The organism is Ilyomonas limi (assembly GCF_005233845.1).
Taxonomy (GTDB): Bacteria; Bacteroidota; Bacteroidia; order Chitinophagales; family Chitinophagaceae; genus Ilyomonas; species Ilyomonas limi.
Genome location: NZ_SZQL01000001.1, coordinates 416975 through 474645 on the forward strand (window position 1 = coordinate 416975; position 57671 = coordinate 474645).

Below are 57671 nucleotides of genomic sequence, written 5' to 3' on the forward strand. Positions count from 1 at the left end.
ATGAGAAATATCTATTAGCAGATCATCCCTGTCCTCAACTTTTGATGTAATCAGAAAAGATGTATTGCCTGTAAAACGGTTAATGATCTTCTGCAATACCTCTTTATTTGTTTTTGTAATAAGTACCAGTTCACTTAAAAGGGCGGGTCTTCGTATCTTACGGCCGTTCTGATCTATAGCAGTAAGCGCCTGAAACATTTTTTCGGTAACTTTCCGCTCCTCCGTTGTCATTCCAAGCAATACTTCATCTGCATGAAGAGATAAAGCGTTTTCTATACGTCCAACATTGTAATAATCCATTACATCCAGCTCTCCGTTTTTATCAGTATTCATTTCATAATTCCATGTACGCATAAGCACATGTTGTAATAACGGTAGTGCATCCTCTATCATTTGTGCATCGTTCAACAACGTTGTTGTTAATGCAGGACTTATTTTTTGATTATATAATCTTACAGGACCTTCCACAACTATTTCCAATTGTATCCGGCTTAAGCGTGGCACTAAGTATAAGCCTTTGTTTATTGCTTCGGGCAAGCCATAAAACTGTGCGCAATCTCCAATAAAATCTGAACGCATAGTTATAGTAATGTAAAAGCTTATAATTTTTTGATGTGAAAGATGAAGTAATACGTTCACGAAATCGGCAGCTTCATCTCTTTTTGCAATTTCACTTGTATTTAAAGCAATGCGAAACAATTCTTCAAACTGATCAACCAACAAAAAGTAATTGGCTTTACCTAACTTTTGAGGGCTCCAAATGTCAGGTATCGCTTCAAATCCTTGTTCCAGTATTCTTTTTTTTAAATCAGCCGCCGTAAATCCATTATTACTTTCATTAAACAGGCTCAGTAGGGCTTCTGCCAAATTTAGCAAAGCATCCTTCCCTGGCTTCATAGTTACGATTACCCAGCTACTCTGGTTCTTTACCAGGTAACCAGCTTTAAGGCGGGGAATTAAGCCTGCTTTTACAAGCGATGATTTTCCACTTCCTGAGCTGCCTATTACTGCTAAGAACCGGAACAGATGGAGCTTTTGCAAGAGTTCTATCGTTTGATCCTGCCGCCCGAAAAACAATATACTTTCGTGGCTTTCATAAGAGCGAAGGCCAACAAAAGGATTGCTTTCGGGACTCAGAGCCATACTTTTGTTTTTATGATTTTAAAAATTGTTGCAATGAGTCGCTATTATCAACTATCTTGATTGGAACATACCAGTTCTCAAACGAGGATAGATCGCCCGCATCTTTGTGTGTGGGTAGCATATAAATGCAAAAACCCTTTTCAGGATATTTGTTGGAAACAATGAACTGCAAGGCTGACTTTATCCTTTCCGCTACCCAATGGTAAGATACCTTTCCATAAAAAAATACCAGTTTACTCACCTGCGATATCCGGTCTTCAAGAATGATTATATTTTTTTTCGGATCATCTTCTTCGGGGTTTATATATGGCTGGATACCTTTTTCAATAAGCTGCTTGCTTATTTCCAGTGCATACAACTGATCATCATAATGCGTATCGAGCAAAACAGTGATTCTTTCTTTTGAAGGCTTTATTTCTGCTGTTTGTAAAGTAGATGAAATATCTATTATTTGCTTTGTAAGTTCAGATCTGATGCCATGTATTAATCTAATGCTTTTATCGGATGGTTTTTCTGTTTCCAGATCTTGTAAGAAATGCTTATAGTCCTCTTCTTCCACATCATCAAGTTTCAGTTCTAATGGCGTCCATATTAATTGAGGTTGCGGACACTCCAAACTTAATACTGTCTGCTTTTGCGGGTACCATATACTTTCTTTGCCTTCTATTTCTCTTCCGGGATACTGATCGAGCAAATGCACTGACAGTTGTGCCTGCTTTAATTTTTCCTTTACACAGCTTTCGTGCTCTAATTCTTCGTAAGGAGGAGGAACATCGGAAACAACATCAAAGTCCAGCGCTTTTAATTCTGCAACTGTTTTCTTTTTTAGCTGCCGAAGAGTGTCTGATACATCACCAAAAAAAATACTGAATTTATTTTTATAAGCGACAGGTTGTTCTTTAGTCTTAAATTCATCAATCAGTTTTATAATGGCATCTCTTAATCCCTTCAGGCAGTTTCTAAATTCTGGGCTGGTTACATCATATGGGTCTCCATAATTATCTGCTTCCTTTGCATCATTAAATTTGAAGCCGGTAGTGCCAATTAGCTCCTTAGGCCATTTGGTGTAAGGAATATTATTTAATAAGACATTTATAATACGACTCCTGTCGTTCAAGTACAGTCCATCAGGCTCTATCATTGCCTTGCCATAAAACGTTTGCAGTTCTTTTTGGCAATACTGAGATTTCAGATAAGCCGGAGAGGTAAGACATATTATGATTGCCGATTGACGGATGGATTTATCTATATAGGAGTTAAATTCCATGCTTCCATCCAGCTTTTTATCGTCCCACCATATCTTGATAGCACCGGCTTCCCCAATTCTTCTTGTAAGAAGAAGATTTAATTCATTGTAAAACTCTTCTATCCAGCCATACTTTTCATGAAATAAAGCTTGGTTATCAATGTGTGCATAACTTATAAATATGTCATAGGCATAACCATCTATGTAAGCCTTCTCGTCTGTAGAAGTCATCCTGTATTTTTTAATCTTTATATGCAGAACTTAGCTGAAATTACAAACCTTTTTAAACTTCACAAACCGGTTTGTTACCTGTACTTCGAAAGATTATGTAACTATGCTACTCTACCTTCAAAACAATAAATGGATTGTTGGAATTTGAACCCTTTTTTTTGAAATTATTATAAACGTCTCTAAGATCCACATCTTGAGGGTTTGTTAATTTGCCATTAAGCGCATTGCGCGCCCAAAATTTGAATTTTGCATTTCCAGGCAATAAGCACTGTATGGTTGAGGCTAAATCGCTACTGGAGTGAGAGCCTATTTCAGGATTTTTATGGTTGTACAGCTCAGACAGAATGTAAGAAATCCTGTAAGTTTCCATTAAATCAGGCGTATTTGTAACCGGTTTGTAAGGCTGCTCTTTTGAAGAGCGCCATAAAGAAACACCGAAAGTAACCAACTGACCGCCCCCCTGAAAAAAGTTTTCCTTTTCAGCAACCTGCTGATAAATAGTATTATTATCCCGGTAAATGTATCCTGCATTATGGAACAAGGAATGCGTTGTTCGCTCATTACTTACCTGTAAATTGTTTTCTAAAGGAAAGTGATTTAAGAATGAATTGTCAGACGGGGACTCTACACTTAAATCTTTAACTATAGAAACAAGTGATTGCAGTTTATTTATTTCAGCAGTATTCAACGTTCTTGAATAATTACGCGCATCATACAACAGTTCAGATAATACTTCATTGATATAGCCTAATAAGGTACCACTATAAGCATTAGTTTGCCCTTTAAGAGTGTTAAGGTAATTGATAAGTTCATTTATTGGTTCAACCGCATTTGCAGGCAATTGCTGTGTCAAACCCGTAAGCTCATTAAGGTACTGGTTGAATTTTATAAATTGCGCACTGTCCGGCTCAAGATCCCTGCGATGCTCGATATTAAACTTCTCCATTTCAGCCGCTGAAGTTGTCGGAAAATCAGGGAATTTGGCTATATAACCCAGTTTTACGGCCTTCTGGTTTGCAAGTTCAGGATTCATAGAGAGAAATAGTTCTATTGCATCTAAATTGTAGGCAACGCCTTTTTCCATTAAAGCAAAGGCAATGTATTCCTCAATAGGAACAAGCGTGTCTTTACCAGCCGAAAGCATATCATCCCAAAAATCTGTTTTCCTTTCTTCAAAAGAGGGAATGTAAAAAGTGTCAGGTGGTGGTATATCATATGCCCCTGCAATAAAGTTACTGCTTCCGCCATACTGAAATGCTTCAACACGGCTGTAACCGTTATTTTCAATAGTACCTTGCAGGTTGCCTATTGCTGTTGCTGCTACCTGCATGATGTATTTTTTTCCAAACTCCAAAACATGCTGATACAAATTGGTATCAAGTGAAAAGATACTGGAAGTTAAACCCGTTTTACGAAAAACATAAGGATTATTAAGTGCATCTGTTATTGTTTGTCCGTCTAATATCTCTCTTAGTTCAAAATTATAATTGAACATACCTGCCTGCAATCCGCACGAGGACTGTGGCGGCAACCACGAGAATATAACCGGTGAAGTGGGCTGTACAATGGTGATGGACGGATTTGCAACCAGATTATTTACTGGTTGCGTGAACTGGGGTGCTGTTACGCTGCATATATAAAAAAAAGCACAGCTAAGATTGGATACAGTCCGTCCATCATCGGATTTCGCGAAAAAACAAATTTTATAATAGCCTTCCGGCAGCTTATAATTCGGCCCTTCCTGAAGATCGGCCAAGCTGTTAATCTTACCTGTAAAATTTAAATTACCATCATTGAAGTTTGCAAATGCTTCTTCCAGTAAATTAACGTCTAAAAATTTAGTCACACCAGTTACAAGATTCACACCAGGCAGGATTTGAGCTGCGCTATCCAATTCAATTTTGAAAGGATCAGGCAATAATCGCTCTAAACTTCCGTAGAGAAATACATGAATAGTCTCAGTAGATGTAATAGCTACATGAATGCCACTGCTAGTGGTACTCAATGCCTGGTTGATATAAGGATTTACTGGTGGTACTGCTGCTGTGCTTATAACAACCTGGGCAATGCACAGCCGGCACACCACTATACTTAATATAAACGTTAAAGCTATTGTTTTATTAACAGATTGCATGTTTGGCGTGTTTATTATAACCTGTAAGCGTATGAGATACTTCCTGTAAAACTTTTAAAGGCTGCGGCATAATGAAAAACTTTATTGATTTCATCATTAATTAGTTTAGGCGGGGTATATAAGTAATTAAAGAACAAGTTAAAGGAGTGACGTTTTGCAGTATAACCTGTGTTTAAGGAATATGTAAAATTACTGCTATTGCTTTTAGTACCAGCAGCTAAAATAAAGCTGCTATAATAATAACCTACGTTTCCCTGCAGGCTCAAATTCTTCTCTTTTAACAGCGATATTACCGATCCAACATTCGCACCATAAGACCTGTAATTGGTGCTTTCTTGCTTATAACGGTTATATAATCCGTTTACAGAAAAACTATACGATTTTTTTATAAAGCCTAGCGAATACCCAATAGAAGCAGACAAGTTATTACTGTTTGTTTGTGGCGCCAGGAGAACATTTTTATTGTTTACAGATGAAAGATTAAGATTTCCACTTATAAAATGAAGCTTACTTTCTTTAGTTAAATTGTACGAAGCGGTAGCACTAAACTGCGAAATACTTTGTTGTACAAGTGCAGAATCACTTAAAGTAGTATTAACATTAACTTTTTGGTTCTGGTTATATCCAAAATAATTCAGATTTAGGTTCAGATGTTTGCTCAATATGGCATTAACGCCAATGTTACTTACCCATGTTTTTAGTTCGGTGTTTGATTTCTTATCAAGATTGTTATGCTGCTGCGAAATACCGCTATTGATATTCAACCTTCCTTTTGCTACCGAAAAATTGTTTGTTAGCGAGAAAAGCTCAATATCATTAATCAAATATGGCGTTCCCAATGAGTTGAAATTAGGCTGCACTCTTCTGTAATTAAAGCTGGCATTGAAGTACCGGGAGTAAAAAGATAACGTGGACTGACCAGCAAAACTGGCAAGGCTGCTGATATTTACAGTCATGAAGTTGCTTACAAAGTTTACCAGCTTCTTATAATTAGTAGTATCAGACGTTATCGAGTCTGCAGATAAATTAGGTGTCCATCCGCTGGCAGCTATGTCTCCGGTAAATATTAATTTTTTGAAAAAAGTTAATTTGAAAGAGGAGCCTAAAACAGTATTTTCTTGCGGATCTACTATAGTATCATTATTTGTAAAAGAAACAGAACTACTATCATCTTTTGCATGAAAATAAATAAGATCAATAAAATTTGAAGCACTGCCAATGCCGATTTTAGCGCCATAAGCAATGCGTGAATATCTGGGAATGTTTTTCTGCACCGAATCTATACTAATTGCTTTACTTAATCTGCCATAAAAGGCAGCTAAGCGAAATGATTTTGGGTTCAATTCAATACCTGCTCCGGTAAAACTTTGCCCGTCGTAGATAAGTGGCGAAAAACGTATATAACGTGTTCCTAAATGCAACTTTGCCCACTTATAAGTGGGGCTTATTCCCATTTGTATATAAGTGGGCTTGCTGTTCCTGCTATAATCATTTATTACAAAAGAAAATGGAAAAGAAAACTTATTGATTTTCGGCGCAAAGCTGCCGTAAATATTCCACGCATAATGAGGTCTGGTTTTGAAAGTGTCACTTTCGTTTGAGGTATAAAAGGTCCCCGATGTACTTATGCCACCGTGTACAATAAACGGGCTTTTTTTAATATTCTGCGCTTGTAATAAACAGCAGAAGCAGGTACAGAGTATTCCGCAGCAGATATTTTTTGAAGGGGTTTGCATTCACAGGTTATTTCGGTTGAAAATGAAAATTCCTTAATTAGGAGTGCATTCTTAACTTATCAGCTAAATTGTTATTAATTCCCTACTTATGGATCGTTGAACGGTTGTGGTATATACCTGTCATTACTATAAAGCAACTGTAATTTATGAATGATTTTTAACTTTTAAATTAATCTTAAGAAATATTTCTTAAAAAAGTCAGAAAGGTTGTGTCACATCTAAGTAATAAACTTACCATAGCGGAACAGTTCTATCATGTTTAAAGGTCATTGTTTTCCGAAGGAGATCATCTTGCAAGCAGTTTATTTTAAACTGAGATTTAGTTTGAGCTATAGAGATGTGGAAGAATTGACTTGTTCATAACAATGGTAAACCGCTTACCATAAATACGCTGATGAAAGTGGTGCTAATAAACAGGCTATTAAAGAAGCAACAGGTCACTGTTCTTATGAAAACAGCCTATAAGACATTTTGTTCATTGGCAGTATAAAATACAGTTATACAATTTCCATTTTATTCTCATCTCATCAGATGCGACAGAGTTAAAGCAGATCATCAATCATCTATCTGCCAACATGAGTGCTATACCTTCTAACCACTTAATATGCCATTCAAAGCAACAAGATATCAACTGCTCCATTTGTTTTGAAATAAGCCAGACTAATTGCTTAGTTTAACAACGAACTACAAAAATTACATCAGCATGTATAACCAACTTATGCGGTCACGCAATGGCTATCTCATAAACAGGCTTGTGATATGTTTTTATCTCAGCGCATTATCGTTGCTGGTTTCCTGTACAACCTCGCCAACAGAACAGTACGGCTTTGTTACAAAACTCGGCACCGATACTATTGCTGTTGAAAGTGTAACGAGGCAGGGCAGCAAGCTGACAAGCGATGAAGTTGACCGGTTTCCATTAGTGCGGGTACGGCATACCGAAATTGATCTTAACGAGGATGGTAGTATCCGGCATCTTGTTATGAACATTCATACACCCGGTGAGCCGGTTAATGAGCGTGAACGAAAAGTGACAGTTGATGTTACAAGTGACAAAGTACATATTTCTAAAACGGATAACACAGGTACCGTAAACCGCGACTTTGCAACTAATGGCGGTATAGTAGAGGCGCACCTGCCGCAGATGTACAGCCTCTATGAGCTGTACTTTGCTGCAGCATTAAAGCACGCAGTAACAGCTAAGATGGCAGCCGGCAGCCCGGTGGAGATACGGCAGTTTTACATTGACCGGGAGTTCGACAGGTTTCCCCTGGGCAGAGGTCGTGTAACACCACTGGGAGGTGGCAGGGTGGAGATTACACATGACTGGCTTTCGGGTACCGGGGAGGCAATGATGGACTCTGGTTATCACATGCTTAGCTACTCAGGCGCACGAACAACCTACAAAGTGAAAGTGAACCGCATTGCGACGCCTGCCGATATAAAAAACATTGCAACACAGTTTGAAACTGCGGAGACAAAAAATGGTGTTGTAAAAGCGATGAGTGTGCGGGATACGGCGCGGGCACAAATTGGCAATGCTAAGTTTACTGTTGATTACAGCCGTCCGCTTATGCGTGGACGTCAGTTGCTGGGTGATGTGTTGCCCTACGACCGGGTGTGGCGGACTGGCGCCAATGCAGCAACGCAGTTTGCAACGTCGGTACCGGTAAAGCTTGCCGGGATGCAGGTACCTGCCGGTACTTACACCTTGTGGACCGTGCCGCATAGAGCTTCAGTTGACCTGATTGTAAACAAACAGACCGGTCAATGGGGCACCGAATTCAACAGTTCACGCAACCTGGGTATAGCAGAGATGACCAGTCAGGCGGTAGTTGCGCCGGTAGAAACGTTTACCATTTCCATCGTTCCGCTGGATACAAAGCACGGAACACTTGTGATGGAATGGGGTTTTTTCAAATGGACAGCACCCATAGAAGTGCCATGAGATAATTGTTTTGCAAATGAACGTAAGTACAGACAAAGGGTATTACCATTTACCTGACTTAAATAATAAGGGCTGGACAATCACAAAAAGATTTACAACCAAATAACATCGTTGACAACGGGTGCACTAAAGCATAATGCTTTAGAAGGAACAAGTAACCGCTCCTTGGACTATTTATTTTAAAACGTTCTGTTCCCTGGCTGCATAACTGTAATAGTTGTGTAATGCGCTGACTTAACTCACCGGTTCAATAATTTTGTAGTAAATTCTTAACTTTGACAAAACGACTTAATGAATTTATCATCTCAACATATCAGCCTTGCGGATTATTATTTTGGACTTTTAAAGAATTTAAATCCGGACAGCAAACTTGACCTTATTTCAAAGCTTTCGCAATCACTAAAAAAGAGTGACGAACCTCCTGAAGTATCTTTACAATCTCTTTTTGGAGCCTATAAATCAGAAGATACTGCTGACGAGATTATCGAACAACTTAGAGCATCAAGAGTATTTAACCGCAATATTGGGACACTTTGAAGAAGTACCTGCTGGACACAAATATCTGTATTTATTTTATAAAGGGACAATTCGAGCTAAACAAGAAAATAGCTGAGGTAGGCGAACAAAATTGCTTCATTTCAGAAATGACAGTTGCTGAACTGAAATATGGAATTGAAAATAGCAAGACAGTGGAAGCCATGCGGAAAGTTGTGGAAGCATTCATTCCAAAATTCTTGGTCGTTCCTATTTATAATTCTTTGGACATTTACGCCAAAGAAAAAGCCAAGCTAAGAAAACAAGGTTTGGTGATTGACGATTTTGATATTTTAATTGGCGCTACAGCTGTTGCTAACGACATGATAATGGTGACAAATAACGTAGCTCATTTAAGTCGTCTTGACAATATTGTTATCGAGGATTGGACGGCACTTGCAAAAAAATAGCACTACACACAACAGCAGGTTTGCTGCCATAGCGGCTTGACAAACATGTGTTGAACATCAATAATTCTCATAAACTTTTAGTTATATATTTGGGCTGACCTGCACGGAATGCCGCTCCGGCAGCAAGCCGTAGCCGTTAGCACTTAATACAATCTTTTGACATCATACCAACAGATGCAACAGCGCCGGTTTTTCAGTTGAAAACATTCTATTGTATTGCCTGCTCTATCTCCTTTTCTGCCTTGTGCTAATTTATAAAGTACAGAATTTCCTTACTTTTAATGCAGCCAGTTTATACCGAATGAGTTATTCGTGAGTTCTTTTAAATGAATATGCTTTACAGATTGATATTCAATTTTTTAATACAGTTGTTCGAATCCAGCCATCTTGACTTAAAGCCTGTCCAACAAAGTTGGACAGGCTTTTTTATATACAATCTGAAGAGGTTCATTAGTCCAGATCTTCTTATCCCGCTTTAATGACGTTTTCATTTCTTAAAGGGGTTATTTGTTTCGAAAACTGTTTTGTGTATTTTCATCCCTTAGGTATTACCGCAACAGGCAGCGTATTTCGTTCAGCATAGAGACAACCGGTTTCAGCAGGAAGCAAAAGAAGTAGTGCTTTCGTATTGGGCGGTATGGTGCAACACGAAGCCAACACGTTTTGGGAAGTATATGATCCTAATAATGAACTCTTATCGCCATATAATTTTTATCCCGAACAGCTATTGTCATGTATGGAGTTGTTCGCCGGTGTACTTCATACGAAAGCATCCTGAAATCTTTCAGCGTTAATAATAATAAAATAATAAGCCAAAAGTATTCCGCCCGGTACGTGTCGTTACACGTAGTAGCAATGTTATAATAAAAGCTGTCAATTGTATTATTCCGGAGCTAATAAGGAGCATTGTAATTGCAGTATAGTAAGTTGTATATCACATTCATAGTTATCCAATAAGAGCATAATATAAAGGATAATTACTTGGTTGAAAACTTATACAGATAAGGCGCTTTGTGTGCTGCGCCGGTCATCTTTTTATCCACCATTTTTAAAATACCCAAATTGAGTATTTTACGCTGAAAGCTGGTCCTTAAAAATTTGGTATCTAAAATGGTTTCGTATAAGTTTTGCAGGTCACCTATCGTAAATGTTTCCGGCAACAAATTAAAACCAACCAATTTTATGTCCAGGTCTTGTCTTAAAGTGGATAATGCTTTTTGGATGATTTGCTGGTGGTCCTGAATGAGCGGGGGGAGTTCCTTTAAGTCATGCCACTTACATTCATCCGCTAATAAATCGGTTGTAGGTACCGCTTTGGTAAAATCAACCAAGGCATAGTAGCCGATAGATATAAACCGGTTTAACAGAAAATGATTTTTAGTCGGCTTCATTCCGCGTGCCTTCATAATTTTCTTAAAAAAAGAGGTGTCATGCCGGCTGATATCAGCAAATGTGTAGAACTGTTCCAGATAGATATTAGAAAGACCTGTACGATCCTTCAATATTCTCTGCGCTGCATCATTTCCATTCTCATGCTTCATAATAAAGCCACCCGGAAGGGCAAAAGCATTAGTGTTTTTGTATTGCAATAACAACACCATCAGGCGTTGATCATGAAAACCAAAAATTACTGCATCTATTGCAATCCCTGGTAAAAACATACGATTAAAATCATCTTCATTCCATTCTGTGGTTATTAAATGTTTCTTCATACCGCTGTAAGATGAAAAAAATTTTGATAAGTGTGAAAATGGTTTTATTATTGTCTCACAAATGAGACAATAAAAGTAAAGCGTTTTCTCTTACAAAAATTAATAACTCCTGCGTTTTATTAAATACGTCCTATTCATTATTATAATAAACAACTGTTATGAAACAATTTTTGCTTCTTTGCGTATGTTGTACGCAATTGGTTTTTTCCACCTTTAGTCAGGATAAGCAAACATCCGGAGCAATGTCGTCCAACAATACAAGCTTGCAGGTTGCAACCGCCAACGGCACCGTGGAAGGCACGCTTGAAAAAAGCGGGGTTCGTTCCTTTAAAGGTATTCCTTTTGCCGCTCCGCCCATAGGTGATTTACGGTGGAAAGAGCCGCAGCCGGTAAAGAACTGGGATGGCGTACGACAAACAAAGCAATTCGGCCCGCGTGCCATGCAAGCACCTATTTTTGGTGATATGGGTTTTCGTTCCAACGGCATGAGCGAAGATTGTTTGTACTTAAACGTATGGACGCCCGCTAAAAATAGCAATGAAAAATTGCCCGTACTGGTATATTTCTATGGCGGCGGTTTTGTAGCCGGTGATGGCTCCGAAGCCCGCTATGATGGCGAAAGCATGGCGCAAAAAGGCATGGTTGCACTTACCGTTAATTATCGTTTAGGTGTATTTGGTTTATTAGCTTATCCTGAATTGACGCAGGAATCGCCGCATCATTCTTCCGGCAACTATGGTTTAATGGACCAGGCGGCTGCTATACAATGGGTAAAAAATAATATTGCTGCTTTTGGTGGCGACCCTGATAAAATCACCATCGCCGGCGAATCTGCCGGTTCTATTTCTGTAAGTGCGCAAATGGCATCACCTTTGGCTAAAAACCTTATTGCAGGTGCTATTGGTGAGAGTGGTTCTTTATTGGGCGCCTTGTCTGCTGTTTCATTGAGCCAGGGCGAACAAACCGGTGTTCAGTTTGCACAAACTGTAGGTGCTAATTCACTTGCTGATTTAAGAGCGCTACATGCAGATTCTTTATTAAATGCCTCTACCAAATTTGGTCCATTCCGTTTTGCAATGACTGTAGATGGTTATTTCTTTCCTAAAGAGCCATTGGCTATTTTTCAGGCAGGCGAGCAGGCGCATGTGCCTTTGCTCGTAGGCTGGAATAGTGAAGAAATGAACTATAGAATGGTAATGGGTAATGAGCAGCCAACCAAAGAAAATTATGAAAAAGCAGTAAACAAATTATACGGTGATAGTGCAGCCGAAGTATTAAAAGTGTACCGCGCAAATATCGATGCTGATGTGGAGCGCGTAGCTACTGAACTGGCTAGTGACCGCTTCATTGCTTTTAGCACCTGGCGCTGGGCCGATTTGCAAGCTAAAACAGGCGGCAAACCGGTGTATCGTTATTACTATACCCGTCCTCGTCCGGCAATGACACCGGCGATGGGCAATGCTACAGCAGGACTTGCCGGCGGTGTACAAAAAGGCAATACTACCAATGCACCCAAAGCACCGTTGCCAAAAGGTGCAGTACACTCAGCAGAGATTGAATATGCCATGGGCAATTTGCCTTATAACAAAGTATATGCATGGACGCCAGATGACTATGCTGTTTCTAAAGTAATGCAGGCATACTTTGCCAATTTTATAAAGAATGGTAATCCCAACAGCGCTGGTTTGCCCCAATGGCCGGCTACTACCAGTAGCAATCCGGTTCCGGTGATGCAGATAGATGTTCATCCTAAAGTAGTTCCAAGTCCGTTTGAACAGCGATATCACCTGATGGAGCAATACGCGGGTAAATAGTCTACACACATGTTATCTCCTCATTTAAAAATCTCCAACATAATGAAAAGCTTTCTTCTACTGGTAAGCATTTGTGTTACAACTTCATTGGCTTTCGGCCAGAGCAACAATACCGATGCGATTATTGCAGGTAAAAGTGTTGCTGTTGTCTCAACCGAAAGCGGTAAACTGAGAGGCTATATCCACAAAGGAATTTATACCTATAAGGGCATCCCGTATGCACAGGCTGACCGCTTTATGCCTCCGGCCAAACCTGCGCCCTGGACAGATGTTCGCAGCGCACTTACTTACGGACCTGTTTGCCCTACTGATCCTACTACCACTGTGAATGATGAATTTGAATTTCCTTTTCACCACGACTGGGGCTATAGCAACGAGCATTGCCAGAGCCTGAATGTATGGACACCCATGGTTAATGACGGTAAAAAAAGGCCGGTGATGGTATGGCTGCATGGTGGTGGCTTTTCAGCTGGTTCTTCAGTTGAGCTGCCTTCTTACGACGGAGAAAATTTGAGTAAGAAAGGTGATGTGGTGGTAGTAACTATTAATCATCGCCTGAATGTGTTGGGCTTTTTAGACTTATCAGCCTACGGCGAAAAATACAAATCTTCTGCAAATGTGGGTATGATGGATATTGTAGCTGCTTTGCAATGGGTAAAACAAAATATTGCTGCTTTTGGCGGCGATCCGGATAATGTAACCATTTTCGGTCAGTCTGGTGGTGGCGGCAAAGTTTCTACTTTAATGTATGCGCCTTCCGCAAAAGGTTTGTTTCAAAAGGCTATTGTAGAAAGCGGCAGTTATGTATTCAACTTTACGGAGCCTGATGTAACCAAAAGAGTAGCCGCCGCCCTGCTGAACGAATTGAACTTGCAGCCTTCACAAGTAGATTCCATACAAAATATACCTTACGAGCAGTTGAATGCAGCCGGCAAAAAAGCGATCCGCAAAGTATCGGATGAATTAAAAGCAGAAGGCAAACAGGTAGGTGGCTTTGGCTTAAGCTGGGGACCCATACACGATGGTATATTTCTCCCTTATCAAATTTCCGATACTGCGGCTGTAGAATTATCTAAAAATATTCCGCTGTTGGTGGGTACCACCAAAAATGAGTTTACGCCCTTTATGCCGGGACAAAAAGAATTAACCATGGAGCAGGTGAAAGCCAACCTGCAAAAGCAATACGGCGATAAGGCAGATGCTTATATGCAAGCGGTAAAGAAGGCATACCCCAATACCACACAGCCCGCTAATTATGTAGATATTGATACCCGCTTCAGGCCCGGTGCTATTAAGCAGGCCGATCAAAAGGCTACTACCGGTACGACGCCGGTGTATATGTATTTATTTGCCTGGCAATCACCTGTAAATGATGGTATATACAAAGCCATGCACTGCATGGAAATTCCTTTTGTATTTAATAATATCAATCGCTGCGAGGAGATGACCGGCGGTGGTAAGGATGCCTATGCATTAGCTGATAAAATGAGCAGTGCCTGGATCAATTTTGCAAAAACCGGTAATCCCAATACTAAAGGCTTACCGCAATGGCCAGCTTATACCCCACAAAACGGCGCAACTATGGTCTTTGATAATGAAAGTGCAATACGCAATCACCCGGATGAAGAGTTGTTGAAAATAGCTGCTGCTCCATAAGGTTACGGTCAAAACTAACTGCTATTCTTTAATTGTTATACTTACCGGATGGTGCCTCGCCACCCGGAGTGGAAGTAATGATACAGAATAACAGTAACGGATTTACTGCTCCCTGTTGCTCAAAAAATCTAAACTGTTTACATGATCAGGAAACCATTTACCTGCTTATTGTTGTTGCTGACTGGTATTGTTTATGCGCATGCACAGGACGCTACGCATAAACATCTCCCTATTATTGATGTGCATGTGCATGCCATGAAAGTAAATCCTGCTTTTGCTATGGATGCCTGTCCATGGTTTTTAAGCAGTATGCCGGGGAGCGATCCTAATCAGCCGCCGCCTTCTTTTCTGAATACCGATTGTGCGATGCCGTTGCATACAGCCAAAAGCGACAAGGAGTTTCAGGATTCCCTGATGGCTACGATGAAGCGATTGAACATAGCCATTATTGCCAGCGGCGATCCAACCATCATCCGCAACTGGCAACAAGCGGCCGCTCCCGGCAGGGTTATTCCCGCTATCGGTATCAGTTCGTCCAAAGACATGACCGTAGTGGCTTTTACCGATTCACTATCTTCCGGTTTTTATAAAGTAATGGGTGAAGTAGCGCCACAATACCAGGGCATGTCGCCCAGCGATACTTCGTTGGATGCTTATTTTGCCGCGGCAGAAAAATTGAATATTCCCGTAGGCATTCACATGGGTACAGGCGGTAATGGAATGGCAAATATTACGGCTCCAAAATACCGCGCTTCCATGGGTAATCCATTGCTGTTGGAAGACTTGTTGGCGCGCCATCCAAAGCTGAAAGTATGGGTCATGCATGCGGGCTATCCAATGATTGATAACATGATTGCATTAATGGGTGCCAATGCGTACGTGTATGTGGATGTTGCCGGCATGATATGGAGTTATCCGTTGGCAGAAGTGAATGATTATATTAAAAGACTGGTGCAAGCCGGATTTGAAAAACGCATTATGTATGGGACCGATTTGATGATTTGGCCAAAACTGCTGGAAACTTCCCTTGGCGTTATTGAAAATGCAAGCTGTTTATCTGATGATCAAAAGCGGGATATTTTGTTCAATAATGCCGTTCGCTTTTTCAGGCTGGATGAAAGTAAGTACAAGTAAATAGCAATTTAAAATACTTGCCAATAAAGTGTGATATTCTCTTTATACCTTCATTGGCATTTTTATAATAACTATGAAACGATCATTATCATTTTCAGTTATACTTTTTATTTGCATATCCTGTCATTCCACCTCCTTTGCTGCTACAGTAGATACAATAGAAGTATATAGCACTGCTATGCAAAAGACGTTGAAGGTGGCTGTGGTCTTACCCGAGCAATATAAAAAGTCCAAAAACCCTTTACCTGTACTATATCTGTTGCATGGCGGTCAGGGCAGCTTTCGCGACTGGCTTACCAAAACCACAGATCCCATGCTGTTGCATAACCTCGCAGACCAGTACAATATTATTATCGTAAATCCAGAAGGTGGTCTTACCAGTTATTATTTTGATAGTCCGTTTGACAAAGAAAGCCAGTTTGAAACATTTATATACAAAGAAGTAGTTGGTAAAATTGATTCTGCTTATTCTACTATAAAGGATCGAAAAGGCAGAATCATAGCGGGCTTATCTATGGGCGGTCACGGCGCTATGTATATTGCAGCAAAACACCCCGACTTATTTTGTGCTGCCGGCAGCATGAGCGGTGTAATGAATATTAACACCAAAACATGGAAAGTACCCGACGAGTTTGCAAAATCAAGAGCAGAAAACTTTGCCCGTTTGTTAGGACCACCAAAAGATACCGCGAATCCCTATCCTGAATATACCATAGTAGGTATGACAGACAAGCTAAAAGCGAATGATGTAAAACTAATCTTTGATATAGGGGTAGATGATTTTTTGATTGAACCTAACCGCGAATTGCATAGAAGATTAGTTGCAAACGGAACGCCGCACGATTATATTGAACGGCCAGGTAAACATGAATGGGCTTATTGGACGAATGCTTTGCCTTATCAGCTACTTTTCTTCCACAAGGTATTGCAGGCAAACGGTATTCAATAAACAAGCAACGTGATGCTATCTGTCTTAGGCTTTTCAACGATTGTTGTCTTTCTTCTGCTGATAATGACCAAAAGATTATCAGTGCTGCTCGCATTGATACTGGTGCCGGTATGCTTTGCATTCATTGGCGGTTTTACTGCAACCAGCATTGGCGAAATGATTATTGCAGGACTTAAACAAGTGGCGCCAACCGGCATCATGCTTATGTTTGCAGTGCTTTATTTTGGTATCATGATAGATGCCGGTTTGTTCGACCCAATGATCGCTGGTATTGTACGGCTTGTAAAAGGCGATCCGTTGAAGATAACGATTGGCACTGCGCTATTAACCATGCTCGTGCATCTGGATGGTGATGGCACTGCTACTTTTATGATTACTATCTCTGCACTGCTGCCCATTTATAAACGCCTCCACATGAAGCGGCTGTTACTGCCTTGCATTGTGGCATTAAGTGCAGGCGTAATGCATCTGGTGCCCTGGTCGGGCACCATGGCAAGGGCTATGACGGTAATGCAGGCAGATACCAAACAGTTGCTTATTCCTATTCTGCCTTCCATGATAAGCGGTATTGTTTGGGTGCTTTGTGTTGCATACTATTTTGGAAGAAAAGAAAGAAAAAGATTGGGGGTAGTGCATTTAGACTATAATCATCATCAGGAATTATCAGACGAACAGAAAAGCATACGAAGGTCACAATTATTCTGGTTCAATGTGGTGCTCACCGTTGCATTAATTGTGTCACTTATCATCGCACTACTTCCTTTACCGGCGTTGTTCATCATTGCCTTTTCTATCGCATTGCTCATCAATTATCCAAAGCAAAGCGAACAAAAGAGCCGCCTTGCTGCACATGCTTCCAATGTGTTTTTGGTTTCTATCATGATATTTGCTGCGGGCATTTTTTCGGGCATACTAACCGGCACAAAAATGATAGATGCCATGGCAGCATCACTGGTATCGTTGGTGCCGCATCAACATGCTGCTTATTTGCCTGCCATTGTTGGTGTAACGAGTATGCCGCTGAGTTTAGTGTTCACACCCGATGCCTACTATTTTGGCGTATTACCGGTGTTGAAGGGAGCAGCCGTGCATTATGGCATGAACCCTATTGAAATGGGCAGGGCAGCAGTATTGGGGCAAATGACAGTTGGCTTTCCATTAAGCCCATTAACAGCTTCTACTTTTGTATTAATAGGTTTATCGGAAGTGGAATTATCCGACCATCAAAAATTTACTTTTAAATGGGCATTCGGCACTACATTGATGATGGTAATAATTGCTTTGCTGACAGGTGCTATTCATATATGAGTAAGACTTTTACTAATAGACTACAACCACAACGTAGCAGGAGTTGAGCACTGAGGAACATCCTGTTACTCTGTGAAAAACTCTTTATCCTCTGTGGTAAAACTAAAAGGATGAAACAATCAAACATACTTCGCATCGGCTGCGGTGCCGGCTTCTCAGGAGATCGGATAGAACCCGCTGTTGTACTATTAGAAAAAGCAAATCTCGATTACCTTGTGCTGGAATGTTTGGCAGAAAGAACCATTGCTTTAGCCCAAAAAAGAAAAGTACAGGATGCTTCCAGAGGATATGATCCGCTGCTTGAAAAAAGAATGAGATTGTATTTGCCGTTGCTAAAGAAAAATGATACAAAGCTTATAACCAACATGGGGGCCGCAAACCCTATTGCTGCAGCAGATAAAGTAATAGAAATAGCTTCTGAATTAGGGATAAAAATTAAAGTAGCAGCAGTAACCGGCGATGATGTTTTTGATAAAATCAACAAAGAAGCCATTGCATTGGAAACGGACGAACCCTTGTATAAAAGCGGCGAATTAATCTCTGCCAATGCTTACCTCGGCGCCGATGCGTTGTTGCCCGCTTTGCAAAGTGGCGCAGATATTATTATTACAGGACGGGTAGCAGATCCATCCCTTTTTGTAGCGCCCATGGTGCACCAGTTTGGTTGGGATTTGAATGATTATAACTTGATTGGACAAGCAACTGTTATCGGTCACTTAATGGAATGTGCCGGTCAGGTAACGGGTGGTTATTTTGCCGATCCTGTAAAAAAGCAGGTACAAGGCATGGCGCAGCTTGGTCATCCGTTTGTTGATATACAAGCCAATGGGGATGCTATGATAAGCAAGGTGGAAGAAACAGGCGGTGTAATTAATCTGGCAACTGCAAAAGAACAATTGTTGTATGAAGTAACGAATCCTTATGAATATTTTACACCGGATGTAATTGCTGATTTTACCAAAGTGCAATTGCAAGAAATAGCAAAGAATTGTGTACTTGCAAAAGGTGGTACAGGAAAAACAAAACCTGCTACTTTAAAGGTTAGTGTTGGCTATAAAGCAGGCTTTATTGGTGAGGGAGAAATATCGTATGCCGGTGCAAATGCATTCGCAAGGGCACAACTTGCAGGCGAGATTTTGTATGAGCGTTTGCACGATGATTTTCCTGAAATGCGCATTGATTATGTTGGTTTTAATGCTATACACAGAACCACCTTTGGCAATGTGGCAGCGCCCTATGAAGTAAGACTGCGTGTGGCAGCAAAAGCAAGCGATGCTGCAACAGCCGTAAGAATAGGAGAAGAAGTGGAAGCGCTATACACCAATGGTCCAGCCGGTGGTGGCGGCGCCCGAAAATATGTGAATGAAGTAATAGGTATTGTATCTGTTTTAATAGATAGAAATAGCATTCAATCATCTGTAACTATCCATAAATCATGAAAGTAAAACTGTACAATATAGCACACAGCCGGGCAGGCGATAAAGGCAATACATCAACCTTATCGCTCATACCTTACAACGAAAAAGATTACGAATGGCTTTGTTCAATAGTCACGGCTGAGCGGGTTAAGGTGCATTTAAAAGATATTGTTGAAGGGCAGGTTACGCGATATGAATTGCCCAACATAGCTTCGCTGTTATTTGTATGTAAACTGGCACTCCTCACCGGTGTTACTACTTCGCTGGCATCGGATACACATGGTAAAGCACTGAGTTATGCACTATTAGAAATGGAAATAGAAGATTTCTGAATTTAGAGACTGTTTAAAATTACTTCACAGCAGGAGCCAAAAAATCTCAAGAAAATGAACCTGCTTAACGGTAGACAGGATTATACGAAGTATTTTTATCTGCAGAACACTGCGAATTACATTCTTTGTAAAACTCAGCGTTCTTTGCGACTTCACGGTTCATAATTATTTCCTCAACTTCTTTCATAATTGATTATCTAAAAAGATTGTATGCGCCTTTTACTGCTAACATGTATTATCTTATTTACCAGCTTCGCCAAAGCACAGGATTCCAGCACTTATACTTTGGTGTGGAGCGATGAGTTCAACAATAATGGCGTACCCGATACTTCTAACTGGACGTATGAGCGTGGTTTCGTTCGTAATGAAGAAGCTCAATGGTATCAGCCGGAAAATGCTTATTGCAAAGGTGGTTATTTAATCATTGAAGCACGTAAAGAACAAAAGACCAATCCCAACTATGTAGCCGGCAGTAATGACTAGCGAAAAAACCGTCGGCAAATAAACTATACCTCTGCCTGTTTAATTACGCGCGGACTACATCAATGGCAATATGGCCGCTTTGAAATGCGGGCACGTATTGATGTAAGCAACGGTATGTGGCCGGCATGGTGGACGCTTGGAATAAGCAAGCCTTGGCCCGCTAACGGCGAGATTGATATTATGGAATACTACCGGGGTAAATTATTGGCAAATATTGCTTGCCTTGATAGCAATGATAAGGCAGAATGGTTTGGCAACACAAAGCCGGTTGATACTGTGTGGGCTGCTCAGTTTCATGTATGGCGAATGGATTGGGATGAGGATTATGTGGCTTTATATGTTGATGATTCGCTGATGAATAAAGTAACATTGGATAAACTGGTAAATAAAGATGGAAGTAGTTTCAATCCTTTTAAACAACCGCATTATATGTTGCTGAATTTGGCTATCGGCGGTACAAATGGCGGGGATCCCTCCAGCACGTCATTCCCAAAAAAGTTTGAAGTGGATTATGTAAGAGTGTATCAGAAAAAGTGAAATAAAAGCGGATATATTATTACATACTTAATTGCAGAAAAATTAAGGAGTTGAATTGGTAGTATTCTTAATTGTATAATAGCAGTTTTCACCTGCGTCTTTTTATATTGTCTTTCAGGTAAAAAGTCATACTTATAGTAGTTTCAATATAGCGGAGAGGACGATTATAAAAGCCAAAATACAGCGCTGCTGTTGATGAACGCATTGCTTTTTAGCATAACTGAGGTACTTTTTCTTTGTATTGCATGGCTGCTGGAAAATGTATTATAATAAACGCCATTCTCCTGTAACTAATGTTAGGTCTAATATATTACTTTTCATTACAAAATAATTTTGGCATTATTCACTACTCCCCATTACCTTTGCGCCGCAGTTCTTTAAAAAACTCTTATCAAGAAAGGCAGAGGGATATGGCCCAATGAAGCCTTGGCAACCACGCACAACTGCGAAAGGTGCCAACTCCATCACACTACAGGCGTGACAGATAAGTAAGATTTTAGTTTGATATTACCAGCGTACAAACGCTTTACATACTTCAGGCTCATCTTACTTTTAGGGTGAGCCTTTTTATTTCCTATCTTTCCTGATGATTTTGCTATAAAAACACAAAAATTTTGAAGGGGTATTTTTTTCATCATTAAATCTTCGTGCCTTTGTGTTTTTATAGCTAACATTTATTCACCCATTCAAATAACAAAAACGCTTATCGTATGAGCAGCTCACATTTTGAAACATTGCAGGTGCATGCCGGACAGGAAATAGACCCAACTACCAAAAGCCGTGCGGTACCTATTTACCAAACCACTTCTTTTGGCTTCGACAATACCGAACATGCAGCCAATTTATTTGGTTTGCGGCAGTTTGGTAATATCTACACCCGCATTATGAACCCCACCACTGATGTGTTTGAAAAGCGCATGGCTGCTCTGGAAGGTGGCGTTGCTGCATTGGCAACTGCAAGCGGGCAGGCAGCGCAATTTCTTACGCTAACCAACCTGTTACAGGCAGGCGACAACTTTGTTACTTCCAGCTTTTTGTATGGCGGTACCTACAACCAGTTTAAAGTTTCTCTGAAGCGCCTGGGTATAGAAGCCCGCTTTGCCAATGGCGATGATGCTGAAAGTTTTGTACCTTTTATAGATAAGAATACAAAGGCTATTTATTTTGAAACCTTTGGCAATCCACGCCTCAATATTCCCGATTTTGACAAGTTTGCGGCATTGGCAAAAGAGTACGATTTGCCACTGATTGTTGACAATACTTTCGGCGCAGCCGGCTACTTGTTCCGCCCACTGGAGCATGGCGCCAACATTGTGGTTGAAAGCGCTACCAAATGGATTGGCGGTCATGGTAGTTCTATTGGCGGTGTGATTGTGGATGGGGGCAATTACAACTGGGCCAATGGCAAGTTTCCGCAATTTACCGAGCCATCCGAAGGTTACCACGGACTGAAGTTTTGGGACGTTTTTGGCGAAGGTAATCCGCTTGGCTTGCCCAATATTGCATTTATCATTCGTGCCCGTGTGGAAGGTCTGCGCGATTTTGGTCCGGCACAAAGTCCCTTCAATGCTTTTCTTTTATTACAGGGCTTAGAAACGTTATCGCTGCGTATGGAACGCCACAGCCAGAACGCTTTAGCACTGGCGCAATGGCTGGAGCAGCACCCGCTGGTTGACTCTGTTTTATATCCGGGCCTGGAGAGCAGCGAATACAATTCACTGGCTAAAAAGTATCTCAAAAACGGTTTTGGAGGGATGCTTAATTTTGGTGTAAAAGGCGATAAAAGTAAGGCATCTCAATTTATTGATTCACTACAGATGGTAAGCCATTTGGCAAATGTGGGCGATGTAAAAACACTGGTGATTCACCCTGCTTCTACCACGCACGAGCAGTTGAGCGATGAAGAGCAACAAGCTGCAGGCGTATTGCCCAACCTCATTCGCGTGAGCGCCGGCATAGAGCATATTGATGATATAAAGGCCGATTTTCAGCAGGCATTTGATAAAGTATTTGCGAAAGCAACGGCATAGATTTTTAGCCATGAAGACGCGAAGGCACAAAGAATAAAAAGAATACTAATAATTGATGTAAAATAAGCAAGAGCAATGTAGCCCGTTATTCCGCAAGCCTGTGGCATCGTCTTTGGCGCCATGCCGCCAAACAACAAGCTTGAAGTTATATACAACTAAGCGGCGGCTTTCCCGATAAATCGGGACAAATAGTGCGGAATCTGTGGGTAGTAATAGATCAAAGTTAAAGCAGCATTCATAACTTATCTTCTGTTCTTTGTGCTTTTCAGCCTTCGTGGTATTATAAAACTTAGTAGTAACAATTTGGAACGACAAATTTTTAAATACAACCAACCCTTTGAGTTAGAAAGCGGTGAAACATTGCCGGAGTTGCATTTGGCTTATACCACATTTGGCAAAATGAATAAAGATAAGAGCAATGTAGTGTGGATCTTTCATGCGCTTACTGCCAACAGCAATCCTGTTGAGTGGTGGCCGGGCTTGGTAGGCGAAGGCACTTTCTTTAACCCGGAAAGGTTTTTCATTGTTTGTGTGAATATGCCGGGAAGCTGCTACGGCAGTACTGGTCCGCTGGAGGTGAATCCAACCACGGGAAAGCGGTATTACCACCACTTTCCGCTATTTACCACGCGCGATATGGTAAGGGCTTACAAGCCTTTGAAAGAGTATTTGGGCATTGATAAAATCCATATTGGAATTGGTGGCTCCATGGGTGGACAGCAACTGTTGGAATGGGCTATTGCTGAGCCGGAGTTATTTGAACACATTGTACCTATAGCTACCAATGCGCAGCACTCGCCTTGGGGTATTGCATTCAACTCCTCGCAGCGATGGTGCATACACAACGATGCTACCTGGAAAAATGAAGCGCCGGATGCGGGCATTGGAGGCATGAAGATTGCCCGCTCTATTGCATTGCTATCGTACCGGCATTACGAAACGTATGCTGCTTCGCAACAAGGCTATACGAGTGATACGGAGTTGTTGCCGGTAGATAAACAAGTATCAAAAGCAGAAACCTATCAGTATTACCAGGGTGAGAAATTAGCAAAACGGTTTAATGCGTTTAGCTACCATTTTTTAAGCTTGGGTATGGATAAGCACAATGTGGGCAGGGGACGTACTTCGGTGCAGATGGCATTAAGTCATATCAAAGCAAAAACATTGGTCATTGGTATATCGTCCGATATATTATTTCCGCCCGCAGAGCAGGAAACCATTGCGGCTTATGTACCCAATGCACAATTAGTAATTATTGATTCGTATTATGGTCACGATGGCTTTTTGCTGGAATACGAAAGCATTACGCAGCATTTGGAAAGTTTTATTGGCTCAGGCAAGCCGCCAATCCCTAAAGGGGGGAAAGAGATGAAGCCCCCATCCCCTAAAGAGGAGCTTAGCGCAGTTTAAACATTAAAGAGCCAGGGAAATAATTTAAAAACAATTCTAAAATCACAGCTTCAAAACTCCGCTTTAGGAAATGGAAGCTGGTTTCTTCTTATGACACATAAACAATTAACCATAGGCTTGTTTGGCTTTGGTGTAGTAGGCGAGGGATTGTACAGGGTATTGCAGCAAACACCATCGCTAAAAGCCACCATCAAATGCGTTTGCATCAAGCATCCGGGCAAAAAGCGTAATGCGCCGGCAGAACTATTTACTACGCAAAAAGACGCGCTGCTGTTTGATAAAGACATCAATGTAATAGTAGAAGTGATTGACGATGCCGATGCAGCTTTTGAGATTGTTTCTACCGCATTGAAGAATAAAAAAGCAGTAGTGAGTGCCAGCAAAAAAATGATTGCCGAGCACCTTACCGAACTATTGCAACTGCAACAGCAAACAGACATGCCTTTCCTGTGCGAAGCGGCAGCCTGTGCTTCAATACCGGTGATAAGAAACCTGGAAGAATATTATGATAATGATTTGCTGCATTCTATAAAAGCCATTATTAATGGCTCTACCAATTTTATTCTTACTAAAATGTTTGAGGATAAACTGCAGTTTAGCGAAGCACTTTTACTGGCGCAGCAGCTTGGCTTTGCCGAAAGTAATCCGGCACTGGATGTAGAAGGATTTGATGCAGTAAATAAATGGAGCTTTTTGCTTACCCATGCGTATGGAATAGTAGAATCGCCGCAAAACATTTTATTTACCGGCATTCAAAATATCAGACTGAGCGATGCTTTAATAGCGAAAGAAAAGAATAACGATATAAAGCTGGTTGCACAAGCTAAAAAGCTGGGCAATGGTAAAGTGGCGGCCTTTGTACTGCCGCAATTTGTACCACAGGAAGACCATCTGGCGTTTGTAAAAAATGAATACAATGGTGTGGTGATAGAAAGCGGATTTGCCGATAAACAATTCTTTTATGGCAAAGGTGCGGGCAGCTTTCCTACCGCTTCTGCCGTGCTGAGCGATATATCGGCTTTACGCTACGATTATAAATATGAATACAAAAAATTGTATCATCACATACCGGCTGAGTTGACCAACGATTTTTATGTGCGCACGTACATTAGTTATGATGATTTAAGTAAAATACCCAAGCACGAGTTTGAGTGGATTGAAGAATACCACAGCGGGCAGGAGCGAAGCTGGTTTGCCGGTGTTATCCATTTTACCAAACTCATCAAAGAAGATTGGTGGAAGCAGCCGGGTATTTCTTTGATATTGATGCCGGATGCCATTATTGAAGATATTGAGCTGCGGAAAATAAAGAAGAAGAGCCTGGAACTGGCTGGAATATAGTGTTCTCTCGGCAAGGTGTTTCCTGATTGTTTTCCTCCTGCCCTACGGAAGCTATTCAGGCGGGGCATTATACTGATGAAAGAAGTTTAGTTTGATTGTTGATAAAGGTTCCGAATTTTTAGAAATCCCGGGACCTTTTTATTTTAAAACGCTGTGCCATTACTCCTGTGCCGCTGTGGTCCAAAAAACTGTTTTCAAAATTTAGTTAACGCTGCTACATAACAACAACTTATAAATTACATGTAAATGAATTATCAACAGAACTGATTAATGCCACTAAGGAAACCTGTAAAGGCAAAACAGTTTCCATCGCCATTCAGGAAGATATGGATGAAGCAGATTACTTGTTAAGAAATGAAGCAAATAAACAATTTTTGGAAGTATTGGAGGCGGAATTAAAAGCAGGTAAAGACATTGTATTTACGGTTGAAGAGTTGCGGATTAAATATAAACAAGATTGCCTCAATTACTAACTTGAATAAGAAGACTTCTCCTCCACAATTACCTCTTTATTTTCCTCCTTCAACGCTTTATTATACACCCAATACATCCCCGGCAAAGAGATAGCCACAGAGATCAGATAAAACAACAAACTAATACACACCGACTCACTTTGATTCAGCACAAACTGCTTACTACCCCAGATAAACACTACTTCCCTTGCACCAAAACCGCCAATCGTAAACGGCAAAAATGCTACTAAAGAAGACAATAAAAAGATGAGGATGTATTCCGTATCATGGCCTTTTAAATGCAGTGCATTCAGCAGGCAATACACGCTTATTACCTGTATGCTTTGCACCGCTAACCCCATCCAGAAAGTGCTCCAGAAACTTTTGATAAAAGAGGGGAAAAATATCTTTACAATAAAGTAATAAATAAACAATCCCGGCAGTACCGAAGCCAGCAACCACCACGAATAATTTTCTCCCCCAAACACGCCAAAATAATAAGCTGCCGTTAATACGCCAATGCCTGCAACACCGCTTACTCTGTCCAGCAATACTGCTGCTGTCAGCAGCTTTACGGGATGCTGGTAAGTTTTGTTTAAAACAAATACTTTATATCCATCGCCACCCACGCCGCCGGGTAAAAACACATTGTAATACATGCCCAGCCAGTACAGCCGCAAATTGTTTTTGTTCGATAGAAAAACGTTGATATTTTTAAAATAAATATTGAGCCTGAAGGCGGCTACTACTTTGGAAGAAAAAATAAGCAACGTGGCAGCTATCAGCCAAAATACATTGCTGCGCTGAAAAGTTGCCCAGGAAGTAGCCCAGTCAATTTTTTTGATAACATACAATAAACAGATGGTTGTAACGGCAATCTTCAACAGCAAAAAAAGCCATTTTTTTAAGGATGAATTCATGGCTTTTAATTACACAGTATCGGGGTGATTAAATACTTTGCGCACCTGGTATGTTTTTTTATTGCCGCTTTCGTAGTAGGTGCGAATGTTGATCTCAGCAAGAATACCAATGGTGATTAACTGGATGCCGCCAAATAAAAAAATCAATCCTAATATCAGCAATGGTTTGCCCCAAATATCATGTCCCATTATTTTTAGAATCAACAGGTACAGGTTGATGATAATGCCAATAAATAGCGACACAAACCCCCAGGTGCCAAACAAGTGCATGGGCTTTTGACTATAGCGTCTGAAAAACACCATTGTTACCAAATCGGCCATTACGCGGAAAGTTCTGCCCAAGCCATATTTCGATTTACCAAATTGCCGTGCATGATGCTTTACATCCACCTGCACAATGCGTGCGCCCTGCATGGCTGCCAGCACGGGAATAAAACGATGCAATTCGCCATACAAACCTAAATCCTCTGCAATTTCCCGCCTGAAAATTTTAAGCGTGCAGCCATAATCTTTGATATACACTTTCGTCATACTGCGGATAAGCGCATTGGCTATTTTGCTGGGTATTTTGCGTAAAAAAGTGCCGTCTTTGCGGTTTTTGCGGTTGCCGGCTACCACGTCCCAATCTTCTGTTATCAGCTTGTTGAGCATCAAAGGAATATCGGTAGGGTCGTTTTGCAAGTCGCCATCTATAAGCGCGATATAATGGCCGGTGGAGTAGTCAATTCCCGCAGCCATTGCCGTACTTTGCCCGTAATTTTTACGCAGTTCTACCAGCATAATGCGTTCGTTCAGCCGCTCTTTGATGCGCTGCCGCGTAGCATCGGTAGAACCGTCGTCTACAAATACAATTTCGTAATCTATATCTTGCAAAGCATTGCTCACCGCATCGATGAGCGGATAAATATTTTCCTCTTCATTCATTACGGTTACCACTACAGAAAGCTCGCGCATAAGTAAAACTAATTGGGCCTAAAGGTAAGATTATGCAAACAAGTTTGGGAGTTGCTGAAACGCGAGATGGGCAATTCCGATATGGGCTGTAGAGCCGCTATGCAGCTTTTGGCGCCCGGTGGCGACATTCACTTCAATTTAGAATAGAACTTCGTTTGTGTAAGTGAACTACAAGCTTTTAAGACTATTTGCAGGTAAATAATTTATTGAAAATCCTGCTCATTGTTATTGCAAACGAAGTAAAATAATTCTGTGAGTTGTAGTAATGACGAAATACGCTTCTGTGTTGATCTTACACTGGCCGCGGGCTACTTCGTACCTCGCAGTGACAATAATTGAATTGAAGGGTATAACGCTTATTTTTCATTCCAAACAATATTCAACTGCATTTCATTTTTTTTACCATCGGCATACGAAGCAGAACGGTTGAGGTAACAGCTTGTGCCCCCTTTCCAGCCTATCTTTTGAATAACGGTGCTATCGCCTTTGTTTTGAAGCGTATTAATAAAAATCCATTTGATGTCTTGAGAATTGGGATCGAGCAATACCATTGCATTTTGTACAGTTGTATTGCTGTCTTTGGGGGTGTAAGTAAGGGTAATGCTGTTGGTGCTTTGGTCGCCGTACACCGACTCCGTAAAATTTTTTTTCAGCGCATCTTCTTCCAGTTCGGGTAGCAAAAATTGTTTGGTTAATGAATCGAATACCGGACGACTGATAGTGGTGGAATCTTTTTTACCATCCATTACTAATACACGATATACATAATAGGGCGTAGTATCCACCTGCTTTATTTGCTGCCGGATATAGTTGTTGATGGGATAATAAACCGTGCTATCTGCTGCAGGTTCAGCATTCGTTTTTTTATTGTTATTACAGCTCATTAAACTATAACAGGCACATAGGATAAGGCTTGTACAAGTGAATCCCAATGCCTGTTGTAGTATTTTATTCCTTTTAAAAATCATATAAAATGGAGCAAGTTAAAGGAAGGAATTCGTTTATTCAGTGTCGTAGCTCCACTTCAACCAAATAGCGCCCCAGGTAAAGCCACCGCCAAAGGCTGCTAAGATGAGATTGTCGCCTTTCTTTAACTGCTTTTCCCACTCCCATAAGCAAAGCGGAATAGTTGCTGCCGTTGTATTTCCAAACCGTTGAATATTAATCATCACCTTTTCCTTTGGCAAGCCCATGCGCTCGGCGGTAGCATCTATGATGCGCAGGTTGGCCTGGTGTGGCACCAGCCATGCTACATTATCAGCAGTTAGTTCATTGCGTTTCATTATCTCTTCGCTCACATCGGCCATACCTTTCACCGCAAATTTGAAAACGGTTTTGCCTTCCTGATATATAAAATGTTCCCTGTTGGTAACCGTTTCTATGCTCGCCGGTTTTTTAGAGCCGCCGGCAACCATACGCAAATATTCTGCACCACTGCCATCGGTTTTTAGCAAGCTATCCTGAATGCCGGTGTCATCCACCGAAGGCTCGAGCAATACGGCAGCGCCACCATCGCCAAAAATAATACAGGTACTGCGGTCGGTATAATCCACAATAGCGCTCATTTTATCAGCGCCTATAACAATTACTTTTTTATAGCGCCCACTTTCAATAAAAGCAGCGCCGGTAGTAAGCGAAAATAAAAATCCGCTACAAGCGGCGCTCACATCGTAGCTAAAAGCATTTACTGCACCTACCTTATCTGCAATAATGTTTGCCGTAGCCGGAAAGGTCATATCGGGCGTAACGGTGGCGCAGATAATGCAATCTATTTCTTTAGGATCTAAATTTTTCTTGCGGATAATTTCCATTACTGCCGGTACACCCAAATCGCTGGTGGCTTTGCCTTCGCCTTTCAATATCCTGCGTTCTACAATGCCGGTGCGGGTGCGTATCCATTCATCATTTGTATCCACCATCTTAGAAAGATCGTCATTGGTAAGCTTATCGGGGGGCACATAGCCGCCCACTGCAGTAATCGCTGCTTTTATTGTATTCATGCTGTTGCTCCTGTGGTTAAAGGGGGCAAAATTATTGAAAGTTTATATAGGTGAATCAATAACTGTTTTTAGTGGTGTATTTCAAATGTTCACTTTTGAACGTATTGCGTAAAAGATGCAGGCTGTAGCCATCAATGAAAAGACATATAACATTATTAATAGCATTCAGATGGTTTAATACGTTGCTTTTTATTAAGTAATAAAGTTGGCGAGAAACTATTTACCGTTCGCCATATAGTAATCTGAAAGCATTAAAATGAACACGCTTTAGTGAATAGCTATCCGTTTTATACGCGGATGTATATTTTTCTTTTGTCTAAAAAATAACCCAGACACCAGCATAGCAGCATATAAAAAACAGCTTGCAAAAAGGCACCTACATAAGGTCCAATCATGCCCATGAAGCTGGTGATGTAGCCAAAAATGTTTAAGAACAGCCAGCTATAAATGTTAACGCCCGGCTCTACTTTTACTAAATAAAATGTGGTAGCCAGCAGTTCCGAAAACAGGTAAATAGTTAATGGGTTTCGGCCAAATACTTCAAAGAAATACGTCCATCTTTTCTTTTTTCTAAAATCAATAATATAGATAACAAAAGCAATAATCATACAGTCGAGCGCAACGGTATGCAGTACAAAAGAGCTGGTCCAGATTTTTTTATTAATAGGAAAAACATAGTTCCAGAAATGCGCAACTACCAATAGAATAAAACCCGCGAGCAGCAGTTTGGTTAAACCTTCGTACGTATTGCCTCTGCGGCGAATGTAATTGCCTACCAAAAAACCCGCCACCACATTGCCGATAGCCGGAAAAGTGCTCAGCAAACCCTCGGGATCAAACGGAAAACCTTCGCCCATGTATAAATGATTTGTGCCAATAAGCCACGTGTCCAGCTTTAGCACGGCATTGGCGTGAATGCTATATGGATCGGGCTGATCGCCGAAATAATACATAACAGGCCAGTACAACAACAAAATGAGGCAGGTAATAATAACGGTGGTTCTCGTCTTAAAAAAATACAGCATCAGCGATGCCATACCATACGCCAATGCAATGCGTTGCAACACGCCAAAAATGCGTGTTTGGGAAAAAGGGGATAACGTAAGATGACCGGCATCGTTATACATGAAAAAAGGAAACCAGTACATCAGAAAACCCAATATAAAAATGAGTGCTGTGCGCTTCAATATTTTGCCCACTACATAGCTGGTTGGTCTATCTGTCCACTTGGGCATTACAAAACTCATGGCATTACCCACGGCAAAAAGGAAAGAAGGAAACACCAGGTCCGTTGGCGTAAAGCCATGCCAGTTGGCGTGCAGCAGCGCCGGAAAAGTAGTTTCGTAATTGCCGGAAGTGTTTACGATGATCATGAAGCAAATGGTAAGCCCGCGAAATACATCGAGCGCCAAAAACCGTTGGGAAGCAGTAGTGGACATACAAGGAGTGGTATTAATTTTACAACCGGAAAAGTAATGAAATAAGCAGTAGTGCAGGAGATTGGGTAAAAATAAAAACCCGCAGTTAATGGCGGGTTTTTTATTTCTCAGAGATAACACTGATAAAGAAGAAATATGTTGTACACTGATTCTTTATACAATGCAATGGTGCTCTTCTGCTTGCAACTTATCATTTGAAGCTTATAGCTTATACACTTTCATCTGTGTCATTTGTGAGAAATCTTCTAAAAACAATATTTATTTTCCGCTATCATTTGATTAGCTATCAGTCTTCTTGTTTCTTTGGTATTTAGTGGTTCTGCTTTGGTAAAGCGTTTCAAACCAATGTGCATCATGCGGAGTTCATCGCCTTCGGCAAAACTATTAAGCGCATCTTTACCTGCCTTGTTGATGCGGTCGGCAGTATCGTAAATAAATGTGCGCACCATGGCCGCTTGTATAGCTGTGGCAGCTTCGCCTTTGGCATCGTACAGTTTAAGCAATCGGAGCAGTCCACTTTCAGCAGCAAAGATCTGGATAGCCATATCTGCCAGATTCATCAATATTTCCTGTTCTTTATCCAGTTTTATCATCAGCTTTTGCACGGCAGCGCCGGCAATCAGCAGTAGTGCTTTTTTAAAATTGATGATGTATTTTTTTTCTTTAGCAAAAGGTACCTCTTCCTCATTGTCATTGAAATCAGGAATGCTCATTAGTTCTTTAGAAACCGCCGTTGCCGGTGTCATTAAATCAAGCTTGCCTTTCATTGCGCGCTTGAGCATCATATCTACGATCAACAGCCGGTTTATTTCGTTCGTACCTTCAAATATGCGGTTGATGCGCGCATCGCGGTAAGCCCGGCTGATACCGTATTCATCGCTAAAGCCATTGCCACCATGAATCTGCACGCCTTCGTCTACGCAAAAGTCTGTTACTTCGCTGCAGAATACTTTAAGTATAGCACATTCTATTGCGTATTCTTCGGCAGCACCGGGTAAGGCTTCATTAACAGATTTGCCATTGCTCAATAGCTCGTGTTCTTTATCCTCAATCCATTTAGCGGTGCGGTATACGGCGCTTTCGCTCATCCAGGTTTGTATTGCCATTTCGGCAAGCTTATGTTTAATAGCGCCAAACTTGGCAATAGGTATTTTAAATTGCTCGCGGGCAATGGCATATTGCACGGCATCGGTAATCACATTCTTTTGCCCGCCAAGTACGGCAGCGCCCAGCTTGAAGCGCCCAATGTTTAAAATATTAAATGCTATCAAATGCCCTTTGCCTATTTCGCCCAACACGTTCTTCACCGGCACTTTGCAATCCTGAAAATACAACTGCACGGTAGAAGACCCCTTAATGCCCATCTTATGTTCTTCTTCGCCTTGCGTAAAGCCTTCTGCACCGCGCTCTACAATAAAAGCGGTGAATTTATCGCCATCTATTTTTGCAAAAATGATATACACATCGGCAAAGCCGCCATTGCTTATCCAGCATTTTTGTCCGTTTAATAAATAGTAATTTCCATCACTGCTTAATGTTGCAGTTGTTTTTGCACCAAGTGCATCGCTGCCGCTGTTAGGTTCGGTGAGGCCATAAGCACCTTTTAGCTCGCCGGTGGCCATTTTGGGCAAATATTGCTGCTTTTGTGCTTCGGTGCCAAAGTATAAAATAGGCAACATGCCAATACCGGTTTGCACCGAAAAAGAAATGGCAAACGAAAAGCCTTTGCCCATCTCTTCATTAACGATGGTAGCGGTGATAAAATCTTTGCCTAAACCACCATATTCTTCGGGAATGGCAATGCTGAGCAAACCGAGTTCACCGGCTTTATCCAGCAGCGATTGAATCAAACCGGGTTCCTGCTTATCAATGCGGTCTATAACCGGTAATATCCCGGTATTGATAAACTGATTGCTCATCTCCTTTATCATCCGCTGCTCTTCGGTAAAGTCTTCCGGGATGAAAGTGGTAAACGGGTTGCTTTCTTTAATCAGCCATTCGCCGCCTTTGGTTGTATCTGCCTGTTGCAAGGAAGTATTCATAAATTATGGGTCTTTTATAATCGTTAGAGAAATAGCTATTCTTACTATCAAATATAAACTTTTGAAGGGTGTGAATGTTCAAGAGATGGTTAATTTTTATGAACTAACTGTCCATGCCAGGCAAAGCTCATCAAACAGTGAATAATGAATGATAAGTTGTGTAATTTCTTTTGTAAATAAAACATCCATCTGCTGCTTTACTGTGTTTATATGTTGTATGCAAATGTGTTTTTTAAAATCAATACCGCCAGCTCCCCAATACTTGTACACCGCTTCTTTGCAGCACCAGCAAAGCGTGAATAGTTGATTTTGAGATGACAGTTGATAGTTGACAGGTGGCAGTTGGTTGATAACTGTGGAAGCTTTGCTCACGTCCACCTTATTCGCTTTCACTAAATGCAGTTCGCCTTCTGTTAAAAACTTATTTTTTATCAATTCGGTTTTGGGTGAATATAATTCTATATCAATTCCTACCCGCTCGTGCTTGCTTACGATAGCCGCCGCGTAATTGCCGCTGTGCGATATGGAAAAATGAAATTGCTCCTGCGGCAAATACGGCTTACGTGTATCGGCTATCAAAATGTCGTTGTAAGGGAAAAGAGGAAACAGATATTGCAATAAATAACGCCCGGCTAAATGCTGCAGCCGCTTGTTTGGATGCGTTACCTGCGCCGGAAAAGGTACTTTTTGCAGAAAAAAATGTTCGTCTTCTTCTATCTTCCAGATGCCGAGCCTGGTATTCGGATTAATATCTTCCTGATAAAATATAGGCAAAATTGAAAGGACGGTTTATGTTTGCAAAAGGAGAGGCAAGATACAATAGCCCGCGGATTTATCCCTGGGAACAAGGAAGAAGAATACAAGATTAAGGAAACAGGGTTCAGGAAGACAGGAAGGAAAATTGAAAACATCATAGCCACCGGATTTATCTGTGTATAAAAAGGAAAACAGATGAACCTGTGGGAAACTAAACAAACAACGCAACTATGATTTTATCGGATACGCGCATACTGGAGGAGATAGAAAAAGGCACCATTAAAATAGAGCCATACAGCCGCGAATGTTTGGGCAGCAACAGCTACGATATACACCTGGGCAAGTGGCTGGCTACCTATCGCGAGCATATTCTGGATGCTAAAAAGCACAACGAAATAGAATACTTTGAAATACCCGAAGAAGGCTTTGTGCTGTACCCGCACATTTTTTACCTGGGCGTAACCGAAGAGTACACCGAAACCCACGCGCATGTGCCTTTCTTAGAAGGTAAATCCTCTACTGGTCGTCTCGGCATAGATATACATGCTACTGCCGGTAAAGGCGACGTGGGTTTTTGCGGTAACTGGACGCTCGAAATATCGGTAAAGCAGCCGGTGCGTATATATAAAGGTATGCCGGTGGGGCAGCTGATTTATTTTCCGGTAGAAGGCGAAATAGAAATCAAATACAACCAAAAGAAAAGTGCTAAATACAGCGGTCAAATAAACAAACCGGTAGAAAGCATGATGTGGAAGAATCATTTTTGAAGAAAATGTTCCTTTTTTTCTTGCGCATTTTCTTCCGCTTCTTCTACCGAATGAGTAGCCTGAATATCTTTTTCACTTTTAGCTTTCTCCGACAACTGTTCGTAAAACCTTTTCAGCGTTGCCAGCTCTTCACCGGTTAAATCTTCCGAGGAGATAAGTCGGTTGCTGGCGCCTTTTACAGCAGCAATCAACTCGTTGAGTTTCAGTTGCAACGACAATGTTTCTTTGTTTTGCGACTGCTGTATTACAAATACCATTAAAAAGGTAATGATTGTAGTGCCGGTATTAATAACTAATTGCCAGGTTTCGGAATAATTGAACATAGGACCTGTAATTGCCCATACAATAATCATCAGCATGGCAGTCATAAATGCCCAGGGGCTACCTGATATGCGGGTAACTTTTTCTGAGAATTTCTCAAAACGGCACGCAAAGCCCGATTCTTTTTTTGGCATCCCGTCCGTATCTATCTTTTTTTCCATTGTAAATAGTTTATTCTTTTACTTACAAGGCAAAATGCGTGCAACAAGTTTATCTTCGCACACTTATGTATAAGTGGCTACGCGAATTATTGTTTTTGTTTGATGCCGAAGCCGTGCATTATTTTGCTATGAACAGCCTGCATTATACTCCTTTTTCAACAGGCGTGCTGCAATCTTTATTCCGTTATGAACATCCATCTTTACAGCGCGAACTGTTCGGATTACATTTCAAAAACCCGGTTGGGTTAGGAGCAGGCTTCGACAAAAATGCGCTGTATCTGCGCGAGCTTTCTGCCTTAGGCTTTGGCTTTGTAGAAGTAGGAACCGTAACGCCTAAAGCGCAGCCCGGCAATGACAAGCCGCGTCTATTTCGCCTGCCCGAAGACAAGGCATTAATAAATAGAATGGGTTTTAATAACGATGGTGCTGAGGCAGTAAAAAAGAGATTAACGGCGTGGAAAAACCGTCAACTATCATCCGTTAACCGTCAACTAATAATTGGTGGTAACATTGGCAAAAACAAAGTAACGCCCAACGAAGATGCCTGGAAAGATTATGTGCAATGCTTTACTGCTTTGCACAATTGTGTTGATTATTTTGTAGTAAATGTAAGCAGTCCCAACACACCTGGTTTGCGCGCATTGCAGGAGAAAGATGCGTTACGAAAAATATTCAGCGAATTACAAAATATCAATCGTGGGCTTACCGCCAAAAAGCCTTTGCTGCTAAAAATAGCACCCGACCTTACGGATGAGCAATTAGACGATATTGTATCCCTTTCTTTTGAGATGCAGTTGGATGGCTTGGTAGCAACGAATACCACCATTAGCCGCGAAAATTTGAGTGAACAATCGAAACTAAAAAGTGTGAAAATTGGCGCTGGTGGCTTAAGCGGAAAGCCGCTGGCCGAGAAAAGCACAGCCGTAGTTAAATTTCTTGCAACGCACACAGGCGGGCGTATTCCCATTATTGCCAGCGGTGGTATTTTTACGGGTAAAGATGCTGCGGAGAAGTTAGCTGCCGGTGCTTCACTGGTGCAGGTGTGGACGGGTTTTATTTATGAAGGCCCGGCTATTGTAAGTAAGATTTGCGGGCAGCTTGCGCAACATAATTAAAAGATTGCTTAAGATTATTAAGTTGAAAATCACGTAGAGCCGTCATACCGGCTATGCCTTTGGCTTAGCAGGCTTACAGGAGGCATTCTTGCTATATTTAGCTCCTTAATAAGGTGGGATTTCTCCCGCTGGTCGAAATGATGAAGTACTGTTTTCAGAATATAAAAATTTAAACAGCCTTTAAGCCTATCCGCATCCTGTTTATATTTGCCGCATTCAACTTTACTGAATGAATAATTTATTTTCGGCAGATAATATTGTATCCTTTTTTGTACTGGTTATTTTAGAGATCGTATTAGGCATTGATAATGTTATTTTCGTGAGTATTATCATCAGCCGTATGCAATCGTCGCTGCAGCGCAAGGCAAGGTTTGTATGGATGATTGCCGGTATTATTGTACGGTCTGTTTTACTATTTGGATTAACGTGGCTGCTGGCGCAAAAAGGCAAGTATATTATCCCCGAAAGCTGGTTTGGTAAAGGGTTCGACCTGGCAAGCCTGGTAATGCTGGCTGGCGGATTATTTCTCATTTATAAGACAGTAAAAGAAATACACCACAAGCTGGAAGGCGATGACGAGCATGTAGCAGGTGGCGCCAGGCAACTCTCTTTTGGTCGCGGCGTTATGCAGATAATACTAATAGATATGGTATTTAGTTTCGACAGCATTATTACTGCCGGCGGCACTGCCAAGCGTGTAGAAATAATGATTGCCGCCGTAATCATAGCTATGATTATTATGTTTTTATTCTCGCCCAAGATTGCCGCGTTTATTGATAAGCATCCTACCATCAAAATGCTGGCGCTTTCTTTCTTGGTGATGATTGGTTTTATACTGCTGGTGGAAGGTTTTGCCAGTGAAGCTGCCGAATCGCTGCACCTTAAAAACTACGTGTATTTTGCAATGTTTTTTTCTTTCCTGGTGGAACTGTTGAATATGCGTTTGCGCAAAAAGCAGGGCAAGCCGGTGCATCTGCATCAGCCGGACAGGAGTGAGATAAAGAAGTAAATCATTGAAATGGTTAATGGTAGCCATATTCTTCCATAACCTTTGGTTAAACGTTGGGGTATGGAAGAACACTTTGCATGCTCTCTTTCTACTTTCTATAAAGTTGAAAGCAACTCTAAAATAAGCTTAACAGAAATTCCCGTACCTTTAATAACAAGCTTGTCATATAAAAACCCGGTGGTCAGAAATAGTATAATCTTGCCACTTCATATTGCAATGTACACTTCTTTTCTGCGCAATTTTTCGGGGTTCCTACAATTTACAATAACACTTCTGCTTCCACAAAATTGTACATCGTACACCTGTCATCTTACATTTTTCTGCTCTGCCTCTGTTGCCATTTTGTTAATGCCTTTTTTTCATATAAGCATATAACGTTAATTTGAGCACTTCATTTATAAGATGTATGTGCTATGAAAAAATTGCTCACGCTTGTATTACTTTTTACTATACTTATCTCTAAATCTTTTGCCCAGCGCATAGATTCCACTTTGGCTATTTATGCTAATCAGTTTCCGCAGGAGCGCATGTATTTGCAATACGATAAACCCGCCTATTCAACCGGCGAAACAATATGGTTTAAAGCTTATGTGATGAGTGGCATTTTGCCTTCGGACATCAGTAAAAACGGTTATGCCGATTTGTATGATGCCGATGGCAGGCTGCTGGCACATTCCGTTTTTCCTATTGTAGAAGGTTCTTTTCACGGGCAGTTTGATATACCCGATAGTATTGCCACACCTTTTGTGCATGTAAAAGCATACACCGCCTGGATGCTCAATTTTGATACAGCTTTTTTGTACGAAAAAGATATCCGCATTCTGCAAAAAACGCCAAAGCCAATTACAAAAACCAACAATACGCCATCCGTGCAGTTCTTTCCCGAAGGTGGCGATGCAGTGGTGGGGCTTCCATCAAAGATTGCATTTAAAGCAATCGACGGAACCGGCAAACCGGCTAAAATAAAGGGGTTTGTATTGAATAATGCGAATGCTGTTGTAGATACCATTAAAACACAGCACGATGGTATGGGTTTTATACGACTAACGCCGAAAGCTGGCGAAACATACACTGCCAAATGGCACGATGAGCAAAATGCGGTGCATCAAACGCCGCTGCCGGCTGCTAAAGCTATAGGCGCTACATTGGAAATAAATGCAGGAGATAATAAAAAGGGGTTTATTATCCGCCGTTCTGCTGATGCGCCAGGCAACATGCAGCAGTTGCATATTGTTGGCACCATGAACCAGCAACTGGTATATATGGCAAACGTAAATTTGCAGACTTCACAGTTCATTGGTGGCGCTATTCCTACCGAAGCACTGCCTACCGGTATTTTGCAGGTTACTTTGTTTGACAGCAACTGGTCGCCACTGGCGGAACGTATTTGCTTTATTAATAACAAGGAGGCCATCTTTGAACCCGAAGCGGGCTTCAAAGCACTGGGGCTGGGCAAGCGTGGCAAAAACACATTTGAGATTGATGTGCCTGACACTATTATTGCCAATCTTTCCATAGCCATTACCGATAAAGGCATTGGTGTTGATAGCACCGGCAATATTATTTCTTCTTTATTGCTCACCAGCGATTTGAAAGGCCGGGTATATAAGCCCGATTATTATTTTTCCAACAATAGCGACAGCGTAGCGCAGCACCTCGATCTCGTAATGCTTACCAATGGTTGGCGCCGTTACAACTGGCAGGCAATTGTAAAGGGTGAATTCCCCGATATTAAATATTCCAATGATACCTCTTACCTTACTTTTTCGGGTAAAATATATGGCGTTACCTCATCGCAACTGCGCAGTGCAGGCCAATTGTTTGCCATCATCAAAGGCAAAGATTCCATTACACAAACGGTTACAGCTGCCATTAAATCCGATGGAACATTTGAAGACCCGAATATGGTGCTGTTCGATTCTGCAAAAATTTACTATCAGTTTATCGGCAACAACAACCTGGCAGATATGAGCGAAGTGCGCTTTATGAATAATGTATTGCCTTCGCAAAAAAGAATTGTTTTTGATAAATCGAAAATGGTCTCGCTGCAGGATACTGCCGGGCTGGCAAGATTACGATACCTCGCCAGTGAAGAAGCGCGGTTGAAAGAGTTGGCAAAAGGCACTACTTTGCAGGGCGTAACAGTAACTACCAAAGCCAAATCGCCGCTGCAAAAGCTGGATGAGGAATACGCCAGCGGCTTATTCCAGGGTAGTGATGCTTACCAGTTTGATCTTACCAACGACCCTGTTTCCAATGCTTACCAGAGTGTGTTTGCTTACCTGCAGGGCAAAGTGGCGGGCTTACAGATAACTACTAACGGCACCAACGCCAGCCTGTCCTGGCGCGGCGGCTCACCTTCTCTTTATCTCAACGAAATGCCTGTTCAGGATGTAAGCCAGTTGGGCAGTATGTCTATGGCAGATATTGCCTATATCAAAGTATTTCGTCCGCCATTTATGGGTGGCTTTAATGGCGCAAATGGTGCGATAGCCGTATATACCAAAAAGGGTGGCCCCAGCCAGGCAGCACCCGGCAAAGGCTTACCGTATAAAAACGTGATTGGTTATACAGTAATGAAAGAATTTTACTCGCCCAATTATGCTACCATTGACCCGCGCAATGAAGCTGAGGATTTGCGCAGTACACTCTATTGGAATCCGATGATTTTAACGACTGCTGAAAACCACCGTATAATCCTTAACTTCTTTAATAATGATGTTACCGATGCATTCAGGATAATTATAGAAGGTGTTTCAAAAGATGGCCGTTTAACGCATATAGAGAAGGTGGTGGAATAAGTGTGCAGGTGTTGTGACATAAAAGGCATTGAACAATAGAAACTATTATTATATGCAAAGAATATTTATAAGTTTATGTATTACTTTCTGCCTCATTGCCTGCAATAGCAATACAAGCAATACGAATAACCATCAGACCGCTGATGTACAATCAACAAACGACAGCGCTGATGCCGTATCATCATCATTGTGCTATGCTTACATGCAAAATATGGATACAATACGCTTGAATATTACTACAACAGGCGATACTTTTAGCGGGCACATGCTGTATCAGCTGAAAGAGAGAGACCGTAACAATGGCACTTTACAAGGTACCATCAAAGGCGATACGTTGATAGCAGATTACACTTTTTCATCGGAAGGCATGGTTTCGGTAAGGCAGGTGGCTTTTCTTAAACAACAGGAAGGTTTGAGAGAAGGCTTTGGTGAATTAAAGCAGAAGAATAATCAGTGGGTATTTGCAAATCCGCGGGCATTGCAGTTTACCGGCTTTGTACTTACACCCGCTGCTTGCGAGTAATTGTTTTACGATAACAGATTACACATCCTTGTCACCTGTTTTAGACAAGCTATTTTCTGCAAAAAGAAACGGCGTACTTTTGCTTTTCCCTTTTGTAAAAAATAAAAATTAACCGATATGGAAAACAATCATCAGACATCCAATGGTGCACATGTACTCACTACCCGGCAAGGTCACCCGGTTACCGACAATCAGAATATACGTACTGTTGGCAGTCGCGGACCAGCTACTTTGGAGAATTACCAGTTCATAGAAAAATTGTCCCACTTCGACCGCGAGCGCGTTCCCGAGCGCGTAGTACATGCCCGGGGTGCCGGTGCTCATGGTTATTTTGAAGCATATGGTACAGTAGGCAATGAACCGGTATCAAAATACACACGGGCTAAATTGTTTCAGGAAAAAGGAAAACGTACGCCCGTATTTGTACGTTTTTCTACCGTAGCCGGCGGCACCAGTTCGCCCGAAACCTTGCGCGATCCACGTGGCTTTGCCGTAAAGTTTTATACCGAAGACGGCAACTGGGATCTGGTAGGTAATAACCTTAAAGTATTTTTTATCCGCGATGCGATTAAATTTCCCGATTTAATTCACTCACAAAAGCCCGATCCTATTACCAATATTCAAAGTGGTGAGCGCATATTTGATTTTATCAGCCAAACGCCGGAAGCGATGCACATGGTTACGTTTGTATTTTCGCCCTGGGGTATTCCTGCCAATTACCGGCAAATGCAAGGTTCTGGCGTAAACACGTATAAGTGGGTAAACAAAGATGGCCAAGCGGTATTGGTAAAATACCATTGGGAGCCATTGCAAGGCATAAAAAACCTGACACAGGAACAAGCGGAGGCAATACAGGCCAAAAACTTCAACCATGCCACGCAGGATTTGTACGAAAACATTAAAGCAGGCAATTTTCCGCAGTGGGAACTGTGCGTGCAAATCATGAGCGATGACGAACATCCCGAACTGGATTTTGATCCGCTGGACGATACCAAAATTTGGCCGGAAGATCAATTTCCATTCTTACCGGTTGGTAAAATGACATTGAACAAAAATCCGGAAGACTATTTTGCCGAAGTAGAACAAGCAGCCTTTGGTACCGGTGTGCTGGTAGATGGTCTTGATTTTAGTGATGATAAAATGCTGCAGGGACGTACTTTCTCGTATAGCGATACGCAACGCTATCGTGTAGGTACCAACTATTTGCAATTGCCTATTAATGCACCAAAATGCCATATAGCTACCAACCAGCGCAATGGACAAATGGCTTATCGCATAGATGCCGCGCCTAATCAAAATCCGCATGTGAATTACGAGCCATCTACGTTGAACGGCTTGCACGAAGCGCAGCCGGCAGGCAAACCTTACGAACCTGAATACCATGCAAGGCTGGTTCGCAAAAAGATAGAACGTCAAAACGACTTTAAACAGGCTGGTGAGCGTTTCCGTGCTTTTGAAGATTGGGAACGCGAAGATTTGATTAAGAACTTAGTTACTACTCTGAAACCGTGTAAAAAGCATATTCAGGATAAGATGGTTGAAATGTTTACACAATGTGATGCCGAGTATGGCCGCCGTGTAGCTGACGGATTGAAGAATGCAGATAACAATTTGCAAACCGGTCCGATAGGCAGCGGGCACACACAAGATGCGGTGATAGAAGCTGAAACAGTAGCGCATGAGGCAAAGCCGTACTAAGGAGCCTGATGTGTTTTATAACCAAATTTAAATAAGTATAAGCCTATTAAGCTGCAAGCGTTGAGCTTGCAGGCAGAGCCTATAATGTGCTATTAATTTAAATTGGTATAAATAATATAAAGGCTGCTCCGTGATGCGGAGCAGCCTTTATTTTTTTACTATTAATCACAACTCTTCATAATCATGTAGCAAAGGGAAAATTTTAGTAAAAGTGATCTGGCTTGATGACTTGCGGCAACTCTTTCTGCAGCTCTTGTATTTCGGGAATACTCACCTGCTGCACATAGCCACTGTTGGGATTATTTTCTATATAATTCTGATGATAATTTTCGGCAGTCCAAAAGGTAGTAAACGGCTTTACTGCCGCCGCAATCGGCGCTTTATAGCGGGGCTGCATGTTTTTGATATAATTTTCTATTTGCTGTTTTTCATCATTATTTCTATAAAAAACAATAGATCGGTATTGTGTGCCTATATCGGATCCCTGGCCGTTTACCTGCGTGGGATTTTGTCCTGTAAAATATACTTGCAGCAAAGTGGCATAGCTTACTTCCGCGGGATCGTAATATACATTTACGGTTTCGGCATGGCCGGTAGTCCCGGTTTCTACTGTTTCGTAAGTTGGATTTTTGGTGGTGCCGCCTGCATAGCCCGAGACTGCTTCCTTTACACCCTTAACGCTTTCAAACAGTGCTTCTTCGTGCCAAAAGCAACCCGCCGCAAAGGTAGCCTGCTTGTACTTGCCAAGTTCCTGCGTAGCAGAATGTTTGCTAACAGGTATTTTATAGTTTTTCTGGCCGCAGGCAATGATAGTCATTACGCAAAACACTATACAGCCAATAAGCGAAACTTTCATACAATAATGTTTATATGAATATACGTTGAAACGAGTGGCAGCGTTGTTAAAGAATGCTTAGGAGTTGTGTAAGCATAAGCACTCCGATACCGGACTGCATTATTTTATTTGCATGTTTTTAGAGGCTGTTAAAGAACAGGACCACCTAAGCTTAAAATAGATGAGGTCACGCGAAATATGTCTTTATTAATATTCTTTGAAGCTTGGTGTCCCTTGTGCCTTTGTGGTTCAAATCTTCCTCAATTTACTTTTTTCAGCATCACCAGGTAAGTAGGAAAATGATCGCTGTAACCGCCACGATACGTGTTGCCATCCCACGTGCGCATAGGGTAGCCTTTGTATTTGCCGATATTCTCCACTAAAAATTCTTTGTTGAAAATATGTGGCTGATAATAAAAATAGCCTTGCTGTGTTTTATCCAGCCATGTATAGGAAATCATAATTTGGTCAAACAACCCCCAAGCATCCTGATAAGCCAATGTACCAATGCCTTTTTTATACATATTCACCCACGGATTGAATAAGCCGCCGGGCTGCACATCTGCTATATTTCCCTTAGCTTTCAATACTTTGGTTACGCTTGGACTTATCGGATCATCATTCAAATCGCCCATGATAATTGTTTTGGCATGTGCATCATACTTCTGAATGGAATCCAGCATGTTTTTATCTGTTTGCGCAGCCGATAGACGCCCCGGCATACTCCTTTCTTCACCGCCAAGCCGGCTTGGCCAGTGATTGACAAACACATGCACGGTATCACCATCCAATATACCTTTTACCCACAAAATATCTCTGGTAAAATAAGCAGACTTTGCACCTTCGGGCAACTGCACAAACAGTTTGGTACTTGCTAAAACCCTGAAGTATTTTGGATTATATAAAAAGCCTACATCCACGCCTCTGGCATCTCTGGAGTCGTAATGTACAATTTTGTAATTACGATTGGTGAGCAGCGGATGATGCACCAAATCGTTCAACACCGTGTCATTTTCTATTTCGGCAACGCCAATGATAGCCGGCCCATCGGGATTTATATCCGTTCCTATTTGCGACAATACAGTGGCGAGATGTTGTACTTTATCGAGGTAAATTTTGCCGGTATAGTTTTTAGCGCCGGTAGGTAAAAAGTCATCATCATTTACCAGTTTATTGTCTATCGTGTCATAAAAATTCTCCAGATTATAAAAGGCAACAATAGCCGTTTTATACGTCTGCTTTTGGGCAAACAGCAATGATGAAGAAAGAACGAAAAAGTGTAGTAAAAAGAGCTTTATCATGTTTGTTTAAAGGTGGTGGCAAACTTACATTGGTAATACAGGGTTAAGCGCTTAAAAAAATATTATAATTTACCACCATATATATTTGTAATAGCTTTTTTCTACTTTGCACAGTAAAACCAAAACGAATTTTCTACGTGAGAAAATTGCTACTCCTGTTTTCTTGTATTGTATTGTGTAAGGTGATGCAGGCACAAAAATATTTTAACCCTGATACCGCTGATTTCACTGAACGGCCAGACACTATTATAGCCGAAGAACTGAAGGATAATGTACTGGATAATATCCCAACTATATCGCTCAGCGATGAAGATTTGAGCGATGCGGCTGCACAAAATATTTCTTCACAACTCACGGCTGGCCGCGATCCGTTTTATAATGCGGCTGCTTTCAATTTTAGCCCGGCACGTTTTCGTATAAGGGGCTACGATGGCACTTTTGCTGCTGTTTACATCAATGGCTTGCCAATGGATAACCTGGATGATGGTTATACACCGTGGGGTTTGTGGGGCGGCTTGAATGATGTGTTCCGTAACCGCGAGGTAAACTTTGGAAACCGCTACACCACCTTTGCTTTTGGTGATGTGGGCACCAATACCAACTTCGACATCCGCGCCAGCAAACAACGTAAGCAAACGAGCATTGGCTATGCTTTATCCAATCGTAACTACACACATCGCATTATACTTACGCACAACACCGGCTTGAACAAAAGGGGCTGGGCTTTTTCTTTTTCGGGTAGTCGCAGATATGCGGATGAAGGATATATTCCCGGCACGTATTACAATGGTTGGAGTTGGTTTGCAGCGGTTGATAAAAAGCTGGGACAAAAGCAATTACTATCTTTTGCAGCCTTTGCAGCACCAACCGAAAACGGGCGGCAAACATCTGCCACACAAGAGATGATGACACTTGCCGGTTCGCATTATTATAACCCATCGTGGGGATATCAAAATGGCAAAAAGCGTAATGCTAATGTTGCAAAAACGAACCAGCCGGTACTCCTTCTTACACATGAGTATCGCATTTCCAACAAAACGGCTTTGCTTACTGCTGCTTCGTATTCTTTTGGTGAGCGTTCTATATCGGGAATAGATTGGTATAATGCGCCCGATCCGCGACCGAACTATTACCGTTATTTGCCCAGTTTTTATGCAGCAGATAATTCCGCATTGGCGCAACAGCTTACAGATGTATTAAGCACTAATGAATCGGCAAGACAAATCAACTGGAACAACTTATACAACGTTAATCGCGATAATACCACCACAGTTGATAATGCAAATGGTATTGCAGGCAATGTTATCACGGATAACCGTTCTTTTTATATTTTGGGCGAAAGAGTTACCAATGTACAGCGCTTTACAGCAAGTACAACAATTAATGCAAAGCTGAGCGAACACATAGATATAACTGGCGGCATTAGCTATCAGTTGGCGAGAAATAATTATTTCCAGCGTATTGCCGATTTGCTTGGCGGACAATTTTGGATAGATTTAAACCAGTTTGCACAGCGTAATTTTCCTAATAATGTAAATGCTTATCAAAACGATTTAAACCATCCAAACCGCATTGTGTATAAGGGGGATCAATATGGTTACAATTACAACATTAATATCAATAAACCGCAGGAATGGGCACAACTGGTTTTTAAGTTTAGGAAGATAGATTTTTTTGTTGCGGGCGAGGTGTCGCAAACAAAGTTTTGGCGTGTAGGTAACGTACGTAATGGTTTATTTCCCAACAATTCTTATGGTAAATCGGAAGTACACATTTTTGATAACTATGCAGCAAAAGGTGGTGTAACTTATAAAATAAACGGGCGCAATTATTTGTATATAAATGGTGCGCTGTTAACACGGGCGCCTTACTACGATAACATATATGTATCGCCACGCACACGCGATTTTGTGCAGGATAGTTTACAAAGCGAAGCCATTAAAACAATAGAAGGCGGTTATGTACTAAATGCACCCAATGTTAAAGTGCGTATTTCAGGCTATTACACCAGCATGAAAAACGGTTTCAATGTGCTTACTTTTTACCACGATCAATACCAGGATTTTGTCAACTATGCATTGAGCCATATAGATCGCTTGTATTTTGGTGGTGAGTTTGGTATAGAAGCTAAAGTAGCACGCAATGTTACTGCTAATGCGGCTGCTGCAATTGGGAGGTATTATTACAATAGTCGCCAGAAAGCAACAGTAACAGTAGATAATACCGCTGATATTGTATCGGAAGATGAGATTTACAGCAAAAATTATCGCATTGCCGGCACACCACAAGAGGCTTACAGCGGGGGCATTACGTACCGTTCACCTAAGTTTTGGTTTGTAAGTCTTACGGGTAATTATTTCAGCCAAATGTGGCTCGATTTTAACCCGTTGCGCCGCACGTATGTTGCTACTGATGGCGTAACCGATGTTGGCAGCGAAAAGGCGCATACAATACTCGACCAGACACGCCTCGATAATCAATATACACTCGACTTTTATGGTGGTTATTCATGGCGCGTTAAGCATACTTACATTGATAAACGGGCACTGTATGTCGTGATTAATGCCGGTGTAAATAATTTGCTGAATAATACAGATATTATCACTGGTGGTTACGAGCAGTTGCGCTACGATTTTTCAGCCTCTTCCGAGCAAAACTTAAGCAGGTTTCCACCAAAGTATTATTATGCTTATGGGTTGAATTACTTCATCAGTCTGCAGGTACGGTTTTAATAATACTATTTCATCTACCTAAACCATTCTTATAAAACAACAATGCATGAAAACGAAAAAAACGTTGCTACTAAATGCTGCTATTCTTTTGATTGTTATAACCTTTAATGTAGTTATCTCCTGCAACAAAAAATTTGATACACCGCCCATTTATATTCCACCTAATATAACTGCCAATACTACAATTGCTGCATTAAAAGCGGTGCATACAAGCGGTCATGCAGACTCTATAGAAACGGATGCAATTATTGCAGGTGTGGTGATTGCCAACGACTCTTCAGGTAACTTTTACAAACAAATTATTATACAGGATTCTACCGCCGGCATTGCAGTAAGTATTGATGATAATAATTTATACACTTCCTTTCCCATTGGCCGCAAAGTATATGTGCAATTGAACGGTTTGTATATAAATGACGATGGCGGATTGATATACCTTGGAACTTCGCCCGATGCCGGTGGCAGGCTTACCGGCATACCCAGCCGCCTGAAGGATAAATATTTGATAAAAGGAGAATTGCATATACCCATTATACCTGCTGATGTAACAGTACAGGATTTAAAAAGCGATAATGATAAATATGCTTATACGCTGATAAGGCTGAACAACTTTGAAGTGAAAACAACTGATACCGCTAAAACGTATGCTAATGCAGTAAATAAAACCGATGCAAGTATTACTGTAAAAAATTGTGCAGGCGATACAATGGTAGTGCGCAGCAGCGGTTATGCTGCTTTTGCAGGTATTAATGTGCCTAATGGCAATGGCTCGCTAACGGCAGTATATGTATATTACAAAAGTGCGTACAACAGCCGTATTACACCACAGATAATGATTCGAGATACAGCCGATATGCAGTTTGCCGGCACGCGTTGCGGTGGTAATGTGCCGCCTGCTAATGGTGCGCTGATAAGTATAAAAGAGCTACGTGCAATGTACAACGGCAGTGATATAAAACTGGGTGCTTATAAGATTGGCGGCGTGGTTATTTCTGATGCGGATAACAAAAATGTATCCAATGGTTCGGTGGTATTGCAGGATGGTGACCGTGGGATTTCCGTTTATTTTGGTGGTACGGTTACTTACAACATCGGCGATTCTATTGTGCTGGATGTAAATAACGATTCGTTAATAAATTATCGTGGTTCGCTGGAAATAAAAACACCTTACGGCACAGCAAAACCGACTGCTGTTGCAACTGGCATTCCTGTTTTTCCTAAAGAAACGACTATACAACAATTAAAAGATAGTCTTTCTAACGTAGAATTTACATTAGTAAAAATAAAAGGTGCAACAGCTAGTGGCAGCACCACTTACAGCGGTAGTCAAATGCTTACTGATGCTTCGGGCAACATTACTTTATACACCAGTCCATCGGCTGCATTTGCGGGCAGTAATTTGCCGGGCAGTGCTAACGATTGGACAGGTTATGGCAGCTTTTACAACGCCACACCACAGTTCCAAATCCGCAATATAAGCGATGTTGCTGGCGCAATGGTAGTGTCGCCCACAGGCGGTTCAGACCTTCTTATATCTGAATATGTGGAAGGATCTTCCAATAATAAATACCTGGAGATTTATAACGCCGGTGCTGCAGCCGCAGATCTTTCAAAATATCATATTAAGCTGTACACAAACGGGCATGATGCAGCGCATGGTGCCGATAACAGTGGCAGGCTGGATTCTGTTTCGGGCACCGCTTCTTTAGCGCCCGGCGCATTGCTGGTTTTTAGCACAACCGCAGCATCGCTTACATTGCCGGCTGGTGTGGTGGCTTATCCCACTTCGGTTTGCAACTTTAATGGCAACGATGCTATTACACTTGAGAAAAATGGCGTTGTAATAGATGTATTTGGTGATGTAGGCACCGATCCCGGCACAAGCTGGACGATTGCCGGTAATAGTAAAGCTGCTACTGATAAAACAGTACGCCGTAAAACAGGTATTATACAAGGCAATACCGATTGGACTTCCTCAGCGGCTAACGAATGGATAGTAATTATTTCAATTAATGATGTATCTGACCTGGGAATACGATAATTCTTTTCAACTGCAGAGATGCTTAAACACGAAGCCTGATGCTATATTAAAAATGTTCCGAATATAGTAAGGTTGGAGCCTTTTAGCATAATCCTACTCATCTGCATTATCGCCCGAAATTCTCCGTCATTTAATCCCAATTGCACATAAGGAATTGATTTGTAGAATTATTTGCTCATAAGCTAATCCGCTTTTTAAACATTCTGTTAATTGCATCTGCAACTGAACGATGCAATTAACAGAGACGGTATTCTAAAACAGGTTTATAGAGCAATGGCACGGTTTTGCTTTACACTAAAGCATTATTAACCTAATTAATAAAATTTTTATGGCAACGACTACAGAAATCTCATCTGTACTGAAGGATCTGGTACAGATCAATGTTGACCGCTATAATGGTTGTCAAAAAGCAATAGAAGACGTTCAGGATTCCGACCTGAAAGACATGTTCAGACGTATGGGCGAGCAAAGCCTTAATTTTAAAAACGAACTGGAAAGATTTGGTGGCAGCGATGTGCACATTCCAACTGATGAAACGTCAGCAGCCAGTAAAGTGCACCGCACCTGGATTGATATAAAATCGGCATTTACCGGCAAAGATCGTCATTCGGTATTGGCAGCTGCCGAAACCGGTGAAGATACGATTCTTAAAACGTACAGGGAGGCACTGGAAGACACCAGTGGTATGCCTACCGATCTGATGCAGGTAGTACAACGGCAAAAACAGGAATTGCAACAATCGCACAACATGGTAAAAGCATTACGCGACAGCAGGCTAAGTTAATACAGTCCTACCCAGATTATTGATATGTGAGTGGCTTCTTCTGCAAAGAAGAAGCCTTTTGGTTTACGCAACAGCAGCATCCTCTATTACTATATCATTTCCTTTCTTGCGCATACTGCGTAGCATTTGTATAACAACTGCTGTTATGATAAGTAAAAAACCTATGTAAAAGCTATAGTTGAAATATTTGTTTTCGTGGTTGATTGCAAAGGCGAGCAGGATGCCATATACCGGCTCGAGCGTGGTAGTAAGATTTACAGTAAAAGCACTTACTTTTTTCAATGCGCTGATATATAAATCGTATGTTACTACAGTGCAAAGCCAGCTTAATATCAGCAGCCAAAGCCAATCTTCTTTAGTAGGAAAAAGAGAGCGTGCCGGAAACAAATGGTTATATAACGGCATTAATGCAGAGATGCAAATAAATGCACCGGTTATCTGATACAATGTAACCGTTTGCGGGCGATAGCCGGTTACATATTTTTTGTTCAGCACCGATGCAAACACTATAAACAGTGCAGCCAGCAGTCCTATGTAAATGCCGGTGGAAAAATCCAGATTGGAGAAATAAATGAGCGCAATACCCATGAGTGCCAGCAAGCCTAAACTTATCTCAAACAAGCTGATACGTCTTTTGAAAAATATAGGTTCTATAAATGCAGAAAGCAAGGCCGTAGTAGCCAGGCAAGTAAGTGCAATAGACACATTGGAATATTTGATGCTGCCATAAAAACAAAGCCAGTGCAAACCAACAAGGCAACCTATTGAAGCTATTTTTATAAAATCCTTGCCACTTAATTTTCTGATTTCTTTGTTTCGAAAACTTAGCAGCCATAAAGTAGTAATAGTAATAAGCAAACGCCACCACACCAGCAAGCCTTCGTTCAAAGAAATAAGGCTACCCAGCACACCCGTAAACCCCCACAAAAAAATAGCGATGTGCAGTTTGAATAAGGCCGATTTCATGGGGCAAAGTAAGGCAAACAAAAAATTGCGGTACAATATATTTCTCTTTGGGTATTTTCACCGCGGCGAATTATTGCTCAGGGATTACACGGATGAATACAGGTGTTTTTTCTTTTATTTCATCTTAAACTTATCAAACAATAATTTAAAATATGCTGCGGAACGCTGCGTAAACTTCTGTTGCCCGCGGTGAGAAAAATAGCAGTATTTCTTATAAATAAAAACAATATGGTTTACAAAGCAATCGGCTTAATGAGTGGTTCTTCTCTGGATGGTTTGGATATTGTTTTTGCTGAATTATCGGAGCAGCGTGGCAAGTGGAGCTACGAAATACAAGCTGCCGAAACAATGCCATACAATGCACATTGGAAGAAGGCTTTAGCCAGCGCTACACAACTTACAGCTTACGATTATCTGCAGCTCCATGCAGCGTATGGAAAGCATTTGGGAGAGGCAGTAAATGCATTTATAGATAAATACAACCTGCATCACCAGGTGCAATTGATAGGCTCGCACGGGCACACCGTTTTTCATGCGCCGGATAAAGGCTTTACCGCACAGTTGGGCGATGGCGCAACAGTTGCTGCCACTACGGGCATCAATGTCATCGGCGATTTGCGTACAATGGATGTGGCGCTGGGCGGGCAAGGTGCACCCATTGTGCCGATGGGCGAAAAGCTCCTTTTTGAAGAGTATAATTTATTGCTGAATATTGGCGGCATTGCTAATTTGTCTTACCGCGAAAACGATCGGTATATTGCTTTTGATATTTGTCCGGCCAACGCTATCTTAAACAAACTCGCCGCCGCTACAGGAATGGAGTATGATACAGGCGGCAACCTTGCTGCCACCGGCACTGTAAACGAAGCTTTATTACAGCAATTAAATGCGCAGCCGTATTATACTTTGCAACCTCCCAAATCGTTAGATAACGGTTTTGGCTATGCAAAAATGTATCCGCTCGTTCAATCTTTTTCTTTATCTGCCAGCGATGCTTTACGTACTTATACCGAGCATATTGCTATGCAGGTGAGCAACAGTATATGGCATATTGGGCAAATGCCATCAACTACAACATTGCAACTGTTGATTACCGGTGGCGGTGGTTTTAATACTTTTTTAGTAGAAAGAATACAAGCTGCCGTTGAGAAATATAATATAGAAGTAGTGTTGCCCCCGGCTGAAGTAATTAATTATAAAGAAGCTTTAATCATGGCACTGCTGGGCGTACTTCGCTGGCGCGAAGAAAACACAGTGCTTGCATCTGTTACCGGCGCTTTGCGCAGCAGCATTGGCGGTGCGGTGTGGATAGGATTGGAGGCGTAGCGTGATTGTTAATGAGTAAAAGGTCGTTTAAAAAAAGTAGCCTGCAATATTGAAATAAATAACTGCTTTTAAAGTATTATAAACTCGCCATCGCTTCATTTTATTCACAATAAATGCTTATAGCTTCTTAAAACGTACCATAAAAGAATTGAAGTATAAACTTTTAGTAATTTTTTGCATTCTTCTTCGTTTATACATTGTTTGCTTTGAATAATTTTTCAATTCAAAACAACAACCTGTTATGTATAAATTGATTTTTTTTGCAAGTATCATTTGTTTTATTGCATCCTGCAAAAGCGATCCATCAACTATTGACACTAAAGCTTATGAATCACAAAAGCAAAGTCTTGCTGATAAAGAAAAAACAAACCCACTGGCTTTTTTGCATGTAAAAAGTGAGTACCATAAAAACTGGATTGGGCAAACGGTGGTGAGTGGTACTATCACCAACACTGCTACTGTTAGCAGCTACAAGGATGTGCGGTTAAAAATGCTTTGCTATGATAAGCTTAATAAAATGGTTGAAGAGCACGAAGATGTGCTGGATGCAATTATAAAACCTAATACGAGCAGGAATTTTAAATTGCGCTATCGCCTGCCGCGTACTACCGATAGTATTGCCTTAAGCATCATGAGTGCAGCGGTGCATGAGTAAAAGCTTAATTAATATATAATTATTGTGTTAATCAAACAGCATCAATTATATTAAATACAATAGCATTACTCGGCAACATTGATGGGCCGTGTAATGCTAAAGTGAATGCGCATTTTACTCTACCGTTAACTGCTTGGTGGTATTAATAGCTATTTTTTTTTCAAACTTGTCATTACCGGTTTGAAGTACAATACTGTAAGTGCCTTCACCTAATTGTTCAAGATTAAATACCGCGCTTTGTGCGTATTCACCTTTCACCAGTTTGCCTTCATACACTTCATTTCCTTGTTCATCCTGCATCGTTACGTCTATAGCATCGGGTAATTCGCTGATGGCTGTAACAATTACTTTTGTACCGGTTGTAACTACAGTGGCATTAAGAGTAGGAGCCATTGTCTGTTGCATCTTTTTTTTGCCGGTTGCAGGGTTTGCAAATGAGCAGAGCGTAGTAGCTATGCAAGCTGCGATAATAAATAACTTTTTCATGTCTTGTTGTTTTTTGGGTTTTTTAAAATGGGTTTCTGTATTATAGGATGCTGCGTGCAAAAGATATGTTGCCTGCCTGTTGCTGCAAAAAGTGGTGTTCTTTATTATTGGTTAATAAACCGGATAAATGGTAAAATGAGCTGAGTTAAATAATAAAAATTATTCAATGCCGGCAGATAATTAAGCCTGTTACTTGTGTGTTGGGCGCTAAATAAATTGTATTTATTATTACATTTAAAAGCAATCTTCCCCTAATGAGAAGCGAAGAAGACATACTATCCCTTATTCTGAACGTTGCTGAAAACGATGAAAGAATCAGGACGGTTTTACTCACCGGCTCGAGAGTCAATCCCAATGTAATTAAAGACAAACTGCAGGACTTTGATGTTATCTATATTGTTACTAAGATAAACACATTCACACAAGACCATAACTGGATAAATGTGTTTGGCGAAAAGCTCATCATGCAATTGCCCGACGAGATGACGATTGGTGAAAGAGACAGTCACGCCTTCCATTATTTAATGCTTTTTACTGATGGTAACCGGATTGATTTAACACTGGTTCCATTGGATAAACTGAATATTTTACTACAGGAAAGCTTATTGAAAGTATTGTTGGATAAAGATGATGTAATTAAAAACCTTCTGGCGCCAAATGAAAAAAGTTACCTTATTAAGCCACCAACAGCAAAAGAATTTAAAGACTGTTGTAATGAATTCTGGTGGGTGAGTACCTATGTGGCAAAGGGCTTGTGGCGCAAAGAAATAATATATGCTACAGCAATGCTGGAAGGCCCGGTCAGGAGCATGTTCTTACAAGTAATAGAATGGCATATCGGTATAAAAACCGGCTTTACCGTATCTTTTGGTAAATGCGGGCGAAATGCACAACGCTATCTTTCGCCCGGACTTTATAATCAAATACTTGCTACTTATTCCAATAATAGCATAGATTATATATGGAATGCTTTGCTCTTAATGGCAGCTTTATTTAATGAGCTGGCAAATGAAATTGCAGGTAATCTAAACTTACCTTATAACAATGAAGAAGCTAATAATGTAATAAGCTATCTTAAACAGCTATATGCAATGCCGAAAGACGCATAAACTGCTACTATACAAAAATATTCAGTTTATAAACCTTGCAGATCATATTTTTTTCCAGCTATGGTATTAAACTTTAAAATATAATAACCTTTATTATCCTTTGTTGGCTTGGCACTAATACCTTGTATAGTAAATGGTGTAGATGCTCTTACAATACAAGTTGCACTATTGCCAGCCTCAATCACCGCATTGGCGAGGCGATGTGCTTTCCAGTTGATGTTTACCGTGTAATTCCCTCGTGCTCTCAATCCACTTACGCTTCCTTCCTGCCAGGCATCGGGCAGTGCAGGCAGCAGGTGCAGCTCGCCCAAATGACTTTGCAACAGCATCTCCGTCATGCCTGCGATACCACCAAAGTTGCCATCAATCTGGAAGGGTGGGTGTGCATCAAATAAATTAGGGTAAGCGCCGCCATGCGCACCATAATTCGTTGCATTCTCCCTCGTCAGGCGCAGCAAATTCCTGAATAAGGTATAAGCATGATTACCATCCAGCAATCTTGCCCAGAAGTTCACCTTCCATGCAAGGCTCCAGCCGGTGCCTTCATCGCCTCTTAATTCTAAGGTGCGCTTTGCAGCATTTGCCAACTCAGGCGTGGTTAAAGGCGAGATTTGTGTTGCGGGATGCAGTGCATACAAGTGCGACACATGCCGGTGGTGTGGCTCCACATCCTCGAAATCTTTATACCACTCCTGCAGGTTGCCTTTTTTACCAATCTGAAAAGGGTATAATTTTTCTTTCTTTACTGCCAGTTCATTTACAAATGCGGCATCCACATTCAGCACTTTTGCTGCTGCAATACAGTTGGCAAACAAATCGCGGATGATGCTCATATCCATCGTGGTGGCAATTGATACTGAGCATTTATTACCCGCACTATCGTAAAATAAATTTTCCGGGCTCATTGCCGGCGCAGTTACTAAGTAATTGTGCCAGGGAACCAGCCATGCAAGGCTAAACTGTGCGGCTTCTTTCATTAGCGGGTAAGCAGTATCTTTTAAGAATTGCTTATCGTTGGTAAACAAATAACGCTCCCACAAGTCGCGGCACATCCAGTTGCCGCCCATCGTCCAGTTTGCCCATACCGGGTCGCCCTGTCCATAATGCCCTACCGGGTTGGCCAGCGCCCAAATGTCGGTGTTGTGATGCGCTACAAAACCCGGCAGGTTGTAGTATGTTTTAGCAACGTTTTTTCCTTTTACGGCAAGGTGTTGCGTAAGTGCATACACCGGCTCGTGCAATTCCGAAAGGTTGGTTACTTCAGCCGGCCAATAGTTCATTTCGGTGTTAATATTGATGGTATAGTTGGAACTCCAGGGCGCGCGTAATTCTTTATTCCATATACCCTGCAGGTTGGTAGCAATACCGCCTTTGCGCGATGCTGCAATCAATAAATAACGCCCAAACTGAAAGTACAACTGTTCTAATCCGGGATCGTTAGCACCCGCTGAATATGCCTCCAGCCGTTCATCTGTCGGAAGCAGATGGTTCTTTCCAACTGTATCTTTTAATTGCAACGAAACGCGGTTGAAATACTGATGATAATAATCTTCATGCTGTTCTAATAATGTTGCATAAGCAATGCCTGCTGCCTTTTGCAAGTAATCTTTCGCCAGTTTATTTTCGTCTTTACCTTCTTTATCGGGGCATTTATCAAAGCCGTTGAAGGACGTAGCTGACGAAAGGAGTAATATGACCTCATCAGCATTTTGTATGTGAAGGCCTGCCGTATCTGTATTGCAGGTGCCACCATTGCAGATGGCTTTCAATCTTACCTGAAAACGCATTCCCGCACAGTCACTGGTATCGGTATAGCTTACCGGCGGATTGTGTACACTGGCATAATTAGGATCGGCATTGGCGGGCGCTTTGCCCTGCAAAATATAGTCGTTATTATCCGTTGTAATAGTATAATGTAGTTGGCTGGAAAGTTGAAGCAACAGGTTCAATGCACCTTTTTTGCTGGCAGTCAGTTTCATTACCATCACATCAGCCGGTGCCGAGGCAAATACCGTTCTGGTGTATTGCACACCATTCATGTTGTAAGTGGTAGTACTAATTGCATCACTGATGTTTAACTCGCGCAAATAATTACTGCTTGCCACGTTGCTGTCTGCATAAAATTGTTGCAGGTGCAAATCTGCCATTGGCAAATACGATTGTGTATAGGCACCTTGTATATGCCGGAGCAGGTCGGCTGCTTTTACATAGTTTTCTTCTTTCAGTAATGCCTCACGTACCTGCGGCAGATAGGGCGCTGCATGTACATTGGGCGTGTCGTTGTATGGGCCGCCACTCCATAAAGAGCTTTCATTCAGTTGTATCAATTCATTTGTTACATTACCAAATATCATTGCTCCCAGTCTGCCATTACCAACAGGCAATGCTTCGGTCCATTGTGTTGCGGGCTTGTTGTACCACAGCTTTAAACTGTCCTGTGCAAAGCTTTCATTGATACAACAAAAGCAAATAATAACAATAAAAAAATTACGGCAGCGCATGGTGTTTTATTTTGGATGAAATGGATTGTAAAATAAGCAACATCATTTAATGTGAGTGCTATAGTTAGTTTTTTATAAACAACAGGTAATGTTATTGCGGTTTGCAGGTATTGATGTGTGGGTTTATTATCAGCAAACATTTATTCAATTTGCAGCAATATGCATAACGGTAGTGTTTTATATTTACCAAAACATACCTTATGAGAATACTACTGGCTATTGCTTGCTTCTTTTGTTTGCCGCTGTTGTATGCGCAAGAAAATCTGGATAGTTTATTACCTGTCCGTGGTTTTTGTATAGGCGCACCGAAGCCGCAGGATGTGGATGCTTTTGTGAAGTTTATAAAAGAAGAATTGGCTTCACGAAAGGTAAATACGCTTATACTGCGGGTAGATTATAATTACCAATATCAATCGCACCCCGAGCTGCGGGATAGTGTTGCACTGAGTAAAGCCGATGTAGAAAAGATGG

46 protein-coding genes and 1 riboswitch (2 of these 47 running past the window's edge) are annotated in these 57671 nt (G+C 41.3%); of the genes, 28 read left to right on the plus strand and 18 right to left on the minus strand.

The window, feature by feature from the left end; all coding sequences use genetic code 11:
• The 4 genes from FC093_RS01705 to FC093_RS01720 all read right to left on the minus strand — a co-directional run.
• Positions 1-1143, minus strand: partial view of a WD40 repeat domain-containing protein gene (locus FC093_RS01705; RefSeq protein ID WP_137260003.1) — the start only. The gene continues 2490 nt to the left of window position 1, outside the view; only the first 1143 of its 3633 coding nucleotides appear in the window; its start codon is at positions 1141-1143; its stop codon lies off the left edge, out of view.
• Positions 1144-1153: 10 nt separating this feature from the next.
• Positions 1154-2620, minus strand: coding sequence for a toll/interleukin-1 receptor domain-containing protein (locus tag FC093_RS01710; protein ID WP_137260004.1), 1467 nt, complete (start codon positions 2618-2620; stop codon positions 1154-1156).
• A 106-nt stretch (positions 2621-2726) separates the two neighbouring features.
• The gene (locus FC093_RS01715; RefSeq protein ID WP_137260005.1) at positions 2727-4754 is read right to left on the minus strand and encodes a hypothetical protein; all 2028 of its coding nucleotides are present in this window, start codon (positions 4752-4754) and stop codon (positions 2727-2729) included.
• A gap of 14 nt (positions 4755-4768) precedes the next feature.
• Positions 4769-6490: a hypothetical protein gene (locus tag FC093_RS01720; RefSeq protein WP_137260006.1), complete on the minus strand. Its 1722-nt coding sequence runs from the start codon at positions 6488-6490 to the stop codon at positions 4769-4771.
• Between the two features lie 703 nt (positions 6491-7193).
• Here FC093_RS01720 and FC093_RS01730 point away from each other — a divergent pair.
• The 3 genes from FC093_RS01730 (at position 7194) to FC093_RS01740 (ending at position 9382) form a co-directional block, all read left to right on the plus strand.
• A complete protein-coding gene (locus FC093_RS01730) occupies positions 7194-8438 on the plus strand; it encodes a DUF2911 domain-containing protein (protein WP_137260007.1) in 1245 nt (414 codons plus the stop codon).
• A 291-nt stretch (positions 8439-8729) separates the two neighbouring features.
• Positions 8730-8975: a hypothetical protein gene (locus FC093_RS01735; RefSeq protein WP_137260008.1), complete on the plus strand. Its 246-nt coding sequence runs from the start codon at positions 8730-8732 to the stop codon at positions 8973-8975.
• Positions 8972-9382: a type II toxin-antitoxin system VapC family toxin gene (locus FC093_RS01740; RefSeq protein ID WP_137260009.1), complete on the plus strand. Its 411-nt coding sequence runs from the start codon at positions 8972-8974 to the stop codon at positions 9380-9382. Before FC093_RS01735 ends, FC093_RS01740 begins: the two co-directional genes overlap by 4 nt.
• 977 nt (positions 9383-10359) lie before the next feature.
• Here the strand turns inward: FC093_RS01740 and FC093_RS01750 are convergent.
• Positions 10360-11094: an NUDIX hydrolase gene (locus FC093_RS01750; RefSeq protein ID WP_137260010.1), complete on the minus strand. Its 735-nt coding sequence runs from the start codon at positions 11092-11094 to the stop codon at positions 10360-10362.
• 158 nt (positions 11095-11252) lie between these two features.
• On the opposite strand from FC093_RS01750, the gene FC093_RS01755 reads away from it, so the two are divergent.
• The 12 genes from FC093_RS01755 to FC093_RS01805 all read left to right on the plus strand — a co-directional run bounded on the left by FC093_RS01755 (position 11253) and on the right by FC093_RS01805 (position 25506).
• The gene (locus FC093_RS01755; RefSeq protein ID WP_137260011.1) at positions 11253-12908 is read left to right on the plus strand and encodes a carboxylesterase/lipase family protein; all 1656 of its coding nucleotides are present in this window, start codon (positions 11253-11255) and stop codon (positions 12906-12908) included.
• 42 nt (positions 12909-12950) lie between these two features.
• The gene (locus tag FC093_RS01760; protein WP_137260012.1) at positions 12951-14564 is read left to right on the plus strand and encodes a carboxylesterase/lipase family protein; all 1614 of its coding nucleotides are present in this window, start codon (positions 12951-12953) and stop codon (positions 14562-14564) included.
• 141 nt (positions 14565-14705) lie between these two features.
• The gene (locus FC093_RS01765; protein WP_206106483.1) at positions 14706-15698 is read left to right on the plus strand and encodes an amidohydrolase family protein; all 993 of its coding nucleotides are present in this window, start codon (positions 14706-14708) and stop codon (positions 15696-15698) included.
• A 73-nt stretch (positions 15699-15771) separates the two neighbouring features.
• Positions 15772-16647 carry an alpha/beta hydrolase gene (locus FC093_RS01770; RefSeq protein ID WP_137260013.1) on the plus strand — a complete coding sequence of 292 codons (876 nt, stop codon included), beginning with the start codon at positions 15772-15774 and terminating at the stop codon, positions 16645-16647.
• Between the two features lie 12 nt (positions 16648-16659).
• Positions 16660-17955 (plus strand): CitMHS family transporter, encoded by a 1296-nt coding sequence (locus FC093_RS01775; protein ID WP_137260014.1) that lies wholly within the window; start codon positions 16660-16662, stop codon positions 17953-17955.
• Between the two features lie 110 nt (positions 17956-18065).
• Positions 18066-19394, plus strand: coding sequence for an acyclic terpene utilization AtuA family protein (locus FC093_RS01780; RefSeq protein ID WP_170970961.1), 1329 nt, complete (start codon positions 18066-18068; stop codon positions 19392-19394).
• Entirely contained in the window at positions 19391-19705 is a 315-nt protein-coding gene (locus FC093_RS01785; RefSeq protein WP_137260015.1) for an AtuA-related protein, read from the plus strand. The genes FC093_RS01780 and FC093_RS01785 overlap by 4 nt, the downstream gene beginning before the upstream one ends.
• A gap of 210 nt (positions 19706-19915) precedes the next feature.
• A complete protein-coding gene (locus FC093_RS24190; RefSeq protein WP_240743148.1) occupies positions 19916-20188 on the plus strand; it encodes a glycoside hydrolase family 16 protein in 273 nt (90 codons plus the stop codon).
• A 42-nt stretch (positions 20189-20230) separates the two neighbouring features.
• Positions 20231-20725 carry a glycoside hydrolase family 16 protein gene (locus FC093_RS24195; RefSeq protein WP_262711010.1) on the plus strand — a complete coding sequence of 165 codons (495 nt, stop codon included), beginning with the start codon at positions 20231-20233 and terminating at the stop codon, positions 20723-20725.
• Between the two features lie 385 nt (positions 20726-21110).
• A riboswitch (SAM riboswitch) is annotated at positions 21111-21216 on the plus strand.
• A gap of 219 nt (positions 21217-21435) precedes the next feature.
• Complete coding sequence (locus FC093_RS01795; protein WP_137260016.1) at positions 21436-22755, plus strand: O-acetylhomoserine aminocarboxypropyltransferase/cysteine synthase family protein; 1320 nt, start codon at positions 21436-21438, stop codon at positions 22753-22755.
• 303 nt (positions 22756-23058) lie between these two features.
• On the plus strand, positions 23059-24165 hold the full coding sequence (locus tag FC093_RS01800) for a homoserine O-acetyltransferase family protein (RefSeq protein ID WP_137260017.1): 1107 nt from the start codon (positions 23059-23061) through the stop codon (positions 24163-24165).
• Between the two features lie 90 nt (positions 24166-24255).
• On the plus strand, positions 24256-25506 hold the full coding sequence (locus FC093_RS01805; RefSeq protein ID WP_137260018.1) for a homoserine dehydrogenase: 1251 nt from the start codon (positions 24256-24258) through the stop codon (positions 25504-25506).
• A gap of 469 nt (positions 25507-25975) precedes the next feature.
• On the opposite strand, the gene FC093_RS01810 is transcribed toward FC093_RS01805, so the two are convergent.
• From FC093_RS01810 to FC093_RS01840, 7 genes are all read right to left on the minus strand, one after another.
• On the minus strand, positions 25976-26878 hold the full coding sequence (locus FC093_RS01810) for a lysylphosphatidylglycerol synthase transmembrane domain-containing protein (protein ID WP_137260019.1): 903 nt from the start codon (positions 26876-26878) through the stop codon (positions 25976-25978).
• A gap of 9 nt (positions 26879-26887) precedes the next feature.
• On the minus strand, positions 26888-27832 hold the full coding sequence (locus FC093_RS01815; RefSeq protein WP_137260020.1) for a glycosyltransferase family 2 protein: 945 nt from the start codon (positions 27830-27832) through the stop codon (positions 26888-26890).
• A gap of 356 nt (positions 27833-28188) precedes the next feature.
• Positions 28189-28716: a hypothetical protein gene (locus tag FC093_RS01820; RefSeq protein WP_137260021.1), complete on the minus strand. Its 528-nt coding sequence runs from the start codon at positions 28714-28716 to the stop codon at positions 28189-28191.
• A gap of 117 nt (positions 28717-28833) precedes the next feature.
• Positions 28834-29832 (minus strand): beta-ketoacyl-ACP synthase III, encoded by a 999-nt coding sequence (locus FC093_RS01825; RefSeq protein WP_137260022.1) that lies wholly within the window; start codon positions 29830-29832, stop codon positions 28834-28836.
• A gap of 287 nt (positions 29833-30119) precedes the next feature.
• Positions 30120-31271 carry an acyltransferase family protein gene (locus tag FC093_RS01830; RefSeq protein ID WP_137260023.1) on the minus strand — a complete coding sequence of 384 codons (1152 nt, stop codon included), beginning with the start codon at positions 31269-31271 and terminating at the stop codon, positions 30120-30122.
• Positions 31272-31516: 245 nt separating this feature from the next.
• Entirely contained in the window at positions 31517-33313 is a 1797-nt protein-coding gene (locus FC093_RS01835) for an acyl-CoA dehydrogenase family protein (protein WP_137260024.1), read from the minus strand.
• A gap of 96 nt (positions 33314-33409) precedes the next feature.
• Positions 33410-34087, minus strand: coding sequence for a 4'-phosphopantetheinyl transferase family protein (locus FC093_RS01840; RefSeq protein WP_137260025.1), 678 nt, complete (start codon positions 34085-34087; stop codon positions 33410-33412).
• Positions 34088-34299: 212 nt separating this feature from the next.
• On the opposite strand from FC093_RS01840, the gene dcd reads away from it, so the two are divergent.
• Entirely contained in the window at positions 34300-34836 is a 537-nt protein-coding gene (dcd, locus tag FC093_RS01845) for a dCTP deaminase (protein WP_137260026.1), read from the plus strand.
• Here dcd and FC093_RS01850 read toward each other — a convergent pair.
• The gene (locus FC093_RS01850; RefSeq protein WP_240743150.1) at positions 34827-35318 is read right to left on the minus strand and encodes a low affinity iron permease family protein; all 492 of its coding nucleotides are present in this window, start codon (positions 35316-35318) and stop codon (positions 34827-34829) included. The two genes, dcd and FC093_RS01850, sit on opposite strands and share 10 nt — an antisense overlap.
• A gap of 65 nt (positions 35319-35383) precedes the next feature.
• Between FC093_RS01850 and FC093_RS01855 the strand changes: the two genes are divergently transcribed.
• The 5 genes from FC093_RS01855 to FC093_RS01875 all read left to right on the plus strand — a co-directional run bounded on the left by FC093_RS01855 (position 35384) and on the right by FC093_RS01875 (position 42464).
• Positions 35384-36433 (plus strand): quinone-dependent dihydroorotate dehydrogenase, encoded by a 1050-nt coding sequence (locus tag FC093_RS01855; protein WP_137260027.1) that lies wholly within the window; start codon positions 35384-35386, stop codon positions 36431-36433.
• Positions 36434-36662: 229 nt separating this feature from the next.
• Positions 36663-37442, plus strand: coding sequence for a TerC family protein (locus tag FC093_RS01860; protein ID WP_137260028.1), 780 nt, complete (start codon positions 36663-36665; stop codon positions 37440-37442).
• A gap of 413 nt (positions 37443-37855) precedes the next feature.
• The gene (locus FC093_RS01865) at positions 37856-40243 is read left to right on the plus strand and encodes a hypothetical protein (RefSeq protein WP_137260029.1); all 2388 of its coding nucleotides are present in this window, start codon (positions 37856-37858) and stop codon (positions 40241-40243) included.
• Positions 40244-40295: 52 nt separating this feature from the next.
• A complete protein-coding gene (locus FC093_RS01870) occupies positions 40296-40766 on the plus strand; it encodes a hypothetical protein (RefSeq protein WP_137260030.1) in 471 nt (156 codons plus the stop codon).
• Positions 40767-40883: 117 nt separating this feature from the next.
• Positions 40884-42464, plus strand: coding sequence for a catalase (locus tag FC093_RS01875; protein WP_137260031.1), 1581 nt, complete (start codon positions 40884-40886; stop codon positions 42462-42464).
• Positions 42465-42666: 202 nt separating this feature from the next.
• Here the strand turns inward: FC093_RS01875 and msrA are convergent, their stop codons facing one another.
• Together msrA and FC093_RS01885 are read right to left on the minus strand one after the other, a co-directional pair.
• On the minus strand, positions 42667-43320 hold the full coding sequence (gene msrA, locus FC093_RS01880; protein WP_137260032.1) for a peptide-methionine (S)-S-oxide reductase MsrA: 654 nt from the start codon (positions 43318-43320) through the stop codon (positions 42667-42669).
• 239 nt (positions 43321-43559) lie between these two features.
• A complete protein-coding gene (locus FC093_RS01885) occupies positions 43560-44600 on the minus strand; it encodes an endonuclease/exonuclease/phosphatase family protein (protein ID WP_137260033.1) in 1041 nt (346 codons plus the stop codon).
• Between the two features lie 137 nt (positions 44601-44737).
• Here FC093_RS01885 and FC093_RS01890 point away from each other — a divergent pair, with 137 nt between their 5' ends.
• The 3 genes from FC093_RS01890 (at position 44738) to FC093_RS01900 (ending at position 50157) form a co-directional block, all read left to right on the plus strand.
• Positions 44738-47332 (plus strand): TonB-dependent receptor, encoded by a 2595-nt coding sequence (locus FC093_RS01890; RefSeq protein WP_137260034.1) that lies wholly within the window; start codon positions 44738-44740, stop codon positions 47330-47332.
• Between the two features lie 46 nt (positions 47333-47378).
• Positions 47379-49373 carry a DUF5689 domain-containing protein gene (locus FC093_RS01895; protein WP_137260035.1) on the plus strand — a complete coding sequence of 665 codons (1995 nt, stop codon included), beginning with the start codon at positions 47379-47381 and terminating at the stop codon, positions 49371-49373.
• Between the two features lie 328 nt (positions 49374-49701).
• Positions 49702-50157 (plus strand): ferritin-like domain-containing protein, encoded by a 456-nt coding sequence (locus FC093_RS01900; RefSeq protein ID WP_137260036.1) that lies wholly within the window; start codon positions 49702-49704, stop codon positions 50155-50157.
• A gap of 63 nt (positions 50158-50220) precedes the next feature.
• Here FC093_RS01900 and FC093_RS01905 read toward each other — a convergent pair whose 3' ends face one another.
• Complete coding sequence (locus tag FC093_RS01905; RefSeq protein WP_137260037.1) at positions 50221-51123, minus strand: DMT family transporter; 903 nt, start codon at positions 51121-51123, stop codon at positions 50221-50223.
• 228 nt (positions 51124-51351) lie between these two features.
• Between FC093_RS01905 and FC093_RS01910 the strand changes: the two genes are divergently transcribed.
• Entirely contained in the window at positions 51352-52449 is a 1098-nt protein-coding gene (locus FC093_RS01910; protein WP_137260038.1) for an anhydro-N-acetylmuramic acid kinase, read from the plus strand.
• Positions 52450-52690: 241 nt separating this feature from the next.
• Entirely contained in the window at positions 52691-53104 is a 414-nt protein-coding gene (locus FC093_RS01915; protein WP_137260039.1) for a hypothetical protein, read from the plus strand.
• A 114-nt stretch (positions 53105-53218) separates the two neighbouring features.
• Here the strand turns inward: FC093_RS01915 and FC093_RS01920 are convergent, their stop codons facing one another.
• On the minus strand, positions 53219-53590 hold the full coding sequence (locus FC093_RS01920; RefSeq protein WP_137260040.1) for a hypothetical protein: 372 nt from the start codon (positions 53588-53590) through the stop codon (positions 53219-53221).
• 254 nt (positions 53591-53844) lie between these two features.
• On the opposite strand from FC093_RS01920, the gene FC093_RS01925 reads away from it, so the two are divergent.
• Entirely contained in the window at positions 53845-54699 is an 855-nt protein-coding gene (locus tag FC093_RS01925; protein ID WP_137260041.1) for an aminoglycoside 6-adenylyltransferase, read from the plus strand.
• A gap of 26 nt (positions 54700-54725) precedes the next feature.
• Here FC093_RS01925 and FC093_RS01930 read toward each other — a convergent pair whose 3' ends face one another.
• Positions 54726-57200, minus strand: a complete 2475-nt coding sequence (locus tag FC093_RS01930; protein ID WP_137260042.1) for a glycoside hydrolase family 95 protein — start codon at positions 57198-57200, stop codon at positions 54726-54728.
• 200 nt (positions 57201-57400) lie between these two features.
• Here FC093_RS01930 and FC093_RS01935 point away from each other — a divergent pair, with 200 nt between their 5' ends.
• On the plus strand, positions 57401-57671 hold the 5' end (the start) of the coding sequence (locus tag FC093_RS01935) for a family 20 glycosylhydrolase (RefSeq protein WP_137260043.1). It continues 830 nt past the right edge of the window; only the first 271 of its 1101 coding nucleotides appear in the window; its start codon is at positions 57401-57403; the stop codon falls past the right edge of the window.

What these genes read in the sequence shown, in the direction of transcription:
- FC093_RS01710 (WP_137260004.1), bottom strand. Translation starts at nt 2,620, where the DNA reads ATGACTTCTACAGACGAGAAGGCTTACATAGATGGTTATGCCTATGAC.
- FC093_RS01715 (WP_137260005.1), bottom strand. Translation starts at nt 4,754, where the DNA reads ATGCAATCTGTTAATAAAACAATAGCTTTAACGTTTATATTAAGTATA.
- FC093_RS01720 (WP_137260006.1), bottom strand. Translation starts at nt 6,490, where the DNA reads ATGCAAACCCCTTCAAAAAATATCTGCTGCGGAATACTCTGTACCTGC.
- FC093_RS01730 (WP_137260007.1), top strand. Translation starts at nt 7,194, where the DNA reads ATGTATAACCAACTTATGCGGTCACGCAATGGCTATCTCATAAACAGG.
- FC093_RS01735 (WP_137260008.1), top strand. Translation starts at nt 8,730, where the DNA reads ATGAATTTATCATCTCAACATATCAGCCTTGCGGATTATTATTTTGGA.
- FC093_RS01750 (WP_137260010.1), bottom strand. Translation starts at nt 11,094, where the DNA reads ATGAAGAAACATTTAATAACCACAGAATGGAATGAAGATGATTTTAAT.
- FC093_RS01755 (WP_137260011.1), top strand. Translation starts at nt 11,253, where the DNA reads ATGAAACAATTTTTGCTTCTTTGCGTATGTTGTACGCAATTGGTTTTT.
- FC093_RS01760 (WP_137260012.1), top strand. Translation starts at nt 12,951, where the DNA reads ATGAAAAGCTTTCTTCTACTGGTAAGCATTTGTGTTACAACTTCATTG.
- FC093_RS01765 (WP_206106483.1), top strand. Translation starts at nt 14,706, where the DNA reads ATGATCAGGAAACCATTTACCTGCTTATTGTTGTTGCTGACTGGTATT.
- FC093_RS01770 (WP_137260013.1), top strand. Translation starts at nt 15,772, where the DNA reads ATGAAACGATCATTATCATTTTCAGTTATACTTTTTATTTGCATATCC.
- FC093_RS01775 (WP_137260014.1), top strand. Translation starts at nt 16,660, where the DNA reads ATGCTATCTGTCTTAGGCTTTTCAACGATTGTTGTCTTTCTTCTGCTG.
- FC093_RS01780 (WP_170970961.1), top strand. Translation starts at nt 18,066, where the DNA reads ATGAAACAATCAAACATACTTCGCATCGGCTGCGGTGCCGGCTTCTCA.
- FC093_RS01785 (WP_137260015.1), top strand. Translation starts at nt 19,391, where the DNA reads ATGAAAGTAAAACTGTACAATATAGCACACAGCCGGGCAGGCGATAAA.
- FC093_RS24190 (WP_240743148.1), top strand. Translation starts at nt 19,916, where the DNA reads ATGCGCCTTTTACTGCTAACATGTATTATCTTATTTACCAGCTTCGCC.
- FC093_RS01795 (WP_137260016.1), top strand. Translation starts at nt 21,436, where the DNA reads ATGAGCAGCTCACATTTTGAAACATTGCAGGTGCATGCCGGACAGGAA.
- FC093_RS01805 (WP_137260018.1), top strand. Translation starts at nt 24,256, where the DNA reads ATGACACATAAACAATTAACCATAGGCTTGTTTGGCTTTGGTGTAGTA.
- FC093_RS01810 (WP_137260019.1), bottom strand. Translation starts at nt 26,878, where the DNA reads ATGAATTCATCCTTAAAAAAATGGCTTTTTTTGCTGTTGAAGATTGCC.
- FC093_RS01815 (WP_137260020.1), bottom strand. Translation starts at nt 27,832, where the DNA reads ATGCGCGAGCTTTCTGTAGTGGTAACCGTAATGAATGAAGAGGAAAAT.
- FC093_RS01820 (WP_137260021.1), bottom strand. Translation starts at nt 28,716, where the DNA reads ATGAGCTGTAATAACAATAAAAAAACGAATGCTGAACCTGCAGCAGAT.
- FC093_RS01825 (WP_137260022.1), bottom strand. Translation starts at nt 29,832, where the DNA reads ATGAATACAATAAAAGCAGCGATTACTGCAGTGGGCGGCTATGTGCCC.
- FC093_RS01830 (WP_137260023.1), bottom strand. Translation starts at nt 31,271, where the DNA reads ATGTCCACTACTGCTTCCCAACGGTTTTTGGCGCTCGATGTATTTCGC.
- FC093_RS01835 (WP_137260024.1), bottom strand. Translation starts at nt 33,313, where the DNA reads ATGAATACTTCCTTGCAACAGGCAGATACAACCAAAGGCGGCGAATGG.
- dcd (WP_137260026.1), top strand. Translation starts at nt 34,300, where the DNA reads ATGATTTTATCGGATACGCGCATACTGGAGGAGATAGAAAAAGGCACC.
- FC093_RS01850 (WP_240743150.1), bottom strand. Translation starts at nt 35,318, where the DNA reads ATGGAAAAAAAGATAGATACGGACGGGATGCCAAAAAAAGAATCGGGC.
- FC093_RS01855 (WP_137260027.1), top strand. Translation starts at nt 35,384, where the DNA reads ATGTATAAGTGGCTACGCGAATTATTGTTTTTGTTTGATGCCGAAGCC.
- FC093_RS01860 (WP_137260028.1), top strand. Translation starts at nt 36,663, where the DNA reads ATGAATAATTTATTTTCGGCAGATAATATTGTATCCTTTTTTGTACTG.
- FC093_RS01865 (WP_137260029.1), top strand. Translation starts at nt 37,856, where the DNA reads ATGAAAAAATTGCTCACGCTTGTATTACTTTTTACTATACTTATCTCT.
- FC093_RS01870 (WP_137260030.1), top strand. Translation starts at nt 40,296, where the DNA reads ATGCAAAGAATATTTATAAGTTTATGTATTACTTTCTGCCTCATTGCC.
- FC093_RS01875 (WP_137260031.1), top strand. Translation starts at nt 40,884, where the DNA reads ATGGAAAACAATCATCAGACATCCAATGGTGCACATGTACTCACTACC.
- msrA (WP_137260032.1), bottom strand. Translation starts at nt 43,320, where the DNA reads ATGAAAGTTTCGCTTATTGGCTGTATAGTGTTTTGCGTAATGACTATC.
- FC093_RS01885 (WP_137260033.1), bottom strand. Translation starts at nt 44,600, where the DNA reads ATGATAAAGCTCTTTTTACTACACTTTTTCGTTCTTTCTTCATCATTG.
- FC093_RS01895 (WP_137260035.1), top strand. Translation starts at nt 47,379, where the DNA reads ATGAAAACGAAAAAAACGTTGCTACTAAATGCTGCTATTCTTTTGATT.
- FC093_RS01900 (WP_137260036.1), top strand. Translation starts at nt 49,702, where the DNA reads ATGGCAACGACTACAGAAATCTCATCTGTACTGAAGGATCTGGTACAG.
- FC093_RS01905 (WP_137260037.1), bottom strand. Translation starts at nt 51,123, where the DNA reads ATGAAATCGGCCTTATTCAAACTGCACATCGCTATTTTTTTGTGGGGG.
- FC093_RS01910 (WP_137260038.1), top strand. Translation starts at nt 51,352, where the DNA reads ATGGTTTACAAAGCAATCGGCTTAATGAGTGGTTCTTCTCTGGATGGT.
- FC093_RS01915 (WP_137260039.1), top strand. Translation starts at nt 52,691, where the DNA reads ATGTATAAATTGATTTTTTTTGCAAGTATCATTTGTTTTATTGCATCC.
- FC093_RS01920 (WP_137260040.1), bottom strand. Translation starts at nt 53,590, where the DNA reads ATGAAAAAGTTATTTATTATCGCAGCTTGCATAGCTACTACGCTCTGC.
- FC093_RS01925 (WP_137260041.1), top strand. Translation starts at nt 53,845, where the DNA reads ATGAGAAGCGAAGAAGACATACTATCCCTTATTCTGAACGTTGCTGAA.
- FC093_RS01930 (WP_137260042.1), bottom strand. Translation starts at nt 57,200, where the DNA reads ATGCGCTGCCGTAATTTTTTTATTGTTATTATTTGCTTTTGTTGTATC.